The 56,977-nt window shown below is 66.3% G+C and carries 52 protein-coding genes and 1 tRNA gene (2 of these 53 cut by a window edge); 40 read left to right on the top strand and 13 right to left on the bottom strand.

The features are described from left to right. From glgX to AC1DVR_RS14220, 7 genes are all read left to right on the top strand, one after another. Positions 1–545, top strand: partial view of a glycogen debranching protein GlgX gene (gene glgX, locus AC1DVR_RS14250; RefSeq protein ID WP_478001248.1) — the final stretch only. 1,510 nt of this gene lie to the left of the window's left edge; only the last 545 of its 2,055 coding nucleotides appear in the window; the start codon falls outside the window, past its left edge; it ends in the stop codon at positions 543–545. 94 nt (positions 546–639) lie between these two features. Further along, positions 640–795: a hypothetical protein gene (locus AC1DVR_RS14245; protein WP_478001247.1), complete on the top strand. Its 156-nt coding sequence runs from the start codon at positions 640–642 to the stop codon at positions 793–795. Beyond that, positions 792–2,795 (top strand): AI-2E family transporter, encoded by a 2,004-nt coding sequence (locus AC1DVR_RS14240; protein ID WP_478001246.1) that lies wholly within the window; start codon positions 792–794, stop codon positions 2,793–2,795. The genes AC1DVR_RS14245 and AC1DVR_RS14240 overlap by 4 nt, the downstream gene beginning before the upstream one ends. Positions 2,796–2,799: 4 nt before the next feature. Then, positions 2,800–4,605: an FAD/NAD(P)-binding protein gene (locus tag AC1DVR_RS14235; protein WP_478001245.1), complete on the top strand. Its 1,806-nt coding sequence runs from the start codon at positions 2,800–2,802 to the stop codon at positions 4,603–4,605. A 279-nt stretch (positions 4,606–4,884) separates the two neighbouring features. Then, on the top strand, positions 4,885–6,231 hold the full coding sequence (locus AC1DVR_RS14230) for a sensor histidine kinase (protein ID WP_478001244.1): 1,347 nt from the start codon (positions 4,885–4,887) through the stop codon (positions 6,229–6,231). A gap of 58 nt (positions 6,232–6,289) precedes the next feature. Next, positions 6,290–7,423, top strand: a complete 1,134-nt coding sequence (locus tag AC1DVR_RS14225) for a sugar ABC transporter substrate-binding protein (protein ID WP_478001243.1) — start codon at positions 6,290–6,292, stop codon at positions 7,421–7,423. A 96-nt stretch (positions 7,424–7,519) separates the two neighbouring features. Next, positions 7,520–8,335 (top strand): transglutaminase-like domain-containing protein, encoded by an 816-nt coding sequence (locus AC1DVR_RS14220; RefSeq protein ID WP_478001242.1) that lies wholly within the window; start codon positions 7,520–7,522, stop codon positions 8,333–8,335. Positions 8,336–8,408: 73 nt separating this feature from the next. Here the strand turns inward: AC1DVR_RS14220 and AC1DVR_RS14215 are convergent. Together AC1DVR_RS14215 and recJ are read right to left on the bottom strand one after the other, a co-directional pair. Further along, a tRNA-Glu gene (locus tag AC1DVR_RS14215) sits at positions 8,409–8,483 on the bottom strand. A gap of 131 nt (positions 8,484–8,614) precedes the next feature. Beyond that, on the bottom strand, positions 8,615–10,351 hold the full coding sequence (gene recJ, locus AC1DVR_RS14210) for a single-stranded-DNA-specific exonuclease RecJ (RefSeq protein ID WP_478001241.1): 1,737 nt from the start codon (positions 10,349–10,351) through the stop codon (positions 8,615–8,617). A 115-nt stretch (positions 10,352–10,466) separates the two neighbouring features. On the opposite strand from recJ, the gene AC1DVR_RS14205 reads away from it, so the two are divergent. After that, positions 10,467–12,401 (top strand): hypothetical protein, encoded by a 1,935-nt coding sequence (locus AC1DVR_RS14205; RefSeq protein WP_478001240.1) that lies wholly within the window; start codon positions 10,467–10,469, stop codon positions 12,399–12,401. Positions 12,402–12,417: 16 nt separating this feature from the next. On the opposite strand, the gene glpX is transcribed toward AC1DVR_RS14205, so the two are convergent. The 9 genes from glpX to AC1DVR_RS14160 form a co-directional block, all read right to left on the bottom strand. Then, entirely contained in the window at positions 12,418–13,395 is a 978-nt protein-coding gene (glpX, locus tag AC1DVR_RS14200) for a class II fructose-bisphosphatase (protein ID WP_478001239.1), read from the bottom strand. A 72-nt stretch (positions 13,396–13,467) separates the two neighbouring features. Next, positions 13,468–14,595, bottom strand: coding sequence for a hypothetical protein (locus AC1DVR_RS14195; RefSeq protein WP_478001238.1), 1,128 nt, complete (start codon positions 14,593–14,595; stop codon positions 13,468–13,470). Between the two features lie 50 nt (positions 14,596–14,645). Then, positions 14,646–15,944, bottom strand: a complete 1,299-nt coding sequence (locus AC1DVR_RS14190; RefSeq protein WP_478001237.1) for a homoserine dehydrogenase — start codon at positions 15,942–15,944, stop codon at positions 14,646–14,648. A gap of 82 nt (positions 15,945–16,026) precedes the next feature. Continuing rightward, complete coding sequence (locus AC1DVR_RS14185; protein WP_478001236.1) at positions 16,027–16,242, bottom strand: hypothetical protein; 216 nt, start codon at positions 16,240–16,242, stop codon at positions 16,027–16,029. A gap of 85 nt (positions 16,243–16,327) precedes the next feature. Further along, entirely contained in the window at positions 16,328–17,239 is a 912-nt protein-coding gene (locus AC1DVR_RS14180; protein WP_478001235.1) for a pirin family protein, read from the bottom strand. A 126-nt stretch (positions 17,240–17,365) separates the two neighbouring features. After that, positions 17,366–17,959 carry a TadE/TadG family type IV pilus assembly protein gene (locus AC1DVR_RS14175; RefSeq protein ID WP_478001234.1) on the bottom strand — a complete coding sequence of 198 codons (594 nt, stop codon included), beginning with the start codon at positions 17,957–17,959 and terminating at the stop codon, positions 17,366–17,368. Continuing rightward, complete coding sequence (locus AC1DVR_RS14170; protein WP_478001233.1) at positions 17,959–18,522, bottom strand: TadE/TadG family type IV pilus assembly protein; 564 nt, start codon at positions 18,520–18,522, stop codon at positions 17,959–17,961. Before AC1DVR_RS14170 ends, AC1DVR_RS14175 begins: the two co-directional genes overlap by 1 nt. Continuing rightward, complete coding sequence (locus AC1DVR_RS14165; RefSeq protein ID WP_478001232.1) at positions 18,519–20,240, bottom strand: Tad domain-containing protein; 1,722 nt, start codon at positions 20,238–20,240, stop codon at positions 18,519–18,521. Before AC1DVR_RS14165 ends, AC1DVR_RS14170 begins: the two co-directional genes overlap by 4 nt. Positions 20,241–20,502: 262 nt before the next feature. Further along, the gene (locus AC1DVR_RS14160) at positions 20,503–22,176 is read right to left on the bottom strand and encodes a TadE/TadG family type IV pilus assembly protein (protein ID WP_478001231.1); all 1,674 of its coding nucleotides are present in this window, start codon (positions 22,174–22,176) and stop codon (positions 20,503–20,505) included. 529 nt (positions 22,177–22,705) lie between these two features. Between AC1DVR_RS14160 and AC1DVR_RS14155 the strand changes: the two genes are divergently transcribed. The 12 genes from AC1DVR_RS14155 to AC1DVR_RS14100 all read left to right on the top strand — a co-directional run bounded on the left by AC1DVR_RS14155 (position 22,706) and on the right by AC1DVR_RS14100 (position 34,944). Continuing rightward, positions 22,706–23,956, top strand: a complete 1,251-nt coding sequence (locus AC1DVR_RS14155) for a sarcosine oxidase subunit beta family protein (RefSeq protein WP_478001230.1) — start codon at positions 22,706–22,708, stop codon at positions 23,954–23,956. 169 nt (positions 23,957–24,125) lie between these two features. After that, on the top strand, positions 24,126–24,410 hold the full coding sequence (locus tag AC1DVR_RS14150) for a sarcosine oxidase subunit delta (protein ID WP_478001229.1): 285 nt from the start codon (positions 24,126–24,128) through the stop codon (positions 24,408–24,410). Beyond that, on the top strand, positions 24,407–27,328 hold the full coding sequence (locus AC1DVR_RS14145; protein ID WP_478001228.1) for a sarcosine oxidase subunit alpha family protein: 2,922 nt from the start codon (positions 24,407–24,409) through the stop codon (positions 27,326–27,328). Before AC1DVR_RS14150 ends, AC1DVR_RS14145 begins: the two co-directional genes overlap by 4 nt. Next, the gene (locus tag AC1DVR_RS14140) at positions 27,321–27,845 is read left to right on the top strand and encodes a sarcosine oxidase subunit gamma (protein ID WP_478001227.1); all 525 of its coding nucleotides are present in this window, start codon (positions 27,321–27,323) and stop codon (positions 27,843–27,845) included. The genes AC1DVR_RS14145 and AC1DVR_RS14140 overlap by 8 nt, the downstream gene beginning before the upstream one ends. A 33-nt stretch (positions 27,846–27,878) precedes the next feature. Beyond that, positions 27,879–29,018 (top strand): amidohydrolase, encoded by a 1,140-nt coding sequence (locus tag AC1DVR_RS14135; RefSeq protein WP_478001226.1) that lies wholly within the window; start codon positions 27,879–27,881, stop codon positions 29,016–29,018. Positions 29,019–29,126: 108 nt separating this feature from the next. After that, positions 29,127–31,046, top strand: a complete 1,920-nt coding sequence (gene dnaG, locus AC1DVR_RS14130) for a DNA primase (RefSeq protein ID WP_478001225.1) — start codon at positions 29,127–29,129, stop codon at positions 31,044–31,046. 100 nt (positions 31,047–31,146) lie between these two features. Beyond that, positions 31,147–33,150 carry an RNA polymerase sigma factor RpoD gene (gene rpoD / locus AC1DVR_RS14125; protein WP_478001224.1) on the top strand — a complete coding sequence of 668 codons (2,004 nt, stop codon included), beginning with the start codon at positions 31,147–31,149 and terminating at the stop codon, positions 33,148–33,150. Positions 33,151–33,164: 14 nt separating this feature from the next. Beyond that, the gene (locus AC1DVR_RS14120) at positions 33,165–33,539 is read left to right on the top strand and encodes a hypothetical protein (RefSeq protein WP_478001223.1); all 375 of its coding nucleotides are present in this window, start codon (positions 33,165–33,167) and stop codon (positions 33,537–33,539) included. A gap of 66 nt (positions 33,540–33,605) precedes the next feature. After that, on the top strand, positions 33,606–33,881 hold the full coding sequence (locus tag AC1DVR_RS14115; protein WP_478001222.1) for a type II toxin-antitoxin system Phd/YefM family antitoxin: 276 nt from the start codon (positions 33,606–33,608) through the stop codon (positions 33,879–33,881). After that, the gene (locus tag AC1DVR_RS14110; RefSeq protein ID WP_478001221.1) at positions 33,878–34,138 is read left to right on the top strand and encodes a Txe/YoeB family addiction module toxin; all 261 of its coding nucleotides are present in this window, start codon (positions 33,878–33,880) and stop codon (positions 34,136–34,138) included. The genes AC1DVR_RS14115 and AC1DVR_RS14110 overlap by 4 nt, the downstream gene beginning before the upstream one ends. An 8-nt stretch (positions 34,139–34,146) precedes the next feature. Further along, positions 34,147–34,422, top strand: a complete 276-nt coding sequence (locus AC1DVR_RS14105; RefSeq protein ID WP_478001220.1) for an HlyU family transcriptional regulator — start codon at positions 34,147–34,149, stop codon at positions 34,420–34,422. A gap of 108 nt (positions 34,423–34,530) precedes the next feature. Further along, entirely contained in the window at positions 34,531–34,944 is a 414-nt protein-coding gene (locus tag AC1DVR_RS14100) for a hypothetical protein (protein ID WP_478001219.1), read from the top strand. A 26-nt stretch (positions 34,945–34,970) separates the two neighbouring features. Here AC1DVR_RS14100 and yghX read toward each other — a convergent pair whose 3' ends face one another. Then, positions 34,971–35,858: a YghX family hydrolase gene (gene yghX, locus AC1DVR_RS14095; RefSeq protein WP_478001218.1), complete on the bottom strand. Its 888-nt coding sequence runs from the start codon at positions 35,856–35,858 to the stop codon at positions 34,971–34,973. Between the two features lie 265 nt (positions 35,859–36,123). Between yghX and nrdR the strand changes: the two genes are divergently transcribed. The 4 genes from nrdR (at position 36,124) to AC1DVR_RS14075 (ending at position 39,472) form a co-directional block, all read left to right on the top strand. After that, positions 36,124–36,591 carry a transcriptional regulator NrdR gene (nrdR, locus tag AC1DVR_RS14090; RefSeq protein ID WP_478001217.1) on the top strand — a complete coding sequence of 156 codons (468 nt, stop codon included), beginning with the start codon at positions 36,124–36,126 and terminating at the stop codon, positions 36,589–36,591. 7 nt (positions 36,592–36,598) lie between these two features. Continuing rightward, on the top strand, positions 36,599–37,684 hold the full coding sequence (gene ribD / locus AC1DVR_RS14085) for a bifunctional diaminohydroxyphosphoribosylaminopyrimidine deaminase/5-amino-6-(5-phosphoribosylamino)uracil reductase RibD (protein ID WP_478001264.1): 1,086 nt from the start codon (positions 36,599–36,601) through the stop codon (positions 37,682–37,684). A 193-nt stretch (positions 37,685–37,877) separates the two neighbouring features. Continuing rightward, positions 37,878–38,804: a D-erythronate dehydrogenase gene (gene denD, locus AC1DVR_RS14080; protein ID WP_478001216.1), complete on the top strand. Its 927-nt coding sequence runs from the start codon at positions 37,878–37,880 to the stop codon at positions 38,802–38,804. Next, entirely contained in the window at positions 38,801–39,472 is a 672-nt protein-coding gene (locus AC1DVR_RS14075; protein ID WP_478001215.1) for an SDR family NAD(P)-dependent oxidoreductase, read from the top strand. Before denD ends, AC1DVR_RS14075 begins: the two co-directional genes overlap by 4 nt. Positions 39,473–39,579: 107 nt before the next feature. On the opposite strand, the gene AC1DVR_RS14070 is transcribed toward AC1DVR_RS14075, so the two are convergent. After that, positions 39,580–40,038 carry an N-acetyltransferase family protein gene (locus tag AC1DVR_RS14070; RefSeq protein ID WP_478001214.1) on the bottom strand — a complete coding sequence of 153 codons (459 nt, stop codon included), beginning with the start codon at positions 40,036–40,038 and terminating at the stop codon, positions 39,580–39,582. A 151-nt stretch (positions 40,039–40,189) separates the two neighbouring features. On the opposite strand from AC1DVR_RS14070, the gene murD reads away from it, so the two are divergent. The 16 genes from murD to recN all read left to right on the top strand — a co-directional run. Beyond that, entirely contained in the window at positions 40,190–41,590 is a 1,401-nt protein-coding gene (gene murD, locus AC1DVR_RS14065; protein ID WP_478001213.1) for a UDP-N-acetylmuramoyl-L-alanine--D-glutamate ligase, read from the top strand. 12 nt (positions 41,591–41,602) lie between these two features. Next, positions 41,603–42,214 carry a class I SAM-dependent DNA methyltransferase gene (locus AC1DVR_RS14060; protein ID WP_478001212.1) on the top strand — a complete coding sequence of 204 codons (612 nt, stop codon included), beginning with the start codon at positions 41,603–41,605 and terminating at the stop codon, positions 42,212–42,214. A 27-nt stretch (positions 42,215–42,241) separates the two neighbouring features. Then, entirely contained in the window at positions 42,242–42,709 is a 468-nt protein-coding gene (locus AC1DVR_RS14055) for a GFA family protein (RefSeq protein ID WP_478001211.1), read from the top strand. A 381-nt stretch (positions 42,710–43,090) separates the two neighbouring features. Continuing rightward, positions 43,091–44,254, top strand: coding sequence for a peptidoglycan glycosyltransferase FtsW (locus AC1DVR_RS14050; protein WP_478001210.1), 1,164 nt, complete (start codon positions 43,091–43,093; stop codon positions 44,252–44,254). Between the two features lies 1 nt (position 44,255). Continuing rightward, positions 44,256–45,365 (top strand): UDP-N-acetylglucosamine--N-acetylmuramyl-(pentapeptide) pyrophosphoryl-undecaprenol N-acetylglucosamine transferase, encoded by a 1,110-nt coding sequence (locus tag AC1DVR_RS14045; RefSeq protein WP_478001209.1) that lies wholly within the window; start codon positions 44,256–44,258, stop codon positions 45,363–45,365. Then, positions 45,362–46,762: a UDP-N-acetylmuramate--L-alanine ligase gene (murC, locus tag AC1DVR_RS14040; protein WP_478001208.1), complete on the top strand. Its 1,401-nt coding sequence runs from the start codon at positions 45,362–45,364 to the stop codon at positions 46,760–46,762. Before AC1DVR_RS14045 ends, murC begins: the two co-directional genes overlap by 4 nt. 343 nt (positions 46,763–47,105) lie before the next feature. After that, positions 47,106–47,393 (top strand): DUF2484 family protein, encoded by a 288-nt coding sequence (locus tag AC1DVR_RS14035; RefSeq protein WP_478001207.1) that lies wholly within the window; start codon positions 47,106–47,108, stop codon positions 47,391–47,393. A gap of 3 nt (positions 47,394–47,396) precedes the next feature. Then, positions 47,397–47,642, top strand: coding sequence for a DUF2484 family protein (locus AC1DVR_RS14030; RefSeq protein WP_478001206.1), 246 nt, complete (start codon positions 47,397–47,399; stop codon positions 47,640–47,642). A gap of 147 nt (positions 47,643–47,789) precedes the next feature. Continuing rightward, positions 47,790–48,716, top strand: coding sequence for a UDP-N-acetylmuramate dehydrogenase (gene murB, locus AC1DVR_RS14025; protein ID WP_478001205.1), 927 nt, complete (start codon positions 47,790–47,792; stop codon positions 48,714–48,716). Between the two features lie 35 nt (positions 48,717–48,751). Continuing rightward, positions 48,752–49,672, top strand: a complete 921-nt coding sequence (locus tag AC1DVR_RS14020; RefSeq protein ID WP_478001204.1) for a D-alanine--D-alanine ligase — start codon at positions 48,752–48,754, stop codon at positions 49,670–49,672. After that, positions 49,660–50,550, top strand: coding sequence for a cell division protein FtsQ/DivIB (locus AC1DVR_RS14015; protein WP_478001203.1), 891 nt, complete (start codon positions 49,660–49,662; stop codon positions 50,548–50,550). Before AC1DVR_RS14020 ends, AC1DVR_RS14015 begins: the two co-directional genes overlap by 13 nt. After that, positions 50,547–51,881, top strand: coding sequence for a cell division protein FtsA (gene ftsA, locus AC1DVR_RS14010; protein ID WP_478001202.1), 1,335 nt, complete (start codon positions 50,547–50,549; stop codon positions 51,879–51,881). The genes AC1DVR_RS14015 and ftsA overlap by 4 nt, the downstream gene beginning before the upstream one ends. A 234-nt stretch (positions 51,882–52,115) precedes the next feature. After that, on the top strand, positions 52,116–53,729 hold the full coding sequence (gene ftsZ, locus AC1DVR_RS14005) for a cell division protein FtsZ (RefSeq protein WP_478001201.1): 1,614 nt from the start codon (positions 52,116–52,118) through the stop codon (positions 53,727–53,729). Between the two features lie 214 nt (positions 53,730–53,943). After that, on the top strand, positions 53,944–54,864 hold the full coding sequence (lpxC, locus tag AC1DVR_RS14000) for a UDP-3-O-acyl-N-acetylglucosamine deacetylase (protein WP_478001200.1): 921 nt from the start codon (positions 53,944–53,946) through the stop codon (positions 54,862–54,864). Between the two features lie 120 nt (positions 54,865–54,984). Beyond that, positions 54,985–55,827: an outer membrane protein assembly factor BamD gene (locus AC1DVR_RS13995; RefSeq protein ID WP_478001199.1), complete on the top strand. Its 843-nt coding sequence runs from the start codon at positions 54,985–54,987 to the stop codon at positions 55,825–55,827. A 21-nt stretch (positions 55,828–55,848) separates the two neighbouring features. Continuing rightward, a protein-coding gene (recN, locus tag AC1DVR_RS13990) for a DNA repair protein RecN (RefSeq protein ID WP_478001198.1) crosses the window boundary here: on the top strand, positions 55,849–56,977 show its 5' portion. It continues 515 nt past the right edge of the window; the window shows 1,129 of its 1,644 coding nt (coding positions 1–1,129); its start codon is at positions 55,849–55,851; its stop codon lies off the right edge, out of view.

Raw genomic sequence — 56,977 nt, 5'->3', positions numbered from 1 at the left:
GCATCAATGAGGCGCGCCTGCGACGGGCCAAGGCGATGCTCGCCACGCTGATGCTGTCGCAGGGCGTGCCGATGCTGCTGGCCGGCGATGAATTCGGCCAAAGCCAGCAGGGCAACAACAACGCCTATTGCCAGGACAACGAGACCGCCTGGCTCGACTGGGCCAAGGCGGACGGGCGGCTGATTGCGGCCGTGGCCAGCCTCACCGCGCTGCGGCGGCAAACCGGCCTGTCGCAGGGCCAGTTCGGCGACGGCACGCCGGGCTCCCTGGCCCCGGTTGCGAGCTGGCTGCACCCCGAAGGCCGCGCCATGACCGATGAGGACTGGCAAAACCCCGACGCGACCTGTCTGGGCCTGCACCTGTCAGGCGCCGGGTCGGACCTTCTGATCCTGCTCAACGCCGGCGATGACACCCGCTTTGTCCTGCCCGAGGGGCGCTGGCAGGCCCTGATCGACACCGCCGCCGAAGATATCGCGGTCAGCGGCACGCCGGAGGGTGCTGTCGATATGGGCTGGCAATCGGTACAGGTCTATAAGGCGGTCTGACCGCCTGTCGCCGCACGTTCACCACCCGCTTCTCCGCTTCGCCTTCGTTCGCATCTTTCCCGCGCCCACCTCGCCCTCAGCATTCGGAGCCGACATGACCGATCCCGCCCTTCTCGCCGTTCTGACCATGATTGCCGGGGCGCTTTTCTGCGCTGCCGTCGGATTGGCGCGCGCCCCGGCTCTTCAGGCCGCGCTGGTCCGGTGCGCCGCCCCGGTCTGCCGTCGCCCGGTGCGCCGGTGTGACCTGTGACGCGTCCTGCGCTGGAGGGCGCGGATTTCGTGCCGGCGCAACTCGCCCGACAGACGCTGAGCGCGCCGGAGGCCGAGGTGACCGGCTGGCGCGCCCGCAAGATCACGCTGCCGACCCTCGCCACGATCGCGGCCGTCATCGCCGCGGTCTATTTTGCCAAGGACGTGGTGCTACCCTTGGCCATCGCGACGCTGATCGCCTTCGCGCTGTCGCCGCCGGTGTCGCGGTTGCGCAAGATGGGGGTGCCGAACATTCCTGCGGTGCTTTTGGTCGTCTGCGTGGCCTTTATCGCCATCGCGATCTTCATGCTGATCGTGGGCTCGCAATTGTCCACGCTGGCGCAGAACCTGCCGACCTTTCAGGCCAATATCATCCACAAGCTTGACACCCTGCGCGAGGCGGGGGGCCATAACAGCATCCTGGGCCGCATCGGCCAGATGATCACCACGATCAACAACGAGGTCGGTGGCGGCGGCAGCACCCCGCCTTCCGCCACCCAGCCCACCGGCAGCACCGCCCCCGCGGCGCCGGCGCCCCTGTCGGTGCAGATGGTGGATTCGCAGCGCCCGCTGACGATCCTGCGCGATGTGGTTCTGCCCCTGCTCAGCCCGATCGCGACGGTCGGTCTGGTCATCGTGGTCGTGATCTTCATGCTGCTGGAGCGCGACGACCTGCGCGACCGCTTCATCCGTCTGGTCGGCTCGAACGACCTGCACCGCACGACGCAAGTTCTCAGCGATGCCGGCGACCGGGTGGCGCAGTACCTTCTGGTGCAGCTTCTGGTCAACGTGATCTACGCTTTGCCCATCGGCCTTGGCCTGTTCCTGATCGGGGTGCCCAATGCGGTGCTTTGGGGGCTTCTGACGCTGGTCCTGCGCTTTGTGCCCTATATCGGCTCGTTTCTTGCGGCGGCCTTCCCTCTGTTCCTGGCCTTTGCCGTCTCGCCCGACTGGTCGGCGGTCCTGTGGACCATCGCGCTCTTCGGCACGGTCGAGCTGGTGACCTCCAACGTGATCGAGCCCTGGCTTTATGGCTCGCGCACCGGGATCAGCCCTCTTGGCATCATCGTCTCGGCGGTGTTCTGGACCTGGCTCTGGGGGCCCCTGGGGCTGGTTCTGTCCACGCCCCTGACGGTCTGCCTTGTGGTTCTGGGCCGCCACATGCCACAGTTCGAGCTTTTCGACATCCTTCTGGGCGATGAACCGGCGCTGGCGCCGCATTCGCGTCTGTACCAGCGCCTTCTGGTCGGCGATGTGGCCGAGGCCGCCGTTCTGGCCGAAGAGGCGCTGGAGACCCAGTTCCTGTCCGAGTTCTACCGCGACACCGGCATTCCCGCCCTGCAGATCGCCCAGCACGACCATTTGCGCGGTGTGCTGAAATCCGAGCAGCAGACCCGGCTGGCCGGGGCGGTGCAGCAGATGGTGGCCAACCTGTCGGACGCCGCAGAGGAAGAGGTGGTCGAGGCGCAGAAGGCCGATGCCGACCCGCAGGGCACGGCGCTGGACGGGGCGGGCTTTCGCGTGCTCTGCATGGGGGCGCGCAGCGATCTCGATGATGCGGCCGCAGCCATGCTGGCGCAGGTCTTGCGGACCCACGGCGCCGGGGCCAGCTTTCAGACCCATCACGACCTGACACTGGCCAATTTCGAGGCCTTGTCGGCCGCGGGCCTGAACTGCGTAATCTTCAGCTTTCTGGACACCGAACCCTCGCGCGCCTCTTTCCTGCACATCCGCCGCATCAAGCGCGCGATGCCTGGGCTGCGCGTCGGGGTGGTGATCTGGCAGGACACGCCCGAAGAGACCGACAAGGGCCAGGACAGCGGCATGCTGCCGCCGGTGACCGAGGCGACCCTGCAGCAGGCGCGCGAGATCGGCGCCGACTTCGCCGTCCGCTCGATGGACGACGCCTGCAAGGCGGCCTTCACCGAGGCTCCCGCCGTGCCGCTGACCCCGCGGCCAAGACGCGCCGCCTTGGGCTACGGGGCGCGGCCCGCGGCCTGATCCGGTGCCGCAGCACGCAAGTCAGGGCGGGCTGCGGCGTCTTGCGACGGGGCAGGGCGGCGCAGGGTGTAAAGCGCGGGAAAATTCGCGTCGGGCGGGAACGCTTCGCCGCGATGCGGGTTGTCTTCTGCAACCAATCGGGAAGAGGCGGGGCACAAGCTTGCAGGCAGACCGATCGTCAGACGCCACGGCAGAAACCTTCAGAACGCCCCTGCGGGCGCAGTCCTGGGGCCTCGTCGGCAGTGGCCCGATGGCGGTTTACCTGCTCAAGCACCTGATCAACCGCGCCGACGCGATGGACAGCACCGCCCTCCTTGACATCACGGTGCTGGAGGCGAGCGACACCCCCGGCGCCGGCATGCCTTACCGCGCCGACATGAACGCGGATTTCATGCTCGGCAACGCGTTCAGCCGGGAAATCCCCTCGGTGACCCAGCCGCTTCTGGATTGGCTGCGCAGCCTCAGCGACCGCGAACTGGCGCGCTGGAACCTCAGCCGCGCCGATCTGACCTCCCGCAGCTTTTACCCGCGCCTGCTGCTCGGCGCCTATTTCACCGCCGAGTTCGCCGCCCTGTGCGAGGCGGCGCGGGCGCGCGGGCATGGCGTGCGCGTGCTGCCCCGGCACCGGGTGACCGACATTATCCCGGGGGAGGCCGGCAACAGCACCTGCCTCGTCCAGACCCCGCAGGGCGCCCGGCGTTTCACCTTTGGCACCGTGGCGATTGCGACCGGCCACCACTGGCCGCAAGAGCCCAAGCTGGGCGATGTCACACTGGTCTCGGCCTGGCCCGTCGCAACCCTGGTGAAATTGCCGCCACTGCGGATCGGCATCCTCGGCTCCTCCCTCTCGGCGATCGACGTGGCGGTGGCGCTGGGCCAGGCGCATGGCACCTTTCAGGAGGAGGGCGCGCAGCTCCGGTGGTTCCCCAAGGAAGACGCCAGCGATCTGCGGCTGACCATGGTGTCGCGCCGGGGCATCATGCCCGAGGCGGATTTCTTTTACACCTACCCTTACGAGCCCCTGCGCCACCTGACCTCCGCCGCGCTGGCTGAAGCTGTGGCCGCGGGAAGCGAAGGCCTGCTGGACCGGGTCTTTGCCCTGCTTCTGGCCGATCTCGACGCTGCCGACCCGGCCTGGCTCGACAGCCTCGGCCCCGAGGCCCGCAGCATCCCGGGCTTTGCCGAAGCCTATTTCGCCCGGCGTCAGGAGCTGGGCGGCCTGCGCTCGCTGCGCGCCACGCTGGCCCAATCGCGCGACACGCTACGCCGCAAGGAAACCGTGCCGCACCGCTCGGTCCTCCTGCGCGGCCATGAGGAGTTCGACGCCGCCCTGCGCGCCCTGACCCCGGCGGATTGGCAGGTCTTCACCACCCATCTGATGCCGGTCTTTGCGGACAGCTATGCCGCGGTTCCCGATCGGTCGGTGGCCCGCGTGCTGGCCCTGTTCGAGGCGGGCGTTCTGGACCTTGTGGGGACCGGCGGCGACGAGGCCATCGCACAGGCGCCGGCGGGCGGGATCACCCTCACCCTGCCGGATGGGACCCGCAGCCTCGATCTGATGATCGACGCGCGGGGCCAGGCGGCCGAGGCCTTGTCCGACTTGCCCTTTCCGACGCTTGTGGCGGCGCTGGCGGAGCCTTCGGCCGATCTTCTGGCCCCGTTCCGCCTCGACCTCGCGCGCGGGGCGGGTGGGCCTGCGATCTACTGCCTGGCCATGCCGCAGGTGATTGCCCGTTACCCCTTCTCGCAGGGTCTGGCCAATTGCGCCGATCTGGCGCGGATCGTCGCGTCAGAGGCGCTGGTGGGATGACGTTGCGCAGCGCATCCTCTCCGCGCGCGCGTGGCCGGGATCTGGGCCGCGCAAGCGCAACCCCGCCGCGACATGGCGTGGCGGCCCGCATCGTGCGGTCGCCCTGCGCTTCCGGCCTGTCCCTACGTCATGGGCGCAAAGCCGACGTTTGGCTGCAGCGCCGCGAAAGAGAAGGTTGGCAAGTGCGTCCGGTATGTTAGCGTGCTAGGGAGTGCCAATGTGGCAGACGAAGGGACGGTCGGTGCAGCGCAAGACAGTGGCGGTGGAAAGATGGCGGGCATGCCGGCTCAGATCGTGAAAAGAGCCAGGCGGGCGCGGCGCGCATCGGCTTTGCTGATGGTGATCGGCTTCGTGGCGCTTACCCTGATGGTTGCCTTCACCTTCCGGCTGACGCTGCGGGCGCAATCCGACTTTGGCGCCGGGGTCCAGTCGCGCGACATAGCCTCCGCCGCATCCGAGCTGCGTTATGGAATCCAGGCCGCCGAATCCAGCCAGCGCGGCTTTCTGAACAATGGCAACGAGATCTATCTGGCTCCGTTCGGCACCGCCAAAGTGCGGGCCTTTCAACAGCTTGCCAAGCTGACCCTGCTTTTGAGCGGCGACAGCGGCGCCCAGCAGATTCTGAAACGGCTTGACCCGCTCGTGCGCGAGAAATTCGACGAGCTGGACCGCACCATCGCGCTGAAGCGCGAGGGCCGCGATGACGAGGCGCTCGCGATTCTGCGCACCAACCGGGGCAAGGCGCTGATGGACGAGGCCAATGTCTTCCTCTCCAGCATCGAGCGTCACGCCAACGAAGAGCTGGATGCCAACATGGTCCGCCAGAACGAAGGGTTGCATCAGCTGAGCCAGATCATCCTGGCCGCGGCGGTTCTGATCCTTCTGGTGGTGGCGGCGACCGGCTGGGTGATCCGCGGCTTCGTGGCCAGCCTGCGCAGGGCGCAGGACAATGTCATCGCGGCCAATGCGGGCCTCGAACAGCGCGTGCGCGAGCGTACCACCGAACTGACCATGGCCCGCGACCGCGCCCAGGTCCTTCTGGCCGAGGTCAACCACCGCGTCGCCAATTCGCTGGCTCTCGTGGCCTCGATGGTCAGCCTGCAGGCCCGCGCCTCCAAAAGCCCCGAAACCAGCGCCGCCCTGTCCGAGACCCAGAACCGGATCAATGCCGTAGCTCTGGTCCACAAGAAGCTCTACACCTCGGGCGATGTGCAATCGGTCGAGCTGGGGGATTTCCTGCCCAGCCTGCTGGAGCAGCTGGAGACCTCGATGCGCGCCAGCGGGCACCAGTCCTTCCTGAAACCCGAGATTGCCCAGCTGTCGCTGCCGACCGACAAGAGCGTCAGCCTTGGCATCATCGCGGCGGAATGGGTCACCAACGCTTTCAAGTACGCTTATCCCAATGGCCGGGGCGAAATCCGCGTCACGCTGACCCAGGCCGAAGGCGGTTCTGCCGAACTGCGGGTCGAGGATGATGGCGTCGGGCGTGCCGCGGAGCCGGTCCTGCAGGGCACCGGGCTTGGCACCAAGCTGGTGACAGCCCTGGCGGCGAGCCTGGGCGGGCGGGTCGAATATGCGATGCGCCAGCCCGGCACCTCGGCGCGGCTGATCCTGCCGGCCGCCTGAGGCGACGGTCTGAAGCGATGGCCTCACGCGATGGCCTGTTGGGTTACAAGGGATGACGATGCGCAAGTTCACGACCGCACACCTCGCCGCCGCCGCCGTGATCGGCCTTGGCCTTGCCGGCGCCTCGGCGCAGGACCGGGGCGAGGGGATGACCAAACCGGTCGTCCTCGCCCCTTTCGACGCCAAGGCCGCGCCATGCACGCCGCCGCCCAACCTCAGCCCGGTGCTGGCCTTTGACAGCGACAACGACCGCGATTTCATGAAAGGCATCGGCCACGGCCTGGAGATCGCCGCCAAGGAGAGTGGCCTGACCTATCAGGCGACCACCGCCGACAACGACCCCGCCCGGATGTCGGCGCAGATGGACGCCTTTCGCGCGGCCCAAGTCGGGGCGGTGGTTGCGGCCCCGATCGACGCGGCGGCGCTGGCCCCCCATACCAAGGACATGATCGCCTCGGGCGCCTATGTCGGCACGATCGTCGCACCGCCCGCCACCACGATCCTGAACGCGCCGCAATTTCTGACCGGCCAGGCGCTGGGCAATGCGGCGGCCGATTACATCCGGCGCCACCTCGGCGGCAAGGCCAATGTGGTGATCCTGACCCATGACAGCCTGGGCTTCCTCGCCCCGCGCTTCGCTGCGATCCGCGCGGAGCTCGACAAGGTGCCGGGCGCGGTGATCGTGGCCGACATCTCGCCCGAGACGGTGAACAATGCCGGCGGCTATGCCACGATGCAGACCATCCTTCTGGCCGAACCCCGCATCGACGTGGTGCTGGGCGCCGATACCGTGGTGATGGGCGCGCTGTCCGCGATGCGCGATGCCGGCCTCGCCCGGCCCGACCAGTTCTTCGGCGGCATCGACGGCGAGGCCGATGCCGTGGCCGAACTCCGCCGCCCCGGCAGCCCCTACAAGGCCAGCATCAGCCTCGCCGCCTCGGTCTTCGGCTATGCGATGGGGCGCCACGCCGCCGACTGGCTGGCCGGGCGCAGCATCCCGCAGGCCATCGACATCCTGCCCATCGCCCTGACCGCCGAGAGCCTGCCCGGCTATGAGGCCGACATCGCCGACCCCGCCGCCGTCTATGCCGACCCGGCCCGGCGCGACGCCTACCTGCGCTTCTACGGCAATACCTGCTACGACAGCCGGGCCGATTTCATCAACTTCCCCTGGTCCTCGGAAGGCCCCTGATCCCGGTTTTCCCGCCCCGGAATTTTCCGCCCGACCGGGGAACCTTTCGGCCGCTCAGCTCTTATGGAGGCATTCCACCAAGACAAGAGGCCCCCCATGAAGATCCAGATCGGGTTCGACATCACCATCCAGCGCTATGGCGCGGCCCCTCTGTTGCTGGCCTTGAGCCTGCGCCCCGAAGAGGAGGCGCGCCTGGTCTCCCAATCCGACCTGACGTTGAACCCCTATGGCGCCGTCACCCCCTTCATCGACGCATTCGGCAACCGGCGCCTGCGCGTCGCGGCCGGCTCCGGTCCGCTGCGCCTGCAATGGCAGGGCACGGTCGAAGACCACGGCCAGCCCGATTTCATCGACCCCTCGGCCCGGATCACCCCGGTGGAACAGCTGCCGCACGAGGTGCTGCAATTCCTCGCCCCCAGCCGCTATTGCCAGTCCGATGTGCTGATGACCGAGGCCTGGTCGCGCTTCGGCCACCTGCCGGAGGATTGGTCGCGCGTGCAGGCGGTCCTCGATTTCGTGCATGGCCACATCAGCTTTGGCTACGGCTATGCCAGCGCCTTCAAGACCGCGCAGGATGCCTTCAACGAAAGGCAGGGCGTCTGCCGCGACTTTGCTCATCTGACGATCACGCTCTGCCGCGCGCTCAACATCCCGGCGCGCTATGTCAGCGGCTACCTCGGCGACATCGGCGTGCCCTATGCCGGGCCGGGCGATTTCTGCGCCTGGGTCGAGGTCTATGTCGGCGGCCGCTGGTATACGGTCGACGCCCGCCACAACACCCCCCGCATCGGCCGCGTGAAAATGGTCGAGGGCCGCGATGCGGTGGATGTGCCGATGATCACCTCATTCGGCCAGATCGCCATCACCCAGTTCGCGGTCAATTGCGACGAGGTTCTTGCTGTCGCGGCCTGATCCGCACCTGAAGCAGACGCAAACCGGATGGGTTCGCAAGAGCCTGTCCGGGTCGTCAGAATAGGGGGGGAGGTGGCAGCCCGTAGGGGAGTCGAACCCCTCTTACCTGGTTGAAAACCAGACGTCCTAACCGATAGACGAACGGGCCACGCTGTGTGCGGCGGTTACTAATCAAGCTCGGTTCGGCGCGCAAGAGGAAATTTGCGGGTCGAGCCATGAACTTGAGGCGAAGCTGCGACCGGGGTCGGAATCGGGGTTCGGGCCTTCGGGCCTTCGGGCTCAGGCCTCGGCGGCGTCTTCCAGACGCAGCTGGGCCTTGCTGCGGCCGTTCCAGTGGTTGATCTCCAGCTTTCCGGCGAGGTGAAAGCTGCGGTGGCCGGGGTTCTCCAGCGCCGCGCCCAGGGGCGTGTCGAAGGCGTTGAAGGCCACGGCTTCAATGCGGGCGCCCTCGGCCTCGCCGAAGGTCAGGCGCAGATGGGTCTCGCCGATCCGACGGGCCGAGATGCGCTGGGACGCGAAGGCAAAGCGCGGGGCAGGGGCTGCGGCACCGAAGGGGCCGGCCTCCTCGATCTGTTCGATCAGCGCGGTTGTGGCCGCACTCGGCATCAGGAGGGAGGAGATCGCCAGATCCCCCGCGCCGCCCTGGCCCGCGCCCTGTTTGGCCAGCAAAGCCTCCAGCCGTTCCATGGCGGGCAGAAGCTGGGCCCGCGTCAGGGTCAGGCCCGCCGCCATCTTGTGACCGCCGCCCTTTTCGATCAGACCTTCCGCCGCCAGCCGCTGGATCGCCGCACCAAGGTCAACCCCGCTGACCGAGCGGGCCGAACCCTTGCCGATGTCGCCCTCGAAGCCGATCACCACGGCGGGGCGATGGGTGGCCTCTTTCACCCGTGCCGCGACGATGCCCACGACACCGGGATGCCAGCCATCCTCGGCCGCCCAGGCGAGCGCACCTTCCGGTCCATGGGCATCGACCTGGGCCAGAGCCAGTTCGCGCACCCGCGCCTCGATCTCGCGGCGTTCGGTGTTGAGGGCGTCGAGCCTTGCGGCCAGCGCCGTCGCCTCGGCCGGATTGTCGGTGGACAGAAGTCTTGCGCCCAGGTCGGCCTGACCGATCCGGCCCCCGGCATTGATGCGGGGGCCAAGCACGAAGCCAAGCGCATAGGCCGAGGGCGCCTGATCCAGCCGGGCGATATCGGACAGGGCGCGCAATCCGATGCGGTCGCGCCGCGCCATGACCTTCAGCCCCTGTCGCACAAAGGCGCGGTTGACGCCCAGTAAAGGCGCCACATCGGCCACAGTGGCCAAGGCCACAAGATCCAGCATCGCCATCAGATCCGGCCCCTGTTCGCCCTTGGCGCGCAGGCGGCGGTTGGTCTCGACCAGCAAGAGGAAGACGACCGAGGCGGCGCAGAGATGGGCCAGCGTGCCCTCTTCATCCTGGCGGTTGGGGTTCACCACGGCCAGCGCGGGGGGCAGGGTTTCGGCGCCAAGGTGGTGGTCCAGCACCACGACATCGCAGCCGGCAGCGGCGATCGGCTCATGGCTCAGCGTGCCGCAATCGACGCAGAGGATCAGGTCATGCGCCGCCCCGAGCGTGGCCATGGCGGGGACGTTGGGGCCATAGCCCTCGTCGATCCGATCGGGGATATAGAGCGTCGGCGTGAGGCCGAAATGGCGCAGCCAGATGATCAGCAGGGCCGCCGAAGAACCGCCGTCTACATCGTAATCGGCAAACACCGCGATGCGCTGGCGCCGCGCCACGGCATGGACCAGCCGCTCGGCGGCAAGCCCCATGTCGCGCAGCGTCATCGGGTCGGGGAGCAGGTCGCGCAGGGCGGGGGCGAGAAAGGCCTCGGCCCCTTCGGGCGCCACGCCGCGCGCGACCAGCGTCTGGCACAGGGCGAGGGGCAGGCGGGTGCGCTGCGCCATGGCCTCGGCAAGGCGGGAGGCCTCAGGCGTGGGGCCGGACCAGCGGCGTCCGGTGAGCGACGATTCGACGTTGAGAAATGCAGTCATGGACCCGGGGATGCACCGCCCCGCGCCGCCATGCAAGCCCGGCGCTTGCCAGCTTGGGAATCGAATGGCAATGTGGCGAGATTAAGCCCCCCCATTTTGCAGGAAAGAGTTTGACATGACCAATGTTGTGCTTGGCCCCGGCCCCGACAATGTGACGGCTTCTGCAGCGGGCGACCGCATTTATGGCGGCGATGGCGCCGATACCCTGACCGCCATTGCGGGCGGCGATGAGCTGTTCGGAGACCGCGGCGATGATGTGCTGAACGGCGCCTCGGGCAACGATTATCTGAGCGGCGGCAGCGACATCGATACCGTCGAACACAATGTCATGCATGGCAATGGCGGCGACGACACGATCATCTCGGCCTCGCAGGGCGATCAGATCTATGGCGGGTCGGGCAATGACACGATCCAGGTCTCGGCAATCCGCACCGGGCAGGTGGTGGATGGCGGCACCGGAAGCGACACGCTTTATCTGCTGGCCCTGACCGGGTTCAGCCAGTCGATCTCGATCACCATGGGATCGACCTTCCAGCCCATCGTCGGAGGGGTCAACGGCGCGACCTATGTCAACTTCGAGACCCTTTACGTCGTCGGCGGCAGCGGGTCGAACACGATCACCGGTGGCGCCGGCAATGATACGATCCTGAATTCCTACAGTAATGTGTCGACCTTCCAGGGCGGGGTGCTGAAGGGCGGCGCCGGCAATGATGCGATCAGCTTTTACGGCCTGCCCACCACCGGCAGCGGCGCCATGCAGCTGGAGGGCGGCCGGGGCACGGGTGACAGCCTGACCTGGGGCAACGGCCAGGCCTTCTTCACCGCGGTCGAGATCGACGTGGCCGCCGGCACGATGACCGCCGAGGGCACGGTCTTTGCCCATTTCTCCGGCTTCGAAGCGGTCAAGATCCAGACCTCGGTCAGCACCAGCGGCAGCATTACCTTCACCGGCGGCGACGAGGTCGACACGTTGGATCTGTACTCCGGCAGCGCCACGCTTTTGACCGGCGGCGGCAATGACGTGATCAACCTGCGCTCGGGCCAGACCACGCTGCAGGCGGGGCTTGGCGATGACTTTGCACGGGTCGATTTCTCCAGCACGGCGCAGGTCAACCTGCAGGGCGAGGGCGGCAATGACACGCTGATCGGCGGCAACGGCCAGGCCACCCTGTCGGGCGGCGACGGCAACGATTCGCTGAGCAGCTACAACGGGCGCAGCCATCTGAACGGCGGGGCGGGCGATGACACGCTTTACCTGACCAGCAGCTATTCGATGGCCGGCACGGGTCCTGCGAACATCAGCGGCGGCAGCGGGCGCGATGCGCTGACGCTGGAGCTTTCGGCCTATACCGGCGCCTTCACCGCGAATTTCAGCGCGGCCACCGTGGTCCTTGCCGATGGCACCCGGATCACCGGGGTCGAGGCTGTGAGCTTCGTCTCAGGTTCGGGCAACGACAGCCTGACCGCCTCGAACGATGCGCTGGGGTATACGGTCAACAAGCTGAACAGCCTGGGCGGCGACGACACGCTGCACGCCTCGAACGCGGGGGCGAGCCTGGATGGCGGCTTTGGCAACGACATGCTGATCGGGGGGGATGGGGCGGATTACCTCAACGGCAACAACGGCGATGACAACCTGCGCGGCGGGGCTGGGGCGGATACCCTGCTCGGCGGCTATGGCCGCGACGTGATGCGTGGTGGTCTGGACGCTGACCGCTTTGTGTTCAGCGCCGCGACCCATTCGGGCAAGGACAAGCTGACCCGCGATGTGATCTTCGATTTCAGCCAGACCGACCTCGACCGCATCGACCTGGCCGCCATCGACGCCGATGGCAATTTCGGCAATGGCAAGACGCCCTTCACCTTCATCGGCAACAACGCCTTTCACAGCGTCGCGGGCGAGCTGCGTTTTCAGAAGTATAACCCCGCCGGCACCGCCCATGACATCACCCTGATCTCGGCCGATCTCACGGGCGACGGAACAGCCGACTTCCAGATCGAGCTGAAAGGGCTGTTCACGCTGCACCTTGCGGATTTCCTGCTGGTCTGAACCCCGCTGGACCGGCTTACTTGATCGGGCTGCGGTAGGTCATGCGCCGCACCGACCCGGTCTTGGAGCGCATCAGGATGGTTTCGGTGGTGATATGACCCGGCTCGCGCTTGATCCCCGAGAGGAGCGAGCCAGAGGTGACCCCGGTCGCCGCAAAGATCACATCGGCGCGCACCAGGTCGTCGCGGGTATAGACCCGGTCGAAATTGGTGATGCCGGCCTTGCGGGCGCGGGCCTTCTCGTCGTCATTGCGGAAGATCAGCTTGCCGAAGAACTGCCCGCCCATGCATTTGAGCGCCGCCGCCGCCAGCACGCCTTCCGGTGCGCCGCCCGAACCCATGTACATGTCGATCCCGGTCACATCCGGCTCGGCGCAGTGCATGACACCCGCCACATCGCCATCGGTGATCAAACGGATCGAGGCGCCGGTGGAGCGGATCTCTTCGATCAGCGCCTCGTGGCGCGGGCGTTCCAGCACGCAGACGGTGATGTCATGGGTCGAAACCCCCTTGGCCGCCGCCAGGGCCGAGACGCGCTCGGAAGGCGACATGTTGAAGGTCACGGTGCCCGGCTTGAAGCCCGGCCCGATGGCCAGCTTTTCCATATAGACGTCGGGGGCGTGGAGCATGGTGCCGCGCGGCGCCATGGCGATCACGGTCAGGGCGTTGGGCATGTCCTTGGCGGTCAGCGTGGTGCCCTCCAGCGGGTCCAGCGCGATATCCACCGCCGGGCCCTTGCCGGTGCCGACTTCCTCGCCGATGAACAGCATCGGCGCCTCGTCGCGCTCGCCCTCGCCGATCACCACGACGCCGGCGATGTCCAGAAGGTTCAGCTGGTCGCGCATCGCGTTGACGGCGGCCTGATCGGCGGCCTTCTCGTCGCCACGCCCGATCAGATGGGCCGAGGCCAAAGCCGCCGCCTCAGAGACGCGGGCGAGACCGAGGGACAAGAGACGGTCCTGAAACTCCAGAACTCCAGCGGGGGCAGTGGGCATGGGAATATCCTTTTGCGGCGGGGCTTTCTGCCCGCTTAGCCGGGAGGCCGGATTGTCGCAAGGATGATTGCGCTAACCGTCCTGCTTGGCCTGCGGGAAGCGGGTCAGGGCCCGCTCCAGTCCGGCTGCAAAACAGGCATCCTGCTGGCGGATGGCTTGAAAGGCCGGATTTTTCACAAGCGCGGCGGCGGGGTCGGGCGCATGGTCGAGTCCAAGATGATGCTTCGTGGCGGACCCGAGCAGGACCTGCTCGCCGCGCGGCGTGGCGAAGAAAGCGGTGGTCTCCATCACCGCGACGGGCGGCGTCAGGGCCGTCGTCGCCGTCCGTGGCGCGCCGAGGAGACCGGCAAAGGCCGCCGCACAGGATTGCGGGTCATCGGGGCAGCGCGCCGCGCAATAGGCGCGGACCGGGGCAAATTGCGGTCTGGGCAGCAGGTCGTGCAGCACCATCTCGACATCTGGCGCGGGCAGAGGGCGCGGCGCCTGATCGCGCCACAACAGGGTGACGGCGCGGCGGCCATCCTCCAGCCGCTTTGCCCGGTCGGGGCCGGAGCCGAGGCCCTGGGTCAGCGCCGGGCCGGGACTGCCGGGGTAATGATCGGTCACTTCGGCCAGCACCATCCAGCCCTCGATCCGGTCCTGATCCAGCCAGTGCTGCAACACCGGCACGGTCGCGGCATCGCCTGCGGTCAGGTGCCGCAACAGGATCAGCGCCTTGAGCAAGGGCGCGGCGGGCAGGTCGGCAAAGCCCTCCGGCAGGGCCGCCGCATCCGGCATGTGGTTGACCCAGGCCTCCAAGAGCGCATCGCCCCTGCGGTCCTCGCCCAGTTTGTAAAGCCCGAGCGCCCGGTTCACCTGATCCGGCATCAGGGGCGAGATTGCACCACCCTGCCACAGGGCTTGCGCACCCGAGGCGGCGCTGGCCAGATCCGAGGTCCAGTGCCCGCCGATCTTGCGCAGGGCCTGACGGTCTTGCAGGAGACCGTCATAGGGCCACCAGGCCTCCACCACGGGCAGGGCCACCTGGGCCGCGGCATTCCCGGCCTCGGCCTGCGCGCGCAGGGCTTGCCTTGCGTCAGGGGTATCGGCCTCAGTCACGGCCGCGAGGGCCGCGCGAAACGCCGGGTCATCGGCCCCGGCCAAGGGCTCTGCCAGGGCAGGACCGGTCAAACACAGACAGAAGAAGACTCGCAGCCACATGATGCGCCTCCCCGAAGGGAAGCGTCCGCCTGTGGCCGCCTCAAGTCAAGTCAGACCTCTTCGATGCGCAAGGCGACGGGTGCGCCCACCAGAACGCCGGTGGCGGCAAAGCGGCTCATCGCGTGGTCGATGTCGTCGCGGGTCGCCTTGTGCGTAACGATCAGCACCGGAGCATTGGCGCCGGAATGGCCGTATTGCCGCATCTGGTCGATGGAGACCCCGGCCTCGCCCAGACAGGTGGCGATCTTGGCCAAGGCGCCGGGCTTGTCGAGCAGCGTCATCCGCATGTACCAGGCCGCGGGCGTCGCGGTCTTGGCGGCGACCGGGGTGGCAAGGCTGGTCGCAGGCTGGCCGAAGGTCGGCAGCCGCAACCCGCGGGCAAGGTCCAGAACGTCGGACATCACCGCACTCGCGGTCGGGCCTTCGCCCGCGCCGGGGCCGCGCAGCACGATCTGGCCCGAGCTGTCGCCCTCCAGCACCACCATGTTGGTGCCGCCCTGCAACTGGCCCAAGGGGCTGTCGGCGGGCACAAGGCAGGGCGTCATCCGCTGTTCCAGCCCGCGCCCGGTGACTTGCGCCACGCCCAGAAGCTTGATCCGGTAGCCCATGTCGGCGGCCAGATTGATATCGTCGATCGAGATGGCGCCGATCCCCTCCAGCTCCACCGCGTCGAAGGACACCTTGGTGCCGAAGGCGATGGCGGCCAGCAGGCTCAGCTTGTGGCCCGCATCAATCCCCCCGACATCCAGGTTCGGGTCGGCCTCAAGGTAGCCGAGCTGGCGTGCCTCTTCAAAGACCGTGTCATAGGGCAGGCCGGCGCTTTGCATCCGGGTCAGGATGTAGTTGCAGGTGCCGTTCATCACGCCCATGACGCGGCGCAGCTGGTTGGCGGCGAGGCCCTCGGTCAGGGCCTTGATCACCGGGATGCCACCGGCGACGGCAGCCTCGAAGCGGATCACCCGGCCTGCAGCCTCGGCGGCGAGCGCCAAGGCCTGACCGTGATGCGCCAGAAGCGCCTTGTTGGCGGTGACCACATCCTTGCCGGCGGCGATGGCGGCTTCGGTGGCCAGACGGGCCGGGCCTTCATGGCCGCCCATCACCTCGATGAAGACATCGACATCCGGACGGCGGGCCAAGGCGACGGGATCGGTCTCCCACGCGTAACCGGACAGGTCGGCGTCGCGGTTCTTCTTCGGGTCGCGCGCGGACACCGCCACGATTTCCACCCGGCGGCCGGTGCGCGCGGCGATCAGGTCGCCGTGGCGCTGCACGATCTTGACCACGCCGATGCCCACGGTGCCCAGGCCAGCCAGACCGATGCGAAGGGCGGGAAGTTGGTTCTGGCTCATCTGGGACCTCGTCTGACTGCTGCACAGCCTGTTAGCCGTTTCGCAAGCGCAGCGCAACGCGGCGGCGTGTCCCTCCGCAGGCTTACTGCGCCGGAGGAGGCGGCGTGGTGGCCCAGTTGCGCAATGCCCCGGCACGGCCCGCCAAGGCGGGGCCGGGGTCGGTCGCGGCGGGGGCGGGCAGAAGCTCGGACTGCGGCAAAAGTTTGGGCGCCGGGACCGTGCCCGACCCTGCGGGCCAGTCGATCTTGGGATAGGCCGTGCAGGCCGAGAGCAGAAGGGCAAGGATCACATAACGCATGAGCCCTTCTAGCGCCCCTTGCCGGGCTTTGCACCCATTCCGCACGGCTTGGGCGAAGTTCTTCGCATCTCCGCGCCGGGGCGCCTCAATGTTCGGGCCGCACGAAGGTGCCGTTGCGCAATTCGGCCATGGCACGGCGGATCTCGGCCTCGTTGTTCATCACGATCGGGCCGTGCCAGGCCACCGGCTCCTTGATCGGCTTGCCCGAGATCAGAAGGAAGCGCACCCCCTGCGGCCCGGCCTGCACCGTCACCTCATCCCCCGCGCCAAAGGTAATCAGCGTCCGGTTGCCGGAAAGGTCGCGGATGTTGACCTCCTGGCCGTTGACCTCTTTCTCCATCAGCACGCCGCGCGGCCGGCTGGCGTCGCGGAAATTGCCGGAGCCTTCAAAGATATAGGCAAAGGCATTGCGGCGGGTGTCGACCTTGAAGGTCTTGCGGCGGCCCTCGGGCACGAAGATGTCCAGATACTGCGGATCGGCGGCGATGCCATCGACCGGGCCATATTTGCCGAGGTAATTGCCGACGATCACCTTGATCACCGTGCCGTCGTCTTCCTTGAGCTCGGGAATGTCGCGGCCCTTGATGTCCTGATAGCGCGGCTTGGTCATCTTCAGCGACCGGGGCAGGTTGGCCCAGAGCTGAAAGCCGTGCATCTGGCCCTTGCCGTTCCCGAAGGGCATCTCCTGATGCATGATGCCCGACCCCGCCGTCATCCACTGCACATCGCCGCCCTTCAGCGTGCCGCGGTTGCCCAGACTGTCGCGATGCTCGACCGAGCCCGAAAGGACATAGGTGATCGTCTCGATCCCGCGATGCGGGTGCCAGGGGAAACCGGCCTTGTAATCGCGCGGCTTCTCGCCGCGGAAATCGTCGAACAAAAGGAAAGGGTCGGTGTCCGAGGTCTGGCCAAAACCGAAGCCGCGATGCAGATGCACGCCGGCGCCTTCGACCGTGGGCCGGGCGAGATGGCTTTTCTTGACGGGACGGATCGACATGGGGGCCTCCTGAAGCAGCTTTGCCTTAGGTAGGACGCGGTTGCGCCCTGCGCCAGTGCAAGGGTTCTGCGATGGGCGCGGGGCGACCGCGCATCTGCGCACAGAACTCCGCCGACACCGGGCCTGTCAGGTCACCGGGCAGGGGATGCTGTCCATGGCGATGCAGGTCAGGAAACGCGGCCGGGTCACGATGAACTCGCTGAAGGTCTGGTCGCCCATGAAGGTGTTGAAGGCGGGGGTATAGGGCACCTTGACCTCGACGATCACCACATAGTCGCCCGGCGACATGGCGGGGATCTGGCTGGCGTAGTTCTTCAGGGTCGTGGTGGTCTGCACCGGCATGGTCACGCTGTTGGTGGTGCGCGACCAATGCACCTCGAACCGCTTGTTGGCATCGCTGTAGCTGACCGAGGTCACCCGCATGGTCGATTTCTGATCCGGGTCGATCAGATACTGCACCACCTTGTTCATGCCCGCGATATAGCTGGTCGAAAGCCCGACCCGCTCGCGTGAGATCATGTCCGATACGGTATAGGCGGCTTTCTGCACGGTGTTAAGCGAGCGGAAGGCGTCCCAATAGACGAAAAGCCCGACATAGGCCCACAGCAGCACGGGCAGCACGATGACCGCTTCGGCCACGATCGCGGCCTCTTCGCTGCGCCAGAACCGGGTGAACGGGCGGCATAGACGCTGGATCATCCCGGGTGCGGCCTGTTGCATCAGATCGGCTCCACCACAAAGGCGCTGCGTGTCACAAGGGCATAGTCGCCCGCCGAATCCACCGACAGTTTCAAGGCCATTCCGGTGCCGGGAAACAGGGCCGGCAAGGTCACGCAGACCCGGATCAGCATGAGGTCATTGGGCTCGCCATATTTCAGCGTGGTCACCGGCTCGGCCGGGGTGGCGCGGTTGATGCAGGTGGTGGGCGTGGCCGGAAAGCTCCAGGTCGTCGTGCTGACGCGGTCGAGCTGGATCTTGATGCTGCTCTGGCAATTGGGGAAAATGATCGTCCGCGCACAGATTTCATTCTTGAGCAAGGTATTGGTCACATTGGCATAATGCCCAAGCCGCAGCTCGCGCATGGTCATGTCGACCGATTGCTCCAGGAGGATCTCGCGCGTCATCAGAAGGCCGCTTTCGAAAGAGGCCATGAAGATCAACAAGATGACCGGCACGACCAGCACGAACTCCATCGAGGCGGTGCCATCTTCGCGGCGCAGGTAGGCCGGAAGCAGCCGGGCGAGCAGGCGGCGCAGGCGTTGGCCGCCGAGCGAGCGGATCATTGGGTCAACCTCAGCTGGCTGATGTTGTTGGCGATGGCGGCGAAGGCGGTGGAGATCTGGATGCCCGAAGCGTCGAAGTAATTGGCCGGCCCCGAGGAACAGGCGGCGATCTGGGTCTGGCCGTTGGTGGGCGCCTCGAAGGCGATGCCATAGATGATCACGCCGGCGTTCTTGGCCGCGGTGCAGGCGGCCTGCATCTGGGTGTCCATCGTGGTCGTCGCGGTCTGGCTGCGGAACAGCGCCATCTGGTTGGAATAGGAGTTGATGCTGGGCGTCGCATAGAAGGTCTGGGCCACATATTGCATGCCCATCTTCTGCCAGATCTCGGGCCAGGTGCGGTTGGTGGCGCCGGTCGGCGTGGTCGTGGTGCTGGGCACATAGCAGGCCGTGCTGGTCGGCGTCGTGCCGTTCCACGGCCGCGATTGCCAGGCGTTGGCGGTCGGCACCCAATAGGGCCGGCTGTTGCACAGGTTGGTGGAATTCGACGAATTCACCTTGGCCGCGCTGAAGACCGAATATCTGTTGTCGCTGGTGCCCTGCCAGATCGGCGACAGGCCGGTCTTGAAGCCGTCGTTGACGCGCTCTTCCTGGAAGTTCTCGCCGTCGGTCATCAGGATCAGAACCTTCATCGCGTCGTCGGCGTCATAGGCCAGCGGGCGGTTCGTCATGGTGACGGGCATTGTGCCGTTGGTGATGGCGTCGGTGTAGATGTCCTGCATCGAGGGGTCGAGCAGCGTCATCCCCCATTTCACCCCGGCGTTGATCGAGGTGGCGCCCACCGCTTGCAGACCGTTGATGTAGCCTTGCAGCGTCGCGGTGTCCTGCTGCGGCAGGCGAACGATATTGCCGCCCGAACCCGCCGGGTTGCCGGTGTAATAGGTCGAGCCATTGGTGACCGGGCACCACTTGTTCRCCTCGTTCGGCGTCGAGGTGCCCGTGCCGGAATAGGTGTCGACGTTTGCCGTCATCGGCAGGGCCGTCGTGGTCGAGACGGCATAGCTGCTGTAGATCGAGCTTGGCAGGTCGACACAATCCACCCCGGCCTGGCTCGTGGTCGCGCCGGGCAGGGTGTTGGGGTAGGACATGGTGAACTTGGCGCGCAGGGTCGGGCCGAGGTTGACCTGGCCGTTGAAGGGCACGATCCCGATCGAGATCTTGTGCTCGGCGTCATTGGTCAGGATGGTGGAGACGAACTGGTTGGCCGCGTTCTTCAGGTTGACCAGCTTGTTGTTCGAGGCCATCGAGCCCGACACGTCGAGCACCATCATGATCTCGACATTGTTGATGCGCTGTTCGGCGGTCGAATTGCCGCCGGCGTCGAAATTCTTCACGCCCAGCATGTTCAGGAACATCGGGTCGGTGGCGGCCTCGGCCTTGGCGTTGACGTTGCGGAAGTTCAACCCTTGGGTCACGGTCACGGATTTTAGATAGGACAGGGCGCCCGCCTTGGAGAAGTAATCGTTCACCACCGAAGTCGGATCGCGGTCCTGGGTCAGCGAGGCCGCGGCCAGGGTCGAGCGGTCCAGCGTGTTCTGTACAGCGGTGCGGCGGGCCTCATAGCGCATCACGTCCACCGCGATGCCGCCCATCATGATCATCAACAGCATGAAGATAAGGCCGAAAACCGTCAGCGAGCCGGTTTCGTCGTGACCGAAGCGCCAAACTCCGCGCCGATCCGTGACGTCCCTCTGCATCCCCTCGTGAGCCTTCGTTTCCATGTCCACCATCCCCTGACAACAGGCCGCACACCGGAATCGGTGCGCGCCATGACGCAGTTCTGCAGGAAGCATATAGCGTAAGGCTTGGGGCGAAATTATGTCGGGTTTGTGCGTGCATTGGGATCATCTCGGGCCTTTTCGGCAGGTTACGCAGGCCCAAGACACGGTTCGCGGCCGGCCGCGTGCTGAAATGTGGCCGCAAAGAGCCGGGTGGCCTTGCGGCAGGCGCCGCCCCGCAGCAGGGGGCGGCGACGCCTTTGGCCTATTGGGTCAGCCGCAGCTGGGTCAGGTTGGCCGCGATGGTCTGAAACACCGAACGGATCGTGTTGCGGTCCGAGATGAAGGTGCGGTCCGGGTCGGCGCAGTTGGTGATCACCTCGTTGCCATGGGTGGGCGCCTCGATGGTGATGCCATAGATCTGGACGCCATTGGCCCGTGCCTGGTTGCACGAGGTCTGCAGGCTCGCGTCCATCTCGTTGACCTGGGCATAGGTCGCCACCATGGCCGAGATGGCGTTGTTATAGGCGCTGGAGCTCGGCGAGGTCGCGCTGCTGCCAAGCGCCCGGGCGTAGAACTGCCAGGCGACATAGGTCTGGCGCATGTTGGCCCAGATCTGCGCCCAGTCCTGCTGGACGGCGGTGCCGCCGCCGGCATAGGCCGTGCTCTGCCACTTGCTCAGATGCGGAACAAACCAGGTGTTGGACCCGGCCCAGGTCGGGCGGCCCGAGGTGAACTGGATCGAGTAATTGCCGTCGCCGGCTCTGTAGATCGGCGAGGGACCGGTCTTGTAGGCGTCGGTGATCCGGTTGTGCGCCACATGTTCGCCATCGGTCATCAGGACGATGATCTTCAGCACCTTGGTCGGGTCATAGGCCAGCGGCCGCCCGGCGAGTTCCGGCTGCATGTCGCCCGAGGCGATGAACTGCGCATAGACCGGCTGCATCGAGGGATCGAGCAGCGTGACCCCCCATTTCATCCCCAGCGTGATCGAGGTGTTGCCACCGGCCACCATCGCGTCGATCTGTGATTTCAGCTTGGTGGGGTCGCTGCCCGGCAGGCGGACGACATTGACCTTGGAGGGCGGGCAGAACGAGCCGTTGAACGTGCCCTTGTAAGCCCCGGTCTGCACCAGCGAGGGCGCGCCAAAGCTCACATCGATCGGGGAGACAAAGGTGCTGACCTTGCTCGTCGCGCCCACGATATCGGCGTAGGCCATCATCGGCATCGGCGCGGTCAGCGACAGGGCCTGTGTTGCCGCGGCAGTGGAGGGGATCTCGACGCAATTGACATCCGTGACACCGGCCCGGTTGGTCAGATTGAACTTCGCTGCCAGCTGCGGCCCGATGTTGACCTGGGCGTTGTAAGGCACGATCGCGATCGAGACCTTGTGGTGGGTGTCATTGGCGGTGACGGTATCGACGAACTCGTCCGCCGCGACCTTGAGGCTGGCGATCTTCTGCCCCGACATCGAGCCCGAGACGTCCAGCACCAGCACGATCTCGACATTGCTGATCGCCTGTTCGGCCTGGCTGGCGGCGGGGGCGTCGAACTTGTTGATGCCCAGCAGGTGCAGGAAGAAGGGCTGCGTATCGGCGAGGCCCGTGGTGTGGACGACGCGCTGGTTCATGCCTTCGGTGACCTGGACATTCTTCATCTGGTCCATCAGCCCGGCCTTCTGCATGTAATCCTGCACGACCGAGGCGGGCACCAGCTTCTGGTCCAGCGAGGCCGCGGCCAGCGTGGCGCGGTCCAGCGTGTTCTGCAATTTGGTGCGGGTGTTCTCATAGCGCATCAGATCGACGGCCAGGCCGCCGATCATCAGCATCAGGACCATGACCATCAGCCCGAAGACGATGAGCGCCCCGCTCTCGTCACGCTGAAACCGCCGGGCCCGAAGGCGCAACCGGGTAAAACTGTCTTGGATGTCATTAAACATGGCAGCGCTTCCCAATAACCACAACGGGTCCAAATTCCGGCCCGATCCTTGACGCCCCACCGCCTTCGATTTGCCCAGAAGTTGAGGCGAAATAAAGGCATATTTGTCAGATCCCGGGTTTTGCCGGGGGTGCGGGAAACAACCCCGGACCCAGCCTTGCGACTGTCGCAGTGGTCGCAACAGTACGGATGCGGCAGCCTCCGCCCTGACTGCCACAATGGCGCCAAAATCGCCCCGGGGGCCGAATCAGCCCTGGGAAATTGCCGGCGGCAAAAGCGCGGGTTTCAGCGCGCGGCGGTTAACCTTACGCCAGCCCCGCCCGGTCGCCCCCCTGCCGTGCCCCGCCTGGCGGTGGAACTGGCGCCGGTCCGGGAAGATGGGCAATATTGCCCATCCTACCGGCCACCGCCTGCGTGCGACATCTTCTGTCGCTGTCAGGCCAGTTGTTTGCGGCGCGCTGTTGAATAACATGGAAAAACCCGCAACAATCAGGCCCTGCACCCTAAGCCGGGGCCAGAGGGAATCCGCGATGCGCTATTCGGGCTGGAACGTCATCACCCAGGGGCTTCTGGGCAACAAGGGCTGGGGCCGCGCCTGGCGCGATCCGGCCCCCAAGGCCGAATATGACGCTATCATCATCGGCGGCGGCGGTCATGGTCTGGCCACGGCCTATTACCTCGCCAAGAACCACGGGCTGAGCAATATCGCGGTGCTGGAGAAGGGCTACCTCGGCTCCGGCAACATCGGGCGCAACACGACCATCGTGCGGGCCAACTACTTCCTGCCGGGCAATTCCGAGTTCTACTCGCATTCGCTGAAACTGTGGGAGAAGCTGGAGGGCGAGCTGAACTACAACGTCATGCATTCGCAGCGCGGCCATATCATCCTGTTCCATTCGGACGGGCAGAGGGATGCGGCGGTGCGGCGTGGCAATGCCATCGTCAACCAGGGCGACGATGCCGAGATCCTCTCGGTGCCGCAGCTGAAGGAAATGCTGCCCTATCTGGACTACAACCAGACCCGCTTCCCGATCTACGGCGGCCTGATCCAGCGCCGGGCCGGGACCGCGCGGCACGACGCCGTGGCCTGGGGCTATGCCCGCGCGGCCGACCGGCTGGGCGTCGATCTGATCCAGAATTGCGAAGTGACCGGGATCGACATTTCCGGCGGCGTGGTCACCGGCGTGCAAACCACCCGAGGCCCGATCCGCGCCAGGAAAGTCGGCATGGTGGTGGCCGGGCGTTCCTCCCAGGTCGCGGCCATGGCGGGGATGCGGCTGCCGATCGAAAGCCATGTCCTGCAGGCCTTCGTGACCGAGGGGCTGAAGCCGGTGATCGACAATGTCGTCAGCTACGGCATGGGCCACTTCTACATCAGCCAGTCCGACAAGGGCGGCCTCGTCTTCGGGGGTGACATCGACATGTATGCCTCCTATGCCGCGCGGGGCAACCTGCCGATGGTCGAACATGTGATGGAGGCCGGCATGACGCTGATGCCGATGCTGGCCCGCGCCCGGGTGCTGCGGTCTTGGGGCGGCATCATGGACATGACGCCCGACGGCTCGCCCATCATCGACAAGACCCATATCGACGGGCTTTTCGTCGATGCCGGCTGGAACTACGGCGGCTTCAAGGCCGCCCCCGCCTCGGGCTGGTGCATGGCGCATCTGATGGCCACCGGCGAAAGCCACGAGGTCGCCCGCCGCTTCCGTCTGGACCGATTCCGCACCGGTCATCTCATGGACGAAGAAGGCACCGGCAGCCAGCACAACCTGCATTGAGGGGTGCCATGATGCTTTCGCCCTTCGTGATGATCTCAACCGTGGAAGCCTCCGGCGGGGATATTTGGACCAAAATGAAAGGCGTTTTCATTTTGGCAAAAATATCCCGGGGTGAGGCCGCAGGCCGAGGGGCAGAGCCCCTTTGCCGTCTTTCAGAAAAGGGCCCGACATGCGCCTGAGCTGTCCGCTTTGTGGCACCCGCGACCGGCGGGAGTTCTATTATTCCGGCTCGCAGGATTACCTCGACCGTCCGGCGGCCGATGCGCCGGTCGAGGCCTGGGATGACATGCTGCATCTGCGCACCAACCCCGCCGGGGTGACCAAGGACCTCTGGTATCACGAGACCGGCTGCGGCTCCTGGCTCCTGGTCACCCGCAACACCATCACCCACGAGATCCTTGCGACCGAACTTGTGGCCGATTTAGGCGCTGGCCGGAAAGGCGGTGCCGCATGAGGCTGCCGCGCAAGGGTCTGATCGACCGCACCGAACCCGTCAAATTCACCTTCGACGGCCAGAGATATTCCGGCTTCAAGGGCGACACCCTCGCCTCGGCCCTCATGGCCAATGGCGTCCGCCTCGTCGGCCGCAGCTTCAAATACCACCGCCCGCGCGGCATCCTGACCGCTGGCCCCGAAGAGCCCAATGCGATGGTCGAGGTGCTGGACAACGGCAGCCAGACCCCCAACACCCGCGCCACCGTTCAGGAGATTTACGAGGGGCTGGTGGCGAAAAGCCAGAACCGCTGGCCCTCGCTGCGCTTCGATGTGATGGCGGTCAACGACCTCGCCTCCCCCTTCCTCGGCGCCGGGTTCTACTACAAGACCTTCATGTGGCCCCGCGCCTTCTGGGAGGGGCTTTACGAGCCCCTGATCCGCCGCGCCGCGGGCCTTGGCACCTTGAAGCCGCAGAACGAGACGGCGACTTACGAGAAGGCTTTCGCCTTCTGCGACCTTCTGGTCATCGGCTCCGGCCCTGCCGGCCTGATGGCAGCCCTGACCGCAGCCCGCGCCGGGGCCGATGTCATCGTGGCGGAAGCCGACAGCCTGATGGGCGGGCGGCTTCTGTCGCATGACGGCCAGATCGACGGCACGCTTGGCGCCGACTGGGTCAAGGCCACCTACAAGGAACTGCGCCGCCTGCCCAATGTCCGCCTGATGACGCGCACCACCGTCGTCGGCGCTTACGATCAGGGCACCTATGGCGCCTTGGAGCGGGTCGGCCTTCATCTGCCCGACGCCGCCCATCTGCCGCGCGAGTGTTTCTGGCGCATCGTGGCGGGGCAGGCGATCATGGCGACCGGGGCGCTGGAACGCCCCATTGCCTTTGCCAACAACGACCGCCCCGGCATCATGATGGCCTCGGCGGCGCAGACCTACCTCAACCGGTTCGGCGTGACGCCGGGCACCCGCGTGACACTTTACGCCAACAACGACAACGCCCGCACCGTCGCCCGCCAGCTGATGGCCAATGGCGTCGTCGTCTCGGCCATCCTCGACAGCCGCCCCGATGCCTCGGCGCTGGAGGATTGCCCGGTCTATCTGGGGGCCGAGATCACCGACACCCACGGCCGCCGCGACCTCAAGGGCATTTCCGGCCACCATGCCGGCGGTGATTTCCACATCGAGACCGATTGCCTCCTGATGTCGGGCGGCTGGAACCCGCAGGTCAACCTCGCTTGTCACCAGAACGCCAAACCCGACTGGCGCGCCGATATCGCTGCCTTCGTCCCCCGCTCTGGCATGGTGCCCTGCCTCCACGCCGCAGGCGCCGCCAATGGTGCATTCTCGACCCAAGCCTGCCTGACCGAGGGCCGCGCTGCTGCCCTGGCCGCGCTGGAAGCCCTCGGCAAGACCGCCGAAGCGCCCGATCTGCCCCCTGCCGAGGATGCGCCCTACAAGGTGACCCCGCTCTGGGACGTGCCCGGCAAGGGCCGCGCATGGCTCGATTTTGCCAATGACGTGACGGTCAAGGATGTGAAGCTGGCGGCGCAAGAGGGCTTCACCTCGGTCGAACACATGAAGCGCTACACGACGCAAGGCATGGCGCCGGACCAGGGCAAGAACTCCAACGTCGCGGCGCTGGCCGTTCTGGCCGATGCCACCGGGCGCGGCATTCCGGAAACCGGCACCACCACCTTCCGCCCGCCCTTCACCCCCGTCTCGATGGGGGCCCTGGGCGCAGGCGGGCAGGGCGCGGGCTTTGCGCCGCAACGTTACATGACCTCCGACCAGGCCTCGCGCGACCGCGGCGCCCCGATGATCGAGGCCGGGCTCTGGTATCGGCCCTCCTACTTCCCGAAACCCGGCGAAACCACCTGGCGCGAATCCTGCGACCGTGAGGTGCTGATGGTGCGCTCTGCCGTCGGCGTGGCTGACGTGTCCACCCTCGGCAAGATCGACATCCAGGGCAAGGACGCCGCCCGCTTCCTCGATTTCGTCTATACCAACACGTTTTCCACCCTCCCGGTCGGCCGCGTCCGCTATGGCCTGATGCTGCGCGAGGATGGCCATGTGATGGACGACGGCACCACCGCGCGGCTGGGCGAGAGCCACTACCTGATGACCACCACCACGGCGGCGGCGGGCGAGGTGATGCGGCATCTGGATTTCGTCCGCCAGGCCTATTGCCCCGACTGGCAGGTCCGCTTCATCTCGGTCACCGAAAGCTGGGCGCAGTTCGCTGTCGCAGGCCCCCTGTCGAAGATGCTCTTGAACGCGCTTCTCGACACAAGGATCGCGGATTTCCCCTTCATGTCCTGCGCCGAGATTTCGGTGGAGGGCATCAAGGGTCGCCTGTTCCGCATCTCCTTCTCCGGCGAGGAGGGCTACGAGATCGCGGTGCCCACCGCCTATGGCGAGGCCCTGTTCCGCGACCTCTTGGCCAAGGCCGAAACCCTCGGCGGCGGCGCCTATGGGATGGAGGCCCTGAACGTGATGCGGATCGAAAAGGGCTTCATCACCCATGCCGAGATCCACGGCCGCATCACCGCCTTCGACATCGGCATGGCGAAGATGGTGGCGGCGAAGAAAGACTGCATTGGCAAGGCCTCCAGCCAGCGCCCCGGCCTGAACGGGCCCGAGCGCGAACAGCTCGTCGGCCTGCGCCCGGTGATCCAGACCGCAATCGGGGCAGGGGCGCATCTCTTCAACCCCGGCGACAAGATCCACCGCGAGGCCGATCAGGGCTATGTCACCTCGGTCTGCTGGTCGCCCACGCTCGGCAGCTACCTCGCGCTGGCTTTCCTGAAGGATGGCCGCGCCCGCCATGGCCAGAAGGTCCGCCTCGTCGACCATATGCGCAAGACCGATGTGATCTGCGAAGTGACCGAGCCGGTCTTCCTCGACCCCGAAGGAGCCAAACTCCGTGCCTGAACTGATCGCCAAATCCGCCCTCGCCGGGCGCCCCCCGGTCACCCGCGCCGGAACCACGCTGGCCGAGGCAACCCCCGGCGCGATCACCTCGATCGCCTGCTTCCCCGGCACGCTGGCCGACGTCACCGCCAAACTCGGCACCTTCCCGGCCCCCAACCGCGTCAGCGGAAACCTGGTCTGGACCGGCCCCGAACAGGCCTTCCTGTTGGGCGCCCCGGCCCCTGATCTTGCCGGCATCGCCGCCGTCACCGACCAGACCGGCGGCTGGGCCGCGCTGCGCCTGACCGGCCCGAAAGCGGCCGATGCCCTGATGCGCCTCTACCCCCTTGACCTCCGCCCCGCCCACTTCCCGCCCGGCACCTGCGCCCGCGCGCCGATCGGTCACATGCAATCGGTGCTGATTGCCGAGGAGGGCGCTTTCCTCCTCCTCGTCTTCCGCTCGATGGCCCGCACCGCCTGGCACGAGGTCGAAACCGCCCTCGACGCGCTCGAAGCCCGCGCCACTGCCGGTCTCTGACACCAGACCCGCGATGCCCCGAAGGAGCACCCGATGCTGACCGCCGAGGACATCACCGCCCTGACCGAGTGGCGGCAGGAGATGCACCGCCACCCCGAAGTCTCGCGCCACGAATCTGAAACCGCCGCCCGCGTGGTGGCAGCCCTGAACTCCTTCGCCCCCACCGAGATACTGAAAGGCCTCGGCGGCCATGGCGTCGCCGCCATATGGGGCGACAGCGGCCCCACGATCCTCTTCCGCGCCGAACTCGACGCCCTGCCGATCCATGAGGTCAGCCAGATCCCGCACCGCTCGCAGACGCCGGGCAAAGGCCACCTCTGCGGCCACGATGGCCATATGGCGATTCTGCTCGGCCTCGCCCGCCTGATCCACAAGGCTCCGCCCAAGGCCCGCGTCATCCTCCTCTTCCAGCCGGCCGAGGAGGATGGCTCCGGCGCCGCCGCCGTCATGGCCGACAAGCGCTATGCCCAGATCCGCCCCGACCACTCCTTCGCCCTGCACAACCTGCCCGGCGTCCCCTTCGGCGAAGCGCGCCTCGCCGAAGGCCCTGTCAACTGCGCCTCCCAAGGCCTCAAGATCACCCTGACCGGCAAGACCGCCCATGCCTCGCTGCCCGAAACCGGACTCTCCCCCGCCGCAGCCCTGGCCAACCTCCTCCCGGCCCTAACCGCCCTTGGCGCCCAAGGCCCGCTCAACCCCGATTACCGCCTCGTCACCATAACCCACGCCACCTTGGGCGCCCCCGCCTTCGGCATCGCCCCGGGCGAGGCGGAAATCTGGGCCACCCTGCGCACTCTGACCGACGCCCCGATGGCCGCCCTCCGCGCCGGGGCCGAAACCCTCGCCCGCCGCGAGGCCAGAACCCACGGCCTGACCGTCGCTTTCGAGACCCACGACGCCTTCGCCGCCTCCGTCAACCACCCCGAGGCCACAGATCACCTCGCCAAGGCCCTCACCACCCTCAACATCCCCCATTCCGCCCACGACCTCCCGATGCGCGCCTCCGAAGACTTCGGCCGCTTCGGAGCAGCCCCCACCAAATCCGCCATGCTCTTCCTCGGCGCGGGCGAGGCCCACCCCGCCCTCCACAACCCCGACTACGACTTCCCCGACGCCCTCATCCCCCTGGGCGCCCAAATCTTCCACCGCGTCCTGCAAGATCTCACGTCGTAATTTCATTGGTCCATAAATATCCCACGGGGGTCCGGGGGTGTGAAACCCCCGGCCTTGGCCCCAAGCACCCCGCTGGACAGACGGCCCCGGACGCCCGATATAGACCCCATGGCCCTCCCACCCGGATTCCTTGACGAGCTGCGCACCCGTCTCACCCTGTCTCAGGTCGTGGGCCGCAAGGTCACATGGGATCCGCGCAAGTCCAACATGGCCAAGGGCGACTACTGGGCGCCGTGCCCCTTCCATCAGGAAAAGTCCGCCTCCTTCCATGTCGATGATCGCAAAGGCTTTTACTACTGCTTCGGCTGCCACGCCAAAGGCGACGCCCTGACTTTCGTCAAAGAGACTGAAAACCTCTCTTTCATCGAATCGGTCGAGCTTCTGGCGCGCGAGGCCGGGATGGTCATGCCCGAACGCGACCCCGCCGCCGCCGCAAGGGCCGATACCCGCACCCATCTGGTCGATGTGATGGAAGAGGCGGTCAAATACTTCCGCCTGCAGCTGAAAACCTCCGCCGCAGCCGAGGCCCGCGCCTATCTGACCAAACGCGGGCTAAGCCCCGAGGCACAAGACCGCTGGCACATCGGCTTTGCCCCCGACCAGCGCCAGGGCCTGTTCCACGCGCTGACGCAAAAGGGCATCGCCCCCGACCTCATTGTCGACTCCGGCCTCTGCATCAAACCCGACGATAACGGCGCCCCCTACGACCGCTTCCGCGGCCGCATCATCTTTCCGATCCGCGACGGGCGGGGCAGGGCGATCTCGCTCGGCGGCAGGGCGATGGACCCGAACGCCAGGGCCAAATACCTCAACGGCCCGGAAACCGCCCTCTTCGACAAGGGCCGCAACCTCTTCAACCTCGGCCCCGCGCGGGAGGCTGCGGGCAAAGGCCTGCCGCTCATCGTCGCCGAAGGTTATATGGACGTGATCGCCCTCTCCGAAGCGGGCTTTCGCGGTGCCGTGGCCCCCTTGGGCACGGCCATCACCGAAGACCAGCTGCGCCTCATGTGGCGCGTCTCCGACGAGCCGATCATTGCACTTGACGGTGACACGGCGGGCATCCGCGCCGCGCTCCGCCTCGTCGACCTCGCCCTGCCGCTTCTGGAAGCCGGCAAGGGCCTGCGCTTTGCCATCCTGCCCGGCGGTCTCGACCCCGACGATCTGATCAAGGCGCAAGGCGCCCCCGCCATGCAGAAGGTGCTCGACGGCGCGCAGGCCATGGTCAACCTCCTCTGGCAGCGCGAGACGGATGGCAAGGTCTTCGACAGCCCCGAACGCAAGGCGGCGCTCGACAAGACCCTGCGTGCGCTTCTGACCCGCATCGCCGACCCCTCGATCCGCAGCCATTACGCCGAAGAAATCCGTCGCCTGCGCGCTGACCTCTTCGGGCCTGCCGTCAAACCCTTCAAGACCTGGACCCCGCGCGCCAAGGGACAAAAGCCCGAGACCAACCCGCAGCCCCTGTCCTCCACCCGCGCCTCGGCCCTCGTCCACAGCGACGAGGCGATGGAAGAGGAGCTGCGCGAAGCCGTCATCCTCGCCATCCTGGTCGCCCACCCCGACCTGATCGCCCGCTTCGAATCCGACCTCGAACGCCTCGACCTCGCCTCGCCGGATCACCGCGCGCTGCGCCATACCCTCCTGACCTGCCCGGAACACACAAGGGAGCAGACCCTGCGCGACATGCCCGCCCTTGAAGCCCTGATGGCGCGCCCCCATGTTCAGATCGCACCCCCCGTACGCAACCGCCAGGACCCGGAACTTGCCATGCTGTGTCTTGCCGAGGAATTCGCCAAGCTCGACGCCCGCCGTGGCGCGCGGCGCGAGGTCGAAGACGCTGTCGAAGACCTGACCGGCATCGCGGACGAGGGCCTCACCTGGCGTCTGGCGCAGGCGGCCTATGCCCGCCACCGCGCCGACCAGCCGAACCGCAACGACACCGCCGACCTGGGCGAAGACCGCAACGCCCTGTCAAACCACCTGCAAAGCCTGATTGATTCGAAGGTCTGGGAAAAGAAACGTACCTGAACGCTCCCATCGACCCTGCAACTCCCCCGCGATTCGGGGTATTCATGCGAATCGGCGACCCGATTCGCCCCCTGATTCGCTGCTTATGACCGGAGCCCACATGGCCATCAAAGACAACGACGACGCCAAGCCCGAAGGTGAAGAACAGGATGTCTCGCTCGACATGAGCCAGGCCGCTGTCAAGAAGATGATCGCCGACGCCCGCGAGCGTGGCTACATCACCTATGACCAGCTGAATTCCGTCATGCCGCCCGAGCAGGTGTCGTCCGAGCAGATCGAGGACGTGATGTCGATGCTGTCCGAAATGGGCATCAACATCATCGAAAATGAAGAGGGCGAAGAGGCCGATGCCGAAGGCGGCGCCCTGGTCGAGACCGGCTCTGGCATCCGCGACATCGCCGTCGTCACCACCACAACCGAGGCCCTGGATCGCACCGACGACCCGGTCCGCATGTACCTGCGCGAAATGGGCTCGGTCGAGCTTCTGAGCCGCGAAGGCGAAATCGCCATCGCCAAGCGGATCGAGGCTGGCCGCAACACGATGATCGCGGGCCTCTGCGAAAGCCCGCTGACCTTCCAGGCCATCATCATCTGGCGCGACGAACTTCTGTCGGAAGACATTCTCCTGCGCGACGTGATCGACCTCGAGGCCACCTTCGGCCGCAGCCTCGACGGCGAAGAGGGCATCGTCGGCGCCGATATCGAAGGGCTCGACATCGGTGACGCGCCCGCCGCACCGCGCCGCGCCGCAGGCTCGGAACCCGAACTCGACGCCGACGGCAACCCCATCCTGGGCGTGGTCGAAGACGACGAGGATGACGAGGACGGCGCCGCCATGTCCTTGGCCGCGATGGAAGCCGCCCTGAAGCCCAAGGTTCTGGAAACCCTCGACCTGATCGCCCGCGACTACACCAAACTGGCCGAGATGCAGACCCTGCGGATGGACGCCGCCCTGACCGTGAAGAACCGCTTCTCGGCCGGCGACGAGGCCGCCTATCAGAAACTCCGCTCCGAAATCGTCGTGCTGGTCAACGAGTTGCACCTGCACAACAACCGGATCGAAGCCCTGATCGACCAGCTTTACGGCATCAACCGCAAGATCATGTCGATCAACTCCGCCATGGTGAAACTCGCCGATGCCGCCCGGATCAACCGCCGCGAATTCATCGACGAATACCAGGGCTACGAACTTGACCCGACCTGGGTCGACCGCATGGCCGCCAAGGCCGGTCGCGGCTGGCAGGTGCTGATCGAGAAGAGCCGCGCCGCCATCGACGATCTGCGCAACGACATGGCCGAGGTCGGCAAATACGTCGGCGTCGACATCTCGGAATTCCGCCGCATCGTGAACCAGGTGCAGAAGGGCGAGAAAGAGGCGCGTCAGGCCAAGAAGGAAATGGTCGAGGCCAACCTGCGCCTCGTGATCTCCATCGCCAAGAAATACACCAACCGCGGCTTGCAATTCCTTGATCTCATTCAGGAAGGCAACATCGGCCTGATGAAGGCCGTCGACAAATTCGAATACCGCCGCGGCTATAAATTCTCGACCTATGCCACCTGGTGGATCCGTCAGGCCATCACGCGCAGCATCGCCGACCAGGCCCGCACCATCCGCATCCCGGTCCACATGATCGAGACGATCAACAAGCTGGTCCGCACCGGCCGCCAGATGCTGCACGAAATCGGCCGCGAACCGACGCCCGAGGAACTGGCCGAAAAGCTGCAGATGCCCTTGGAAAAGGTCCGCAAGGTGATGAAGATCGCCAAGGAGCCGATTTCCTTGGAAACCCCGATCGGGGACGAGGAAGACAGCCAGCTCGGCGATTTCATCGAGGACAAGAACGCGATCCTGCCGCTGGATTCCGCCATTCAGGAAAACCTGAAGGAAACCACGACCCGCGTCCTCGCCTCCCTGACCCCCCGCGAAGAACGCGTCCTGCGCATGCGCTTCGGCATCGGCATGAACACCGACCACACGCTGGAAGAGGTCGGCCAACAGTTCAGCGTCACCCGCGAACGCATCCGCCAAATTGAGGCGAAGGCGCTCCGGAAGCTGAAGCATCCGAGCCGGAGCCGCAAGCTGCGGAGTTTCCTGGATCAGTGAGGAGATAGGGCCGGGTGAGAAGCCTCAAGCTCGTTTGTTGGTTTGTGGTTTCTCTCGGCCTTTTCGGTATTGGTACAGTTACGCCCGCTCGCGCGGGCGTAACTGTCTTTGAATGTTCATTTCCCGAAAATTTCAATTTCATTATAACAATCAAGGATGGCGGCGAAGCGACGGTCGGCGCTGGCGTCGATGCCGGCGATAAGTCCAAAGCTTATTTCGATGCGTTAACAAAAGCTTGGGTGATTGTTGAATTCATTGATCATGGCAGAATTCCATCAACGCTGACGACGATATTGCCGGATGGTGTCGCATGGCATAGTCGTCATTCCATGTTCTCGGACGGAAGAATTGTTGCTTCGCAGATGACCGGCCAGTGTCAACGCTTGTGACGCATGGCTGTGAGCGCGCTTCCCCAAACGTTGACTCCCTGTACGCAATCGCGTACATTCCTCCCCATGAAAACCCTCTCCTCCACCGAACTGCGCGCCAATCTCTCCTCGGTCATGGACCGGGTGAATGACGACCATGAACCGGTCATCATCCACCGCGCCAAGGGCAAGCCGGTGGTCATGGTCAGCCTTGAAGACTGGGCCAGCATGGATGAGACGACCTATCTGACCTCCTCACCCGCCAACAAGGCGGCGCTGGATGAGGCGATCCGCAGCCTGAACGCCGGGGAGCCGGGTATCGTCAAGACGATGGAAGAGCTTGAAGCCATGGCGCGCGATTGAATGTCGTCTTTCAGGCCCGTGCTTTTGACCAATACGCCGAATGGCAGCGGCTTGATCGCACAGTCTTGAGCAAGATCAACCGTTTGATTGCCGAATGTCAGCGCCACCCGTTTGAGGGGACCGGCAAGCCTGAACCCCTGCGCGGGGATTATTCCGGCTGGTGGTCCCGTCGGATAGACCGCGAACATCGCTTGGTCTACCGTGTGGCGGGCAATACGCTCGAAATCGCCCAGTGTCGTTACCACTACCAAGGTTGAGCCCCCCCATGAACTTCCTCTCCCGCCTCTTCGGCAAGACCGCCCCCGCCGCCAACGCGCCAGAACCGGTGCTTTACAAGGACTGCCGGATCTATGCCGATCCCATGGCCGAAGGCAGCACCTTCCGCATCGCGGCCCGGATCGAGAAGGATTTTGACGGCGAGACCAAGACCCACCAGCTGATCCGCGCCGATACCCGCACCTCGCGGGACGAGGCGGTCACCGCCAGTGTCGACAAGGCCAAGCTCGCCATCGACCAGCTCGGCGACACGATCTTTCGCTGAGGCAAGGGCCGCCCCGGCATAAGGATGGACGCGGCGGGCCGCTTGGCCTAAGGCCCATGCAAAGCCCGCCCTCAAAGCCCGAAGCTGCAGGGCCCTCCCGGAGCCATCATGACCGAAGCCACCCCAGAGACGACCCCCGAACCCCGTGACGTCACTCCCCTGACCGCCGAACGCGCCCGCGCCGCGATCAAGATCATCGCCAAGGCGGTGCTGGCGGGCGAGCCTGCCATCACCTATTCCGACCTCGCCCGCCGTCTGGGTATGGCCAAGGTGAACGGGCAGGGGCTGAACAGCTATCTGATCGAGGCCGCGGCGATCTGTGCCGAACAGGGGCTGCCCAATGTGGGCACTTTCGTCGTCAGCCAGGAAAGCCTGCAGGCCGGGGCGCCGATGCCCGCCGAGGGCTCGCTCTCGGACATCTTCTACGCCAAGACCGGTCTCGACCGCGCCGATGTGCCGGCCGAACAGGCCAGGGTGCGCGGCTTTGACTGGGCGTCGATCCCCGACCTGACGCGGGGCTGACCGCGACAGGGCCAGCCCCGCCCGGATCAGGCCAGATGCGCCTTGAAATGCGCGATGGTCCGGGTCCAGGCCAGTTCCGCCGCCGCCTTGTCATAGCGCGGCGTTGAATCGTTGTGGAACCCGTGGTTGACGCCGGGGTAGATGAAGGCCTCGTAAACCTTGCCATTGGCCTTCAGCGCCGCCTCATAGGCCGGCCAGCCCTCGTTCACCCGTTTGTCGAGTTCGGCATAATGGATCAGCAAGGGCGCCTTGATCTTCGCCACATCCTCGGCCTTGGGCTGCATGCCATAGAAGGGCACCGCGGCGCCGAGTTCGGGATAGGCCACGGCGGCGGCATTGCTGACCCCGCCGCCATAGCAGAAGCCGACGATCCCGACCTTCCCGGTCGAGAGGGGATGCGCCATCATCCATTCCACCGCGGCAAAGAAATCGTTCATCAGCTTGGTCGGGTCGACCTTGGCCTGCAGATCCTTGCCCTCGGTGTCATTGCCGGGATAGCCGCCCAGGCTGGTCAGCCCATCCGGCGCCAGCGCCACAAACCCCGCCTTCGCCAGCCGGCGGGCGACATCCTCGATATAGGGGTTCAGCCCGCGGTTCTCGTGCACCACCACCACGGCGGGATATTTCGCCGGATCGCCCGCTGGCCGCACCAGATATCCCCGCACCTCGCCATTGCCGAGGGGCGAGCTGTAATGGACATATTCCGCGAAAATATCCGGATCGGTGAAAGACACCTGCTCGGCCAGGGCATAATTCGGGCTCATCATCGACAACAGCGCCATGGCCGTCATCCCGCCCACCGCAAATTTCCCGGCGCGGTCGAGAAACTCGCGCTTCGAGATCATGCCATGCGCGTAGAAATCATAAAGTTCCAGAAGCTCTGGCGCGAAGTCCTTGGCGGTCATCCGTGTCATCTTGCTCTCCTGTTGGGGGCCGGATCATGTCCGGGGCGCGGCCAGAGGGCTGGCACATGGGGAAGGGTAGGCCGTCCGCCCCTCAGGGCCAGTCACGCTTGCGTGAAGCGGCCTGAGTCTCTGCCGCCACACCCTTGCCTCTATATCTAGCGTCATCATCTTAGCCCCTAGTCGAGCGCTGCTTTACCCCCCTATGATTAGCCGCAATAAGGGGGATAACCCCCATACGACCCGAGGCAGGACCCAACAACAAAGGTGCAACCCAATGCGCTGCCCATTTTGCGGCAATATCGACACGCAAGTGAAAGACTCCCGTCCGGCCGAGGATCACGTCTCGATCCGCAGGCGCCGGTTCTGTCAGGCTTGTGGCGGACGCTTCACCACCTATGAGCGCGTGCAGCTGCGCGATCTGGTGGTGATCAAATCCTCCGGCAAGCGCGAGGATTTCGACCGGAGCAAGCTGGAACGCTCGATCCGGATCGCGATGCAGAAACGCCCGATCGATCCGGAGCGGATCGACCAGATGATCTCGGGCATCGTGCGGCGGCTGGAGAGCCTGGGCGATACCGATATCCCCTCCAAGACGATCGGTGAGATTGTGATGGAAAGCCTGGCGCGGATCGACACGGTGGCTTACGTCCGTTTTGCCAGCGTTTACAAGAACTTCCAGGCGGCAGACGACTTCGACCGCTTCGTGTCCGAACTGCGGCCCGGCATGAGCCCGGATGAGTGAGACGGGCATGCAGGATGTGGTCCATATGGCCCACGCCCTGCGCCTCGGCGCGCGCGGGCTGGGCCGGACCTGGCCCAACCCCGCCGTCGGCTGCGTCATCGTCAAGGATGGCACCATTGTTGGCCGCGGCTGGACCCAACCCGGCGGCCGCCCCCATGCCGAGGTGCGGGCGCTCGCCCAGGCCGGCGACCTCGCACAGGGTGCCACCGCCTATGTCACGCTCGAACCCTGCGCCCACCACGGCCACACCCCGCCCTGCGCCGAGGCGCTGATCGCCGCCGGCGTCGCCCGCGTCGTCACCGCCCTGACCGACCCCGACCCCCGCGTCGCCGGGCGCGGCCATGCGATGCTGCGCGCCGCCGGCATCGCCGTGACTGAAAATGTCATGGAGCCCGAGGCCCGCGCCGCCAATGCGGGCTTTCTGAAACGCGTGACGCAAGGCCTGCCCCTCGTCACCCTGAAAATGGCCGCCACGCTCGATGGCCGCAGCGCCACCGCCTCCGGCGAAAGCCGCTGGATCACCGGGCCCGAGGCGCGCCGCGCCGTCCATGCCCTGCGCATGGCGCATGATGCCGTGCTGGTGGGCTCCGGCACCGCCCGCGCCGATGACCCGGACCTGACGGTGCGTGACCTTGGCGCGCCGCACCAGCCGCTGCGCATTGTGATCGACAGCCGCCTGTCACATGACCCCGCCAGCCGCCTCGGCCAGACCGCGCGCCAGCACCCGGTCTGGCTCCTCCACGGCCCCGCCGCGCCGCCCGAGGCGCGCGCGGCCTGGCAGGCCACCGGCGCCCGCCTGATCGAGCTTCCCGCCACCCCCCATATCGCCCCGCGCGCCGCCCTCCAGGCTCTCGCCGCCCAGGGCCTGACCCGGATCTTCTGCGAAGGCGGCGCCACGCTCGCGGCCCATCTCGTCGCCGATGACCTGATCGACCGCCTCGTCCTCCACACCGCCGGCGCCCTGATCGGGGCCGAGGGCATTCCCGCTTTCGGCGCCCTCAACCTCGCCCGCCTCGCCGATGCCCCGCGCTGGCAGCGCCTTTCCAGCCGCGCCCTCGGCCCGGATGTCGAAACCACCTGGCAGCGCCGCTAGGCATTTCCAAACATTCCGACCCCGCGGCCCCACGAAAACCCCCAGACTCTTCCACTTTTCGAACCTTTCCCCTTTCATTCTGGCCCAAATATCCCGCGGAGGTGCGGAGGGCGCGCAGCCCTCCGCCTTGCCTTTGCCGCCCCTTGCCGCCAGCGCCCCCTTGCGCCATCTTGGCCCGAACAGGGGGGCTCCAATGCATATTCTCATCCTCGGCGCGGCCGGCATGATCGGGCGCAAACTGGCCGCATCTCTTGCAGAGGACGGCCACCGCCTGACCCTCGCCGATGTCGTGGCCCCGCCCGCGTTGCCGGGCAGCACCGGCCTCACCCTCGACCTGACCGCCGCCGCGGCCCCCGGGCTCATCGCCACACGGCCCGATGCGATCTTCCACCTCGCCGCCGTCGTCTCGGGCGAGGCGGAGGCCGATTTCGAAAAGGGCTATGCCACCAATTTCGACGCAACCCGCGCCCTGCTGGAGGCGATCCGCGCCACGCCGGGCTACCGCCCGAAGCTGATCTTCGCCTCCTCCAGCGCGGTTTTCGGCGCGCCGTTTCCGGCCAGGATCCCGGATGATTTCTGCCTGACCCCGCGCTCCTCCTATGGCACGCAAAAGGCGATGACCGAGCTTCTGATCTCGGACTATTCGCGGCGCGGCTTCATCGACGGCATCTCGATCCGCCTGCCCACGATCTGCGTGCGTCCCGGCGCGCCCAACAAGGCCGCCTCGGGCTTCTTCTCCAACATCATCCGCGAGCCTCTGGTGGGCAAACCCGCCATCCTGCCGGTCGCCGATACCCTGCGCCACTGGTTCGCGAGCCCCCGTTCGGCGGTGGGCTTCTTCCGCCACGCGCTGGACCTGGACCTCAGCCTTCTCGGCGACCGCCGCGCGCTCAACATGCCCGGCCTCTCGGCCACCGTCGCTGACGAGATCGAGGCCCTGCGCCGCGTGGCAGGCCAGAAGGCGGTCGACCTGATCACCCGGCAACCCGATGAAACCATTGCAAAAATCGTGCTGACCTGGCCGATGGATTTCGAGACGACCCGCGCCAATGCCCTGGGCTTCGTGGCCGAAACCAGCTTTGACCAGATCATCGCCGCCCATCTGGAAGAAACCGCATGACGCGCCCCGCCCATCCCACCGCCCTCGTGACCGGCGGCAACCGCGGCATCGGCCTCGCCATCGCCCGCGGGCTGATCGCCCAAGGGGTGAGCGTCACCATCTCCGCCCGCTCCGAGACCGAGGGCCGCACCGCCGCCGAGGTGCTGAACTGCCGCTTCACCCGCATCGACCTCCTCGACCCCGACAGCTATTTCGAGGCTTTCACCCGCTCCGGCGGCTGGGACATCCTGGTCAACAACGCGGGCATCCTGTCGGATGTCTCGCTGCTCGACAAAGGTTCGGATTTCGCCGCGGCGATGGAGGTGATGGTGGCAGCACCCCTCGACCTGATCCGCCTCAACACGCCGCATTGGAAGGCCGCGGGCTGGGGCCGCATCGTCAACATGTCCTCGAGCCTTGGCTCGCATGCGGCGGGGCTGAAGGGGCGCGGGGCCTATTCGGTGGCCAAGGCTTCGCTAAACGCCCTGACCCGCGTCCTGCCGCGCGACCTGCCGCCGGGGGTGAAGGTCAATGCCTGCGATCCGGGCTGGGTCGCCACCCGCATGGGCGGAGCCGGCGCGCCCTTCAGCCCAGAGGAGGGCGCCGATACCCCGATCTGGCTGGCGCTGCTGCCCGAGGACGGCCCGACCGGCGGCTTCTTCCGCCAGCGCCAGCCGGCGGAGTGGTAGCGGGCTGAGGCCGGGCAGGGGGGCTGTCTGCCCCCCTCGCGCTGGCGCGCTCACCTCCCGAGAGTATTTGCACAGAGGGCAAATGGGGGGTGCGGGGGGGCTTCGCGTCAGTTTTCGACGGGAACCGAGTAGAGGATGAAGTCGGATTTCGGGCGGTAGCTGTCGTAAAGCTTGCGGCCGGCGTAGTTGAACTCCTGCGTCAGCCAGCGGACATTGCTGAAGCCCTTCGCCTTGGCAAAGCCGATCACATGGTCGATCAGCGCCCGGCCGGCGCCGGCGCCGCGCACCTCGGGGCGGACATAGAGGTCGGAGAGGTAGACCACCTTGGCCCCCGAGAGCGAGCGGTGCATCAGCTGGTACTGGCAGAACCCGATGATCTGCCCGTCGCGCACCGCGACATCGGACCAGAAATCCTCCTCCCCGAAGATCCACTCCCAGACCGCCTGCTTGCCCGTCTCGGTCACCGAGGTCTTGTAGAAGCTGGCATAGGCTTCCATCAGCGCCTCCCAAACGGCGCGGTCCCCGGGGGCGAGGGGGCGGATCGTGACGTCTTTGGACTTGTCCATAGGCTCTCTCCCTTTGTGCGCGACAAAAGCGGCTGGGCTGCGGGCCGTCAAGGGCTGCGCTTGCAGCCGGGACCCGCTTTGTTGCATGGTGGCGGGCGCGGCACGATGGCGCGAGAGAAGGCCCGGTATCGGGACGTTACAGGGGGGCGGCATGATTCCGGTCATTGGCTACACAGGGCACAGGGTTGCGGTATTGGGGCTTGGCCGCTCGGGTCTGGCCACGGCTGCGGCCCTGACCGCAGGCGGCGCCGAACCGCTTCTCTGGGACGACGCCCCCGAGGCCCGTGCCAAGGCCGAGGCACAGGGCTTCACCTGCACCGACCTGAACCGCGCTTCCGCGCTGGAGGGGGTGGCCGCCCTGATCACCTCGCCCGGCATCCCGCATCTCTACCCGGCGCCCAACAAGATCATCGCCCGCGCCATGGAGCTGGGGATTCCGGTCGACAATGACATCGGCCTGTTCTTCCGCTCCTATGCGACGCAGGACTGGGACAATTTCGAGACTGCCCCCCGCGTGGTCTGCGTCACCGGATCGAACGGCAAATCCACCACCACCGCCCTGATCCACCACATCCTGGAGGAGGCCGGCCGCCCGACCCAGATGGGCGGCAACATCGGGCGCGGCGTCCTCTCGCTCGACCCTGCCCGCGATGGCGAGGTTGTCGTGCTGGAACTGTCCTCCTACCAGACCGACCTCGCCCGCAGCCTGACGCCCGATATCGCCGTCTTCACCAACCTCTCGCCCGACCATCTGGACCGGCACGGCGGTCCCGGCGGCTATTTCGCCGCCAAACGCCGGCTCTTTGCCGAGGGCGGCCCTGACCGCTGCGTGATCGGCGTGGACGAGACCGAGGGCCGCTACCTTGCCAACCAGATGGCCGAAGGCCCCGGCGACGACCGGGTGATCCGCATCTCCTCCGGCCAGAAGCTGGACGGTTTCGGCTGGACGGTCTTTGCCCGCAAAGGCTTCCTCTCCGAATGGCGGCGCGGCAAACAGGCGGCCTCGATCGACCTGCGCGAGGTTGCGGGCCTGCCCGGTGCCCACAACCACCAGAACGCCTGCTGCGCCTATGCGGTCTGCCGCACGCTCGGCCTTGCGCCGAAACTGATCGAGGCGGCGCTGCATTCCTTCGCCGGCCTGCCGCACCGCAGCCAGCTGGTGGGCGAGCGCGCGGGCGTCCGCTTCATCAACGACAGCAAGGCCACCAACGTCGACAGCGCGGCCAAGGCCCTGCAAGCCTTCCCGAAGATCCGCTGGATCGCCGGGGGCCTCGGCAAGGAGGGCGGCATCAAGGGCCTTCTGCCCTTCATCGGTTCGGTGCAGAAGGCCTATCTGATCGGCCACTCCGCCCGCGACTTCGCGCTGGAACTCGGCGATCTGCCGCATGAAATCTCCGAAACGATGGAGCGCGCCCTCGCCGCCGCCGCCGCCGAGGCCCAGCCGGGCGAGGTGGTGCTGCTGGCCCCGGCGGCGGCGAGCTTCGACCAATACCCGAACTTCGAAAAACGCGGCGAGGATTTCACCGCCCGCGTCGCAGCCCTCCTCGCCTGACGGGGCGGGGCTGTGGCTGCGTGGGACGCCCAAGCCGCCTATGACCGCGCCGCAGCCGCCTGGGACGCGGCGCGTGCGCCGCAGTTTGCCGAAAAGCCATGGATTACCGGCATAATGGCCGCCCTGCCGGCCCGCGCCGCCGTGCTCGATCTGGGCTGCGGCGCCGGGCGGCCGATCGCGGCCACCTTCCTCGCCCAGGGCCATCAGGTCACCGGGGTCGATCTGTCGCCGCGAATGCTGAACCTTGCCCGCCAGAACCTGCCAGAGGGGAACTGGCGGCACGGCGACATGCGCGCCCTTTCCGCCGTCCTGCCGCCCGACGCGTGCTTTGATGCCGTCATCGCCTGGGATTCCTTCTTCCACCTCTCCGCCCCGGACCAGCGCCGCGCCTTGCCGCAGATCGCCGCAAGGGTGGGGCAGGGCGGCTGGCTCCTCTTCACCACCGGCCCCGGGGCGGGCGAAAGCTGGGGCGCCGTCGCGGGCGAGCCGGTCTGGCACGCGAGCCTCGACCCCGCCGACTACCGGGCGCTCCTTTCGACCAGCGGCCTGACCGTCCAGGCCTTTCGCCCCGAAGACCCCAACACAACCGGCCATAGCGTCTGGCTGGCCCGCCGAGACCCGTAACCCCCCGTTCCCGAAAGGAGATCGCCCATGCAAGGCCACTGCACCTGCAACGCCGTCACCTACCGCCTGACCGCCGCCCCCCTCTTCACCCATTGCTGCCATTGCACCTGGTGCCAGCGCGAGACCGGAGCCGCCTTCGCCCTGAACGCGATGATCGAGACCGAGAACCTCGAGATCGACGGCACGGTGGAAGAGATCGTCACCCCCTCCGCCTCCGGCAAGGGCCAGATCATCGCGCGCTGCCCGACCTGCAAAGTGGCACTTTTCAGCCATTACGCCGGGGCCGGGCGCCTGATGGCCTTCGTCCGCGTCGGCACCCTCAGCGATCCCGACGCCTGCCCGCCCGACATCCATATCTTCACCACGACCAAGCAGGCCTGGCTGAACCTGGCGGGGCCGACCCCGGTCCTGCCCGAATATTACGACCGCAAGCAATACTGGCCCGCAACCAGCCTCGCCCGCCGCGCCGCCCTCCTGGCCAAGGCCGCGCCGTAATCCCTTTGCGCTTTGCCCCAATATTCCCGCCGGAGGCGCAGGCCCGCCCCGGCGTCCCGCTTCGGCGTCAGTCGCCCGCAGGATGGGCAATCTGCCCATCCTCCTGATCCCCCCGCACGGCCAGCCCCAAGGCCGCAGCGCCGCGCCGGCCCGCCCGCCACATCCCCCCGATTTGCGCTTTGCCCAAATACTCCCGCCGGAGGCGCAGGCCCGCCCCCGGCGCCCCGCTTCGGCGTCAATCGCCCGTAGGATGGGCAATCTGCCCATCTTGGCCGCGAGAAACCCCGAAATCCGCTAGCCAGCCCGGCTGTCTTGCGATAGTCTTGCCCTTGATCCGGGGCCAACCCGGACATATCGGCAGTCAGGCATAGCAGGCGCTCCATGACAGAAATGGTTTACGGCTCGATGCCCTCACGGGCGCGGGAGCCGGTTCTTCCGCGTTGGTGGGCCACCATCGACAAATGGACCCTGACGGCCATCCTGGCCCTCTTCGGGATCGGCATGCTTCTGGGGCTTGCAGCCTCGGTGCCGCTCGCCTCGCGCAACGGTCTGCCGCCCTTCTACTATGTCCAGCGCGAGGCCGCCTTCGGCGCGGTGGCGCTGATCACCATGCTGGGCTTCTCGATGCTCTCCCCCCACGCGATCCGCCGCGCCGGGGTGATGGGCTTTGCCGTGGCCTTCCTCGCGCTGGTGGCGCTGCCCTTCCTTGGCACCGATTTCGGCAAGGGCGCCGTCCGCTGGTATTCCCTCGGCTTTGTCTCCTTCCAGCCGTCCGAGTTCCTCAAACCCGGCTTCATGATCGTCTCAGCCTGGCTGATGGCGGCGTCGATGGAGCTGAACGGCCCGCCCGGCAAGCTGTTCTCCTTCGGGCTTCTGGTCGTCATTGTGGGTTTTCTCGCCACCCAGCCCGACTTCGGCCAGACCATGCTCTGCATCTTCGGCTGGGGCGTGATCTATTTCGTCGCCGGCGCCCGCATGAGCCTGATCGCGGTCGTCCTTGGCCTGATCATCTTCGCCGGCAACTTCGCCTACCACCATTCGCAGCACTTCGCTCGCCGGATCGACGGCTATCTCAACGCCGATGTCGACCCGCGCAGCCAGATCGGCTATGCCACCAACGCCATCCAGGAGGGCGGCTTCTTCGGCGTCGGTGTCGGCAATGGCCAGGTCAAATGGACCCTGCCCGACGCCCATACCGACTTCATCATCGCGGTCGCAGCCGAGGAATACGGGTTGATCCTCGTCCTCGTCATCATCGGGCTTTACTGCACCATCGTGATGCGCAGCCTGATCCGCCTGACGCGCGAACGTGACCCCTTCGTCCGATTGGCCGGCACGGGCCTCGCCTGCATCTTCGGCGTGCAAGCCATGATCAACGTCGGCGTGGCGGTGCGTCTGCTGCCCGCCAAGGGCATGACGCTGCCCTTCGTGTCCTACGGCGGCTCCTCCGTCATCGCCGCCGGCATCACCGTCGGCATGCTTCTCGCCCTGACCCGCACCCGCCCGCAGGGGGAAATCAGCGACCTCTTCAAGCGGGGCCGCTGAGGTGGCCGCCTCGTCCTCCAAGGCGCCGCTTCTGCTGATCGCAGCCGGCGGCACCGGCGGGCATATGTTCCCCGCCCAGGCCCTGGCCGAGGCGATGGTCGCCAAGGGCTGGCGCGTCCGCCTCTCGACCGACACCCGCGGCGCGCGCTATGCGTCAGGCTTCCCCGAGGCGGTGCAGCGCGTCGTCCTCTCCTCCGCCACCTTCGCGCGCGGCGGCATCCTGTCGCGCGCGCTGGTGCCCTTGCGGATCGCGGGCGGCGTCCTTTCCGCCCTCTGGCAGTTCAGCCGGGAAAGGCCCGCCGTCGTGGTGGGCTTTGGCGGCTATCCGACCATCCCCGCCCTGACCGCCGCCTGGATCCTGAAATTGCCCCGGATGATCCACGAACAGAACGGCGTCCTCGGCCGGGTCAACCAGATCTTCGCCGCCCGCGTCGACAAGGTCGCCTGCGGCACCTGGCCGACCCGCCTGCCCGAAGGTGTGGCGGGCGAGCCGGTCGGCAACCCGGTCCGCCAATCGGTGCTCGACCGCGCCGGCGCCCCCTATATCCCGCCCGGCGACTACCCGATGAGCCTGGTCGTCATCGGCGGCAGCCAAGGCGCCCGCGTTCTCTCCGATGTCGTGCCCGCGGCCCTCGCCGCCTTGCCCGACACGCTCAAACCCCTCCTTCGCATCGCCCACCAGGCCCGCGCCGAAGACCACGCCCGCGTCGTCGCCACCTATGCCGAAGGCAAGATCGACGCCGAGGTCGCGCCCTTCTTCACCGACATCCCGCGCCGCCTGTCCGAGGCGCAGCTCGTGATCTCGCGCTCCGGCGCCTCCTCGATCGCCGATATTTCGGTGATCGGGCGGCCGTCGATCCTGATCCCCTATGCGGCCGCCACTGGCGACCACCAATCCGCCAATGCCAAGGGCTTGACCGAAGCCCATGCCGCCGTCACCCTCGCCGAAAACACCCTTGACGCCGCCCGCCTGAGCGCCGAAATCGCGGCCATCCTGACCGCGCCCGAAAAGGCCGAGCAGATGGCCGCCGCTGCTTTGGCGCAAGGCCGTCCCGACGCCACAATCCGCCTCGCCTCTCTGGTCGAAGCCCTAGCCGGAGCTGCAACATGAACGCCGCCACCAAACTGCCGATGGAACTCGGGCCGATCCACTTCGTCGGCATGGGCGGCATCGGCATGTCCGGCATCGCCGAAGTGCTGATCACCTTGGGCTATACCGTGCAAGGCTCCGACGCCCGCGCCTCCAAGATCACCGACCGTCTGGTGACGCTGGGCGCCACCTTCTTCGAGGGCCAGAAGGCCGAGAATATCGGCGAGGCCGCCGTCGTGGTGATCTCCTCCGCCATCAAGAAGGGCAACCCGGAACTGGAAGAAGCCCGCCGCCGCCAGCTGCCGGTGGTCCGCCGGGCCGAGATGCTGGCCGAACTGATGCGGCTCAAATCCAACGTCGCGATTGCCGGCACCCATGGCAAGACCACGACGACCACCATGGTGGCGACGCTTCTGGACAAGGGCGGGTTTGATCCGACCGTGATCAACGGCGGGGTGATCCACGCCTATGGTTCCAACGCCCGCGCCGGGGCAGGGGAATGGATGGTGGTCGAAGCCGACGAGAGCGACGGCTCCTTCAACCGCCTGCCCGCCACCATCGCCATCGTGACCAACATCGACCCCGAGCATATGGAGCATTGGGGCACCTTCGATGCGCTCAGGAAGGGTTTCTTCGATTTCGTCTCCAACGTGCCCTTCTATGGGCTCGCGGTCTGCTGCACCGACCACCCGGAAGTGCAGGCCCTTGTCGGCCGCGTCACCGACCGCCGCATCGTGACCTTCGGCTTCAACGCGCAAGCCGACGTGCGGGCGATCAACCTGCGGCACGAGGCCGGCAAGACCACCTTCGACGTGCTGTTGCAGAACGAAGAGGGCAAGCCGCTGATCGAGAATTGCACCCTGCCGATGCCCGGCGATCACAACGTGTCGAACGCCCTGTCGGCCATCGCGGTGGCGCGTCACCTCGGCATGAAGCGCGAAGAGATCCGCGAGGCGCTGGCAAGCTTCGAAGGCGTCAACCGCCGCTTCACCAAGGTGGCCGAGGTGAATGGCGTCACGATCATCGACGATTACGGCCATCACCCGGTCGAGATTGCCGCCGTCCTGAAGGCCGCGCGTCAGGCGACAAAGGGGCGGGTGATCGCGATCCACCAGCCGCACCGCTACACGCGCCTGCACAACCTGTTCGAAGAGTTCTGCACCTGCTTCAACGAGGCCGATGTCGTGGCCATCGCCGATGTCTACGCCGCGGGTGAAGACCCGATCCCGGGTGCGTCACGCGATGATCTGGTGGCAGGGCTGATCGCCCATGGCCACCGCCATGCACGGGCTTTGCTGGACGAGGCCGACCTGACCCGCCTCGTCAAGGAGCAGGCAAGGCCCGGCGATCTGGTGGTCTGCCTCGGCGCCGGTTCGATTTCCGCCTGGGCCAATGCCCTGCCGGCGAAACTGGCCTGAGCCACAAATCTTCTGCGAAGATTTCGCTCCCGAATTTTCGACGAAAATTCGTGGCTGCCCCATGCGCAAGACCACACCACCAGACTCGATTTTTCGCAGAAAAATCGTGCCCCACCGGCGTGGAAAATCCTGACGAAAGATTAACAGGAAACACTTTTCCTTTATTTGACAACAATTTGCCCATCCTTGCACGCGTGCAATCCCCTCGCCTTCCACGGGCGCATTCCCACCCCTCTCCGGCGCTGCCGCCAAAAAACCCCAGCCTTTCCCCAAGCGCGCCGCTTTCCCCGGCGATCAACAGGCCAATGTCCCGCGGGGACCATCCCAAACGCCAAGAGGCCCCATGACCCCCCTTGTTCTCGGTGCCCTCTGGGTCATCGCCGCCGCGATCACCGCCCTCTTGCCCATGCGGGCCCAGATGATCCCCGGCCTGGCCCTGCTGGCCGCCGCCCCGCTGCTTCTGTTCTGGATCGGCTTCACCCAGGGCTTCGGATGGGTCGCCCTCGGCCTTTTCGCGCTCCTCTCGATGTTCCGCCGCCCGCTCAACTACTTCGCCCGCAAAGCCCTCCGCCTGCCGCTGCCGCCCCTCCCGCCCGAACTGCACCGCCCCGAACTGCACCGTAAAGCCTGAGCCATGCTCCCCCTCACCTTCGGCTTCCTGTGGCTGATTGCCGCCAACCTGACAGCCATGCTGCCCACCCGCGACCACCACTGGCGCGCGGCCTATGCCCTGATGGCGCTCGGCCTGCCGCTCCTGATCTGGATCGCCGCGACCCAGGGCGCGTTCTGGTCGCTCGCCTTCCTCGCCGCCGGCTGCAGCATCCTGCGCTGGCCGCTCTATTATCTGTGGAAGTGGGTCAGCGGCGGTTTGACACGGTAACCCGGCCCGCAATCTTCCAAGCGTAGAGACCAAAGGAAGACAGAAGGAAGACGCTGGCAAGACCGCCAAAACCGCCTTCCGCCGACCGATCCCGTCACCGGCCCGCGGACTCTTGCGCGGTGTCCCGGCGGCTTGTAGCTAACGGGCATGAGCACTCTTCCCATCCCCCGCGGCGCGATCACGCCGAACCGTTCCCTGGCCGATCTGACCTGGCTTCGCGTCGGCGGGCCGGCGGACCATCTGTTCCAGCCGGCCGATGAGCAGGATCTTGCCGCTTTTCTGGGCGCGCTCGACCCCGCCATCGCGGTTTTTCCGATGGGCGTGGGGTCGAACCTGATCGTGCGGGATGCCGGGATAAGGGCGGTGGTGATCCGGCTTGGGCGTGGGTTCAATAGCATTGAAATTCAAGGGGATAGGGTGGTGGCCGGCGCCGCTGCCCTTGATGCCCATGTCGCAAGGCGCGCGGCGGAGGGTGGGTTGGACCTGACCTTCCTGCGCACCATTCCCGGCTCGATCGGCGGGGCGGTGCGGATGAATGCGGGCTGTTATGGCTCCTATGTGAAGGACCATCTGGTCGAAATCCGCGCCGTCACAAGGGCGGGAGAGGTCGTCACTCTCCCGGCCGAGGCGCTGCATCTGGCCTATCGCCAGTCGGTCTTGCCTGAGGGGGCCGTGATCGTTCAGGCGGTGTTTCGCGCAACATCTGGCGATCCGGCAGCGCTGGAGGCCAAGATGTTGGAGCAGATTGCCAAGCGCGACGCTTCGCAGCCGACCAAGGACCGCTCGGCCGGCTCCACCTTCCGCAACCCGGTGGGCCATTCCTCGACGGGCCGCGCCGATGACAGCCATGAGCTCAAGGCCTGGAAGGTCATCGACGACGCCGGGATGCGGGGTGCAAAACTCGGCGGGGCGCAGATGTCGCCGATGCATTCCAACTTTCTGATCAACGCCGGGGGTGCCACCGCCGCCGATCTGGAAAATCTCGGCGAGGAAGTGCGAAAAAGGGTTTTCACAAACAGCGGGATCACGCTAGAGTGGGAAATCATGCGCGTCGGCGAACCGGCGGCAAAATAACAAGAAAACCGGCTTTAAGTCCGGGTGAGGCAGTGATGGTGGGCAAGCTTGCAGGCGCAGGCTCCCGCGTGGCGGTACTGATGGGTGGACTTTCCGCAGAGCGGGAGGTTTCGCTGTCGTCGGGGCATGAATGTGCCAAAGCCTTGCGGGTAGCGGGATATGACGTGGTCGAGCTTGACGCTGGCCACGACCTGGCCGCACGTCTGGCCGAGATCAAACCTGCCGTTGTTTTCAACGCCTTGCATGGCCGTTGGGGCGAGGATGGCTGCGTTCAGGGCCTGCTGGAATGGTTGGGCGTGCCCTATACCCATTCCGGCGTTCTGGCTTCGGCCATCGCGATGGACAAGGCGCGCGCCAAGGAAGCCTTTGCGGCGGCGGGTCTGCCGGTGGTCCAGTCGGTTCTGGCCTCAAGGGACGAGGTCGCCCGCGATCACGTTCTGAAGCCGCCCTATGTGGTCAAACCCAACAACGAAGGCTCCTCCGTCGGGGTCTATATCGTGCGCGAGGGCGCCAATGCCCCGCGTCTGGCCGAGACGATGCCCGAAGTCGTCATGGTGGAGACCTATGCCCCGGGGCGGGAACTGACCTGCGCGGTCCTGGGCGACCGGGCCCTTGCGGTGACCGATATCATCACCGAGGGCTGGTATGACTATGATGCCAAATACAAAACCGGCGGCTCGCGCCATGTGATACCGGCGCAAGTGCCGGAGGACATCACCGTCGCTTGCCTCGACTATGCCCTGCGCGCCCACCGTGCGCTCGGCTGCCGGGGCCTCAGCCGCACCGATTTCCGCTGGGACGAGGCGCGCGGCCTGGACGGGTTGATCCTGCTGGAGACCAACACCCAGCCCGGCATGACGCCGACCTCGCTGGCCCCTGAACAGGCGGCCTTCTGCGGCATCTCCTTCCCCGAACTGTGCGCCTGGATCGTGGAGGATGCCTCATGCAATCGTTAGGCCGCGCCCTTCCGATGCGCCGCGATCCGGCCCCCTCCCGTTGGGCCTACCGGATGCAGCGGCTGTGGCTGACGCCCTTGTTCCGCGTCACGATGCGGGTCGGGATGCCGGCGTTCTTCGTCGTGCTGGCGATGGGGATTTACCTGTCGGATGCGACCCGCCGCGACAACTTTGCCAATATGGCAACGGCGGTGAAGGAAGAAGTGACCGAACGCCCGATGTTCATGGTCAACCTTCTGTCGATCGACGGCGCCTCGCCGGAACTGGCCGATGCCGTCCGTTCGCGGCTGGGCCTTAACCTGCCGCAATCCTCGCTGTCGCTTGATCTGGATGCGATCCGCGACAATGCGCAAAAACTGGATGCGGTGGCGAGTGCCGTGGTGCGGCTGGCGGCGGGCAATGTCCTGCAGATCACCATCACCGAGCGCCAACCGGCCTGGGTCTGGCGCACGGGGCAGGGGCTGATGCTGCTGGATGCCGATGGCCATCGGATCGCGGGCATTGCCGACCGCGCCGACCGGGCCGATCTTCCCCTGGTGGCGGGGGACGGCGCCGATGCCGCCGTGGTCGAGGCGCGCGCCCTTCTGCAAGCTGCAAGCCCGCTCGGTGCCCGGATCCGCGGCCTCGTCCGCGTCTCGGAACGGCGCTGGGACCTCGTTCTGGACCGCGACCAGCGCATCTATCTGCCGGCCGATGGCCCGGTGGCCGCGGTGGAGCGGCTGATCGCCCTCGATCAGGCCGAACATATTCTGGCCCGTGACATTGTTTCCGTCGATTTGCGCAATCCCCTGCGCCCCGTCCTTCGCCTTACCCCGCAGGCGCTTTTGGCGCTGCGTCAGTCCCAAGGCCTCAAAATTCCCCCGGAGTCAAAGACATGACCGATCTTTACCAGTCTCAGCGCGCCATGCGGAACATGCGTAAAGCCGCCCTGCAACGGGGGGTGATCGCGATTCTGGATGTGGGCACCTCGAAAATCGCCTGCCTCATCCTGCGCTTCGACGGGTTCGAAGAGGGGGTGGAGCCGGATGGCGTGGGCTCGATGGCGGGCCAGTCGAACTTCCGGGTGATTGGCGCCGCCACCACCAAATCGCGCGGCGTCCGCTTTGGCGAGATTTCGGCGATGAACGAGACCGAGCGCGCCATCCGCACCGCCGTGCAGGCAGCGCAGAAGATGGCCAACGTGCGGGTTGACCATGTCATCGCCTGCTTCTCGGGCGGCGAGCCGCGCAGCTATGGGCTGGCGGGCGAGATCGAGCTGCAGGACACGGTCGTGAAGGAAAACGACGTGGCCCGCGTGCTTTCGGCTTGCGATCTGCCCGATATCGGCGAGGGGCGCGAGGTGATCCACGCCCAGCCGGTCAACTTCGCCCTCGACCACCGCACCGGCCTTGGCGACCCGCGCGAGCAGATCGGCAACCGGCTGGCCTGCGACATGCACCTTTTGACGGTGGATGCCGCCGTGGTGCAGAACTTGCTTTATTGCATCAAGCGCTGCGACCTCGACCTGGCCGGGATCGCCTCGTCTTCTTATGCTTCGGGCATCGCCTCGCTGGTCGAAGACGAGCGCGAGCTGGGGGCGGCCTGCATCGACATGGGCGGCGGGTCGACCGGCATTTCGATCTTCATGAAGAAGCACATGATCTTTTCGGATTCGGTGCGTCTGGGCGGCGATCACGTCACCTCGGATATCGCGCAGTGCCTGCATGTGCCGACCGCGGTGGCCGAGCGGATCAAGACCAAGCATGGCGGCGTGCACGCTACCGGCATGGATGACCGCGAGATGATCGAGATCGGCGGCGACTCGGGCGACTGGGACAAGGACCGCCGTCAGGTTTCGCGCACCGAACTGATTGGCATCATCCGGCCGCGGGTCGAAGAGATCCTGGAACAGGTCGCCGAACGCCTGATCGCGGCGGGCTTTGAAAGCCTGCCCAGCCAGCAGATCGTCCTGACCGGCGGCGCAAGCCAGATCCCCGGGCTTGACGGGCTGGCGAGCCGCATCCTCGGCCAGCGCGTCCGCATGGGGCGGCCCCTGCGCGTGCAGGGCCTGCCGCAGGCGGCGACCGGGCCGACCTTCGCCTCGACCGTGGGCCTGTGCCTTTTCGCGGCGCATCCGCAGGACGAATGGTGGGATTTCGACATTCCCGCCGAACGCTACCCGGCGCGGTCGCTGAAAAGGGCCCTCAAATGGTTCAAAGACAACTGGTAAACCCCAAGATCCAGCCCTTCGGTCGAGATGCCGGGTCCAAACCGGCAGAAATCCCCATATTTTGTGGGTAAGTTGATATTTTTTCGTGACCTTGACGCGCACTGTGGGTAGAATCGGGGATAAGTCGGGTTCTGCTTCGGTGCTTGGGGCAAAATGCAGGGGCCGGGCGTGATACTTAACGATAAAAAGCAGCGCGGGGCCGCTGCTCCACAACAAGAAACGGCGGGACGTAAAATGGCTTTGAACCTGACAGTCAATGCGGAGCGCGAAGAACTTAAGCCGCGCATCACGGTTTTCGGCGTCGGTGGCGCCGGGGGCAATGCGGTCAATAACATGATCGACAAGAACCTCGAGGGCGTCGAGTTCGTCGTCGCCAACACCGATGCGCAGGCGTTGCAGCAAAGCCGCGCGGGCAACAAGATCCAGATGGGTCTGAAAGTGACCGAAGGTCTGGGCGCTGGCGCCCGTCCCTCGGTCGGGGCCTCGGCGGCAGAAGAATCGATCGAGCAGATCGTCGACCATCTGGCCGGCGCGCATATGTGCTTCATCACCGCCGGGATGGGTGGCGGCACGGGCACGGGCGCTGCGCCGATCATCGCGCAGGCTGCGCGGGAGCTGGGTGTGCTGACCGTCGGCGTCGTCACCAAGCCCTTCCAGTTCGAGGGCAACAAGCGGATGAAGCAGGCCGAAGATGGCATCGAGGCCCTGCAGAAGGTCGTCGATACCCTGATCGTGATCCCGAACCAGAACCTGTTCCGGCTGGCCAACGAACGCACCACCTTCACCGAAGCCTTCGCGATGGCCGATGACGTGCTGTATCAGGGCGTCAAGGGTGTGACCGACCTCATGGTGCGCCCCGGCCTGATCAACCTCGACTTCGCCGACGTCCGCGCCGTGATGGACGAGATGGGCAAGGCGATGATGGGCACCGGCGAAGCCTCGGGCGACGATCGTGCGGTTCAGGCGGCGGAGAAGGCGATTGCCAATCCGCTGCTCGACGAAATCAGCCTCAATGGCGCCAAGGGTGTTCTGATCAACATCACCGGCGGCTATGACCTGACCCTGTTCGAACTGGACGAAGCGGCCAATATCATCCGCGAAAAGGTCGATCCGGACGCCAATATCATCGTGGGTTCGACTCTCGACACCACGATGGAAGGCGTGCTGCGCGTCTCGGTCGTTGCCACCGGCATCGACATCAAGACCGCCAAGGCCGAAACGCCGATCACCCGCCGTCCGATGCACGAGCCGCTGAAGCCGCAGCCGATGTCGCAGCCTGAGCAGCGTGTCGAACCCCGGGCCGAGCCGCGCGCCGAAATCCGTCGCGAGGCGCCGATGCCGCTGACCCAGCCGGTGGCGCAACAGCCCGCCCCGGTCATGGCCGCTCCGGTGCAGCAGCACTACGAAGCTGAACCGGCTTATGAAGCGGAAGAGGACGAAATGCCGGCGCCGGCCTATCGCCCGCAACCCGCCGCGGAATACCGCCCGGCGCCCGCTCCGGCCCCGCGCGATGCCGATGCGGCCAACTTCATTGCCCCGCGTCCGCGTCCGATGGGCTCGCCCTCGCCGGAAGCCATGGCCCGTCTGCAGGCCGCCGTCAGCAAGGCTCCGGCCGCACCGCAGATGGCGCGCAACGCCGCTCCGGCGCAAAAGCCCGCGGCCAAGCCCGCCGATCGCCCGCGCTTTGGCATCGGCAGCCTGATCAACCGGATGGCCGGCAGCCAGGCCGAGGCGCTTCAGCCGAGCCGCTCGCAGCCGCCCGTCACCGCCTATGATGACGAGCCCGAGCCTTCGGCCGACCAGGACCGCATGGAGATTCCCGCCTTCCTGCGCCGTCAGGCCAACTGAAGCGGTTGCGGACTCTTCTGTAACAAAGCGTTAAAGCCCAAGGCGTGCCTTGGGCTTTTTCCATTTCAATTCAATGCATTATGCGGGAATTTTGGCTGTTACACTCCGTCACAAAGAGTGAGTTGAGATTGCTGCGTGTGCAACCTAAATTTGACAGCAAGGAATAGAGGGGCATTCCCTCTTGGACACAAGCTGTAGAGCGATCGAGGTTAAGGTGCAAAATACCGTCAAATCCGCGGTGACCTTCAAGGGCTTCGGCCTGCACACGGGCAAGCCCGTGCGCATGACCGTGCGTCCGGCCCCGGTTGATCACGGCATCTCTTTCCGCCGCACTGATCTGGTTGACGGCGATGTGCTGATCGCGGCGCGCTGGGACACGGTGGTGCCTTCCAAGCTCTGCACGCTGGTCGCCAATGACGACGGGGCCTCGGTCTCGACGATCGAACATATCATGGCGGCGCTGGCCGGGCTTGCGATCAACAACGCGCTGATCGACATCGACGGGCCGGAAGTGCCGATCCTTGACGGATCGGCCGCGCCCTTCGTCGCGGCGCTGCTGGCCAAGGGTGTGCAAGCGCAGAATGCCCCGTCGCGCGCGATCCGGGTGCTGAAGGCGGTTGAGGTCCGTGAGGGCGAGGCCGTGGCCCGGCTGGAGCCGGCCGAAATGCTGGAGATCGACTTCAGCATCGACTTCACCGATGCCGCCATCGGCAAGCAGGCCCGCCGTCTGAACATGTCCAACGGCGCCTTCGTGCGCGAGCTGAGTGATTCCCGCACCTTCTGCCGCAAGTCCGATGTGGACGAGATGCGCGCCCGCGGCCTCGCCCTCGGCGGCACGATGGACAATGCGGTGGTGTTTGACGGTGATCAGGTGCTGACGCCGGGCGGTCTGCGCCACGCGGACGAGCCGGTGCGCCACAAGATGCTGGACGCCTTGGGCGACCTTTCCCTCGCCGGCGCGCCGCTTTTGGCGCGTTACACCGGCAAACGGGCCGGTCATGCGCTGACCAACCGTCTGCTGCACAAGCTTTTCTCGACTCCGGGGGCTTTTGCCTTCGACGATTGCGACGATCTGGCGGGCGGAAAGCTGCCGGGGGTGGGTGTGCACCGGGGTGATCTGCCTCTTTGCGCATAAGCAGGCCGCACAACGGTGAAAGCCGTTTTGCGCCCCGGATTTTTCTGTGCTAGGACAGCCGTCAAGGATGGTCGGGCGATCGTAACGCCCGGCTGCGGTGGGTTGAGGATAGGCGAGACGATGGCAGTCGGAAGGGCGAGCGCGGCGCGTGGTCTTGGCATGGCGCTGATGATGGGCCTTCTTGTGGGCTGTGGTAGCGGCAAGGCGCCGGAAGCCCCGATCGAGAGCTACACCGCAGAACAGCTTTACAAGAAGGGCGAGAATGTTCTGGTCTCCAAGGGTCCGAAGGACTCGCTGGTCTATTTCCAGGATGTCGAGCGGCTTTACCCCTATACCGAATGGGCCAAGCGCGCGCTGATCATGCAGGCCTTCACCCTGCACAAATCGCGCAACTATGAAGAATCACGTGTGGCGGCACAGCGCTATATCGACACCTATCCGGCGGGTGAGGATATCGCCTATGCGCATTACCTGCTGGCGCTGTCCTACTATGACCAGATCGACGCCGTGGGCCGCGATCAGGGCCTGACCTTCCAGGCACTGCAGGCCTTGCGCGTGGTGATCGAGCAATATCCCAACAGCGAATATGCCAAATCGGCGATGCTGAAGTTCGACCTCGCCTTCGACCATCTGGCCGCCAAGGAGATGGAGATCGGGCGCTTCTACCTCAAGCAGCGCCATTACTCCGCCGCGATCAACCGCTTCCGCACCGTGGTGCAGGATTACCAGACCACCAGCCAGACCGCCGAGGCACTGGAGCGTCTGGTCGAATGCTACCTGGCGCTTGGCCTGACCGACGAGGCGCAGACCGCCGGGGCGATTCTGGGTTACAACTACGAATCGAGCCCCTTCTACCTCGACGCCTTTGCCCAGCTGAAAAAGCAGGGTCTGGCGCCGGAGGCCAAGGGCACCAGCTGGCTTTCGACGATCTACCGCCAGACCATCAAGGGCGAGTGGTTGTGACGCACCCGACCGCGGACGGCCATGCTACGCTCGCTTGATATCCGGGATGTGCTGATCATTGACCGGCTGGAGCTGAACTTTCAGCCCGGCCTCAATGTGCTGACCGGCGAGACCGGGGCGGGCAAGTCGATTCTGCTGGACGCTCTGGGCTTTGTCCTCGGCTGGCGGGGCAGGGCGGATCTGGTCCGCGCCGGGGCCGCGCAGGGCGAGGTCTCCGCCGTCTTCGACCTGCCCCCCGGCCATGCCGCCCGCGCCGTGCTGGAGGCTGCCGGGCTAGAGGTCGGCGACGAGCTCATCCTGCGCCGCACCAATTCCGCCGATGGCCGCAAGACAGCCTATGTCAACGACCGCCGCGCTTCGGGCGAGGTGCTGCGCGATCTGTCGGACACGCTGGTCGAACTGCATGGCCAGCACGACGACCGCGGCCTGTTGAACCCGCGCGGCCACCGGCTTTTGCTGGACAGTTTCGCGGGCCTTGACCTGTCGGGCCTGCGCCTCGCCTGGCGCGCCCGGGCCGATGCCCTGCGCCTTCTGGCCGAGGCGGAGGCGCGGCTGGCCGCGATCCGCTCGGAAGAAGATTTCCTGCGCCATGCCGTGGCCGAGTTGAACAAGCTGGACCCGCAGGCTGGTGAAGAGGCCACACTGGACACCGCGCGCCGCCAGATGCAGGCCGCCGCCCGCATCCGCGAGGATATCTCCCGCGCTTACACCGTGCTGGAACAGGGCGCCGATCCTGCCATGCAGGATGCTTTGCGCTGGCTGAACGGCACCGCCGACAAGGCTGAGGGCCGTCTCGATGCGCCCCTGGCCGCGCTGGAACGCGCAATGCTGGAACTGTCCGAGGCGCAGGCCGGGGTGGAAAGCTGCCTTGCCGCGCTGAACTTTGACGATGCGGCGCTGGAAAAGCTGGAAGAGCGGCTCTTCGCGATCCGCGCCCTGGCCCGCAAATACGGCGTCCTGCCCGATGACCTTGGCCCCCATGCGGGCATCCTGCGCGCAAGGCTTGAGGCGCTGGACGGCGGCGAGCGCGGCCTGATCAAGCTGAAACAGGCCGCAGCCCTAGCTGAGGCAGATTACACCCGCCGGGCCGAGGCGATGTCGCAGGCCCGCCGCGCCGCAGGGGCCAAGCTGGATGCCGCGATGGCCGCCG

It is taken from the genome of Rhodobacter sp. P2_H5 (assembly GCF_056403335.1).
This window is presented reverse-complemented; position numbering and strand designations above follow the sequence as displayed.

What these genes read in the sequence shown, in the direction of transcription:
- AC1DVR_RS14225 (WP_478001243.1), top strand. Translation starts at nt 6,290, where the DNA reads ATGCGCAAGTTCACGACCGCACACCTCGCCGCCGCCGCCGTGATCGGC.
- AC1DVR_RS14230 (WP_478001244.1), top strand. Translation starts at nt 4,885, where the DNA reads ATGCCGGCTCAGATCGTGAAAAGAGCCAGGCGGGCGCGGCGCGCATCG.
- ftsA (WP_478001202.1), top strand. Translation starts at nt 50,547, where the DNA reads ATGACCGATCTTTACCAGTCTCAGCGCGCCATGCGGAACATGCGTAAA.
- murD (WP_478001213.1), top strand. Translation starts at nt 40,190, where the DNA reads ATGATTCCGGTCATTGGCTACACAGGGCACAGGGTTGCGGTATTGGGG.
- ftsZ (WP_478001201.1), top strand. Translation starts at nt 52,116, where the DNA reads ATGGCTTTGAACCTGACAGTCAATGCGGAGCGCGAAGAACTTAAGCCG.
- glpX (WP_478001239.1), bottom strand. Translation starts at nt 13,395, where the DNA reads ATGCCCACTGCCCCCGCTGGAGTTCTGGAGTTTCAGGACCGTCTCTTG.
- AC1DVR_RS14180 (WP_478001235.1), bottom strand. Translation starts at nt 17,239, where the DNA reads ATGTCGATCCGTCCCGTCAAGAAAAGCCATCTCGCCCGGCCCACGGTC.
- AC1DVR_RS14175 (WP_478001234.1), bottom strand. Translation starts at nt 17,959, where the DNA reads ATGCAACAGGCCGCACCCGGGATGATCCAGCGTCTATGCCGCCCGTTC.
- dnaG (WP_478001225.1), top strand. Translation starts at nt 29,127, where the DNA reads ATGGCCCTCCCACCCGGATTCCTTGACGAGCTGCGCACCCGTCTCACC.
- AC1DVR_RS14100 (WP_478001219.1), top strand. Translation starts at nt 34,531, where the DNA reads ATGACCGAAGCCACCCCAGAGACGACCCCCGAACCCCGTGACGTCACT.
- AC1DVR_RS14055 (WP_478001211.1), top strand. Translation starts at nt 42,242, where the DNA reads ATGCAAGGCCACTGCACCTGCAACGCCGTCACCTACCGCCTGACCGCC.
- nrdR (WP_478001217.1), top strand. Translation starts at nt 36,124, where the DNA reads ATGCGCTGCCCATTTTGCGGCAATATCGACACGCAAGTGAAAGACTCC.
- AC1DVR_RS14195 (WP_478001238.1), bottom strand. Translation starts at nt 14,595, where the DNA reads ATGTGGCTGCGAGTCTTCTTCTGTCTGTGTTTGACCGGTCCTGCCCTG.
- AC1DVR_RS14115 (WP_478001222.1), top strand. Translation starts at nt 33,606, where the DNA reads ATGAAAACCCTCTCCTCCACCGAACTGCGCGCCAATCTCTCCTCGGTC.
- AC1DVR_RS14075 (WP_478001215.1), top strand. Translation starts at nt 38,801, where the DNA reads ATGACGCGCCCCGCCCATCCCACCGCCCTCGTGACCGGCGGCAACCGC.
- denD (WP_478001216.1), top strand. Translation starts at nt 37,878, where the DNA reads ATGCATATTCTCATCCTCGGCGCGGCCGGCATGATCGGGCGCAAACTG.
- AC1DVR_RS14135 (WP_478001226.1), top strand. Translation starts at nt 27,879, where the DNA reads ATGCTGACCGCCGAGGACATCACCGCCCTGACCGAGTGGCGGCAGGAG.
- AC1DVR_RS14190 (WP_478001237.1), bottom strand. Translation starts at nt 15,944, where the DNA reads ATGAGCCAGAACCAACTTCCCGCCCTTCGCATCGGTCTGGCTGGCCTG.
- AC1DVR_RS14150 (WP_478001229.1), top strand. Translation starts at nt 24,126, where the DNA reads ATGCGCCTGAGCTGTCCGCTTTGTGGCACCCGCGACCGGCGGGAGTTC.
- yghX (WP_478001218.1), bottom strand. Translation starts at nt 35,858, where the DNA reads ATGACACGGATGACCGCCAAGGACTTCGCGCCAGAGCTTCTGGAACTT.
- AC1DVR_RS14160 (WP_478001231.1), bottom strand. Translation starts at nt 22,176, where the DNA reads ATGTTTAATGACATCCAAGACAGTTTTACCCGGTTGCGCCTTCGGGCC.
- AC1DVR_RS14015 (WP_478001203.1), top strand. Translation starts at nt 49,660, where the DNA reads ATGCAATCGTTAGGCCGCGCCCTTCCGATGCGCCGCGATCCGGCCCCC.
- recJ (WP_478001241.1), bottom strand. Translation starts at nt 10,351, where the DNA reads ATGACTGCATTTCTCAACGTCGAATCGTCGCTCACCGGACGCCGCTGG.
- AC1DVR_RS14030 (WP_478001206.1), top strand. Translation starts at nt 47,397, where the DNA reads ATGCTCCCCCTCACCTTCGGCTTCCTGTGGCTGATTGCCGCCAACCTG.
- AC1DVR_RS14205 (WP_478001240.1), top strand. Translation starts at nt 10,467, where the DNA reads ATGACCAATGTTGTGCTTGGCCCCGGCCCCGACAATGTGACGGCTTCT.
- AC1DVR_RS13995 (WP_478001199.1), top strand. Translation starts at nt 54,985, where the DNA reads ATGGCAGTCGGAAGGGCGAGCGCGGCGCGTGGTCTTGGCATGGCGCTG.
- AC1DVR_RS14185 (WP_478001236.1), bottom strand. Translation starts at nt 16,242, where the DNA reads ATGCGTTATGTGATCCTTGCCCTTCTGCTCTCGGCCTGCACGGCCTAT.
- rpoD (WP_478001224.1), top strand. Translation starts at nt 31,147, where the DNA reads ATGGCCATCAAAGACAACGACGACGCCAAGCCCGAAGGTGAAGAACAG.
- ribD (WP_478001264.1), top strand. Translation starts at nt 36,599, where the DNA reads ATGCAGGATGTGGTCCATATGGCCCACGCCCTGCGCCTCGGCGCGCGC.
- AC1DVR_RS14155 (WP_478001230.1), top strand. Translation starts at nt 22,706, where the DNA reads ATGCGCTATTCGGGCTGGAACGTCATCACCCAGGGGCTTCTGGGCAAC.
- murC (WP_478001208.1), top strand. Translation starts at nt 45,362, where the DNA reads ATGAACGCCGCCACCAAACTGCCGATGGAACTCGGGCCGATCCACTTC.
- AC1DVR_RS14035 (WP_478001207.1), top strand. Translation starts at nt 47,106, where the DNA reads ATGACCCCCCTTGTTCTCGGTGCCCTCTGGGTCATCGCCGCCGCGATC.
- murB (WP_478001205.1), top strand. Translation starts at nt 47,790, where the DNA reads ATGAGCACTCTTCCCATCCCCCGCGGCGCGATCACGCCGAACCGTTCC.
- AC1DVR_RS14020 (WP_478001204.1), top strand. Translation starts at nt 48,752, where the DNA reads ATGGTGGGCAAGCTTGCAGGCGCAGGCTCCCGCGTGGCGGTACTGATG.
- AC1DVR_RS14220 (WP_478001242.1), top strand. Translation starts at nt 7,520, where the DNA reads ATGAAGATCCAGATCGGGTTCGACATCACCATCCAGCGCTATGGCGCG.
- AC1DVR_RS14170 (WP_478001233.1), bottom strand. Translation starts at nt 18,522, where the DNA reads ATGATCCGCTCGCTCGGCGGCCAACGCCTGCGCCGCCTGCTCGCCCGG.
- AC1DVR_RS14245 (WP_478001247.1), top strand. Translation starts at nt 640, where the DNA reads ATGACCGATCCCGCCCTTCTCGCCGTTCTGACCATGATTGCCGGGGCG.
- AC1DVR_RS14145 (WP_478001228.1), top strand. Translation starts at nt 24,407, where the DNA reads ATGAGGCTGCCGCGCAAGGGTCTGATCGACCGCACCGAACCCGTCAAA.
- AC1DVR_RS14050 (WP_478001210.1), top strand. Translation starts at nt 43,091, where the DNA reads ATGACAGAAATGGTTTACGGCTCGATGCCCTCACGGGCGCGGGAGCCG.
- AC1DVR_RS14105 (WP_478001220.1), top strand. Translation starts at nt 34,147, where the DNA reads ATGAACTTCCTCTCCCGCCTCTTCGGCAAGACCGCCCCCGCCGCCAAC.
- AC1DVR_RS14070 (WP_478001214.1), bottom strand. Translation starts at nt 40,038, where the DNA reads ATGGACAAGTCCAAAGACGTCACGATCCGCCCCCTCGCCCCCGGGGAC.